The sequence below is a fragment of the Massilia scottii genome (assembly GCF_030846495.1).
GTDB classification, from domain to species: Bacteria; Pseudomonadota; Gammaproteobacteria; order Burkholderiales; family Burkholderiaceae_D; genus Telluria_A; species Telluria_A violaceinigra.
In genome coordinates this window covers 1-43,766 of the sequence record NZ_JAVCWM010000041.1, presented here as the reverse complement: position 1 = coordinate 43,766, position 43,766 = coordinate 1, and the positions used below count along the sequence as shown (strand labels likewise).

Genomic DNA, 43,766 nt, shown 5'->3' with positions numbered 1-43,766 from the left:
GTGGGCGTGAACGATCCGGCGTCAAGCTCGTTCACGCTGGCCGGCAAGGGGCCGAAAGGCAGCGCCAACCGGACCCTGCGTGGGTTTTCGCGGCTGGTGACCACACGCGGCGGGGTGTACTGCTTTTTCCCGAGCATCAAGGGCTTGCTGTATCTGGCGCAATTGGCGGCAGCCGGCGGCGCCGCATCCAGCCCGGCGCCAGTGGCATCCGGCAGGCGGGCACCGACGTAGCGCCGCGCCAGTCCGATGTTTTACCAGCGGTAGCTTGCCGTGACGATGACCTTGCGCGCTTCGCCGTAGAAGCAGCCGTAGGTGCAACTGCCGATATAGGTCTTGTCCGCCAGGTTGGTGACGTTGAGCGCGAGTTTCCAGGGCCCCGTGCTGTAACTGGCCATGGCGTCGATCAGCGTGACGGACGGCACGATCACCGGCGTGCCATGCGCCGCTCCACGGGTGCTGCCCACGTAGCGCGCTCCCGTGCCGATCCGCAAACCAGGCAAGCCGGCGGCGGCGAAGCCCTCGTCGCCCCAGAGGGAGAGCTGGGTATACGGCACGCTGTCGACGCGCTGGCCTTCGCGTTCGGGATACAGGGCGCTCGCTTTGGTCGTGCGCGCGTCGGTATAGGCATAGGCGGCGATCATGTTGGCCGTGCGGCCGATACGGGTGCGCGCTTCCAGTTCCAGGCCGCGCGACCGCACTTCGCCTGCCTGCACGGCAAAGTTCGCATCTTGCGGGTCTTCCACCTGCACGTTCTGCCGGGTCAGCTGGTAGAGCGCGGCCGACAGCAGCACGTCGGCGCCCTTGGGCTGGTAGCGCAGCCCGGCTTCGAACTGCTTGCCCTCGGACGGCTTGAAGCGCGCGCCGGTCCGGTCGATGCCGCTGGTCGGCTCGAACGATTCGCTGTAGCTCGCAAACGGTGCCAGGCCGCTATCGGCGAGGTACACCAGCCCTGCCCTGCCGGTAAAGGCATGGCTTTTTTCATTGTCGGCCCGCACACCGCCGAAATAGCCGGCTTCACTGTAGCGCAGCATGTCGTAACGGCCGCCCAGCGAGGCAACCCATTTGTCGCCCACCTTGAGCTGGTCCTGGGCGTAGACGCCCAAGCGCTTGCCATCGGCCTTGTAGGCGAAGGTATTCGGGACCCGCTCGGTGCCGACGCGGCTGCCGTACACCGGCGCATACAGGTCGAGATTTGCCAGCGAGCGCGTGTAGCGTTCGGTTTCTTCGCGTCCGCGCGAGTAATCCAGGCCTGCCAGGATGGTATGCCTGACGGTGCCCTCGCCCAGCTGGTATTGCAGCGACGTGTCGGAAACCAGCGACGAGGAGCGGTCGGCGCGCTCGCTTGCCCAACGCGAAGCCGTCGCGCGCTGGCTGGCATCGACGCCGCCCCACACCTCGACATAGTCGAAGGCGTTGCTCGCATGTGCATAACGCAAGCTGTTTTTGAGCTTGAGCCGCTCGCTGAACGCGTGCTCGAACAGGTATCCGGCGCAATACCGTTCCAGCGCGAACTGGTCGAAGCCCGGCTCGCCCACAAAGCGGTGGCGCGCAATCTTACCGTTGGCGTTGGGCAGGACCGTCCCTTCGGCGGGCAGGCCGTACACATTCACTGTGCGGTCTTTTTGATAGTCTCCAAGAAAAGTAAGTGAGGTCGCCGCGCCCGGTCGCCATGTGAGTGCGGGCGCCACGAAGCGGCGATTGTCCGGTACGTGATCGATGAAGGTGCCGCTGTCGCGCCAGAGCGCGGTAAGGCGGTACGACCAGACGCCGTCGTCCGTGAGCGGGCCACCGATATCGGCCGATACCTGTTTGCGGCTGAATGAACCTCCTTCCACATTGATCTCGTGCACCGGCTCTGCCGTGGGACGCTTGCTGACCGTGTTGATGATGCCGCCAGGGCCGCCAGCCCCGAACAGGACCGAGGCCGCACCCTTCACTACTTCGACCCGTTCCAGGCCATAGAGTTCCTGACGGCCGTCATAGCGGGTGACGCCGTAGCGGGTGCCGTCGCGATAGTGGTTGCCAAGATCCGAGGTGGCCTGGAAGCCGCGCAGGAAGAACTGGTCGGTGGTGCGGTCGGCCGCTTCGTTACGGGCCACGCCAGCCACGTAGGCGAGCACGTCCTGCAGGCTTTGCGACTTGAGGGTGTCGATCTCTTCCGCTCCGACTACGCTGAGGGACTGTGGCGTTTCCACGATGGGCGTGTCGATTTTGGTGGCCGTGGCGCTGCGCCTGGCCACGTAACCGCGGATGGGACCGCTTGCAGTCTCGGGCTCGGCGGAGTCGACAACGGTGATCATCGGCAGCACGGCTGCCTCGGGACGGGCGGCCGGGCGCTCGGCCAGCTTGGCCAAGGTGTAGCTGCCGTTGGCCTGGCGCAGCGCTTGCAGGCCATGTCCGCGCAGGACTTCGTCGAAGCCGGCCTGCACGGTGGTGGTGGCGTTCAGGCCGGCGCTGGTCTTGCCGTTCAGTAGCGTTGCGTCGACGGAGAGTTCGATGCCGGCGGCGCTGGCGAAGCTGTTCAGGGTGCGGTCCAGCGGGCCGGGGGCGATCTGGAAGCTGCGCGCCGCGGCGCCCTGCGCCTGGGCCGGCGTTGCCAGGCCCAGCGCCAGCCCGGCCAGCAAAACCGCGCGCACGGCGGCCGCGCCGCGGCTGAGGGTGAAGGCCGGTTCACGCGGCGAAGGCGCGACGGAGGAATGTGGGTGCTGATGAGTCATGGTCTGGTCCTGGAGTTCGGAAGATTGCGGGAGTGCTTACTTGTATTCCGAACGAGAACCAGAAAACCTCAAGCGGACGCGACGATTTCCGCAAAAAAGTGGCAAGTGGCTTGGTCAGCGGGCGCGCACGGTGACCCAGTAGCGGGTGCGGTACGCCACGGCGACCGGCAGGGCCAGCGCCAGATTGCGCAGCGCGCGGTCGGTGTCGCGCAGCGAAAACACGCCGCTGACGCGCATCCCGGCAATATCGGGGTCGCAGCGCAGCAGGCCCGGCCGGTAACGTGCGAGTTCGGCGACAAAGTCGGCCACGCGCATGTCCTCGGCCACCAGCAAGCCGCCCGACCATGCGGCGGCGCTGGCCTGCACCGGCCCGGACTGTTCGACCCGATCCTGGGAAAATGCCGCGCTCTTGCCGGCGCCGATCCGGACGGCATCGTGAAGGTTGTTGCGCGTGCGCAGCTCTACAGCACCTTCCAGCACGCCAACACGGGTGACGTCAGCATGCTGGCGCACAAGAAAGCGCGTGCCGAGGGCCTGTACCGTGCCATCGCGCGTCTGGACCCGGAACGGGCGCTGCGCGGCCATCGGATCGGGCGCGGTGCTGACCAGGATTTCACCGGCGCGCACGATGACAAGGCGCTCGTGGCTGTCAAAGCGCAGGTCGACCGCCGAGGCGCTTGCCAGCACCACATGGGTACCGTCGGGCAAGGTGACATCCCGCGTTTCGCCGGTACCGGTGCTGTGGTCGGACGCGATGCTGTCCCAGGCCTGCGTGCCGCGCATCGACCAGGCGGTGCCTGCCGTCACGCCCAGGCCCAGCAGCTGCAGCGCGCGGCGGCGCGTGACGTAGGCGGCGGCAGCGGGCTCGCGCAAGGTGTGCTGGGCAATCTCGCACGGAACGCTCATCAGCTTGTCTTCGACGGCTTGCAGGCGGCGCCAGGCGCGTTCATGGTCCGCGTGGGCCGCGCGCCACGCGGCGCAGGCAGCCTGGTCGGCGGCGCTGGCCTCGCCCGACCACAGGCGGGCCATCCAGGCGGCGGCCTGGCTGACGGTGGCGGGATCGAGCCGACCCGGGATGGTGGCGCCGGCGGGCATGGCTGGCCGCGCTGCTTACGGCGCCGGGGCGTGCAGTGCGCTGGCGCAGACCTGCAGCGCCGTGGCGATGTACTTTTCCACCGACGACACCGACACCTGCAGGCGCTCGGCGATGTCGCGGTAACTCATTCCTTCAAGCTTGCACAGCAACAGCGCCGAACGGGCCTTGGCCGACACGCAGTGCAGCAGCGCATCGATCTCGACCAGGGCTTCGAGCGTGATGGCACGCGTTTCTTCGGACGGAACGTGCGCTGCCGGCACCAGCGCAATGGCCTCAAGGTAGGCGAGCTCGATCTGGCGGCGCCGGTACAGGTCGACCACGAGGCCGTTGGCGATCTGGGTCAGATGGCGCCGCGACTGGTCGGGCGGCGGCACGCGGCCGCTGGTGATGATGCGCAGATAGGTGTCATGCGCCAGGTCGGCCGCATCGCAAGCGTTGCCCAGCCGTTTTCGCAGCCAGCCGCGCAACCAGCCGTGATGGTCGGTGTACAGCGTTTCAAGCGCGAGCGGGGTATGGGAACTGGACATGCAAGCGGTCACTTAATAATGAGAATTATTCTCAATTGTAATGCTTGCAGGGTGAGCGGGCAATTTAATTGCGCGAACCGGGGCGCTTAGTCCAGGTCGGTGACCGTGATGAAATCGGGGAAAAATTTCGCGCTTGAATCGAGGCCCGGGCAATCGGCCTGATCCTGGATGATCCAGGTCTGCGGCCAGGCCTTGTGCTTGCGTGTATACAGCACGGCAAACAGCTCGAACCGCTCTGCCGTGCCGGGCGTCGCCTTCGCTGCGGCCGACGGTCCCGAACGCAGCGTGACGACGAGCAGATGTTCGCCGGCGCGGTCGACGATCCGTTCGGCCTTGACCAGCGTTCCTCCCGGCGGGATCTGTTCGGATGCCAGAAAGCCGGACGGGACCGGGAAGCTTTGCACCGGCCCGGCTGCGCGCGCGGCTTGCGGCGCGGCAGTGCCGGCCAGCGACAGGCACAGCGCAAGGCACAAGAATCCGGTGGTTGCCGTCCGCTTGCTTGTCGTCCGGTCCGTGCGCGCCTTGCGCCCTGCCGGGCAGGATGGCAATGTCAGTCGCAGCCGTTCAATCATGGCGCGCGAAGCGCGTGACGCAGGTCTGCGCGCCGCTGCTGTCGGGCATGGTGCTGATGTGCGCCGTTGTCCTGTACACGTCGCCGTCGCGGTGCCGATGCCATATCTCGCCGCTCCAGCTGCCGTTGATGGCGAGGGAGCGCATGATGTCCTCGTCCAGCCCGGGCGCCCGGCTCTCGCAGCTGAGCATGCGTCGATGCTGCCCCGCCACCTGGTCGTGCGCAAACCCGGTCAGGGCGGTAAACGCGTGGTTGATGTCCGTGATGACGCCATTGTGGTCGCTGATGAACATGGCTTCGGGCGCCAGGGTGAACGCGTCGGCCAGGCGCCGCATCTGGCGCTCCCGGGCGCTGCGTTCGCTCACGTCGACCAGGACGGCGCGGCAGCTCTCCCCATCGTTGGCCAGGGTGGTGCGCATTTCCACCGTGCGGCGGGTGCCGTCCCTGGCGACGAGCGTCACTTCGCACTGCGCGTCGCACTGGGTGGCATACAGCGACTTCAGGCATGCCGCCACCCGGGACCGATCGGATTCGGCCACGAAGAGGCCGAGCCGCTTGTCGATCACACGGGCCCGCTCGCTACCCAGCAGGCGCGCGCCTGCCAGATTGATTTCGGCAATCGTACCGGTGCGGTTGAGCGTCAGGTAAGGCACGGGAGCAAAATCGTACAGTTCGGTGTAGATGGCCAGGGCCGCCTCGATCCACGCGCGCGCCGCTTCCAGCTGCTCGTTCTGAAGCTCCAGTTCGACCTGATACACCTGCAGTTCGTGCAGCAGCCGCTGCGGATTGTCGACGTGCTGCATCAGCTGCGGGCCCGCCTGCGGCGCCCGCCCCTGTTCGCGCTGGCGTTCGCGCGCGCGCATGCGCAGTTCGGCGTCTTCCCGCAATACGTTTTGGACTGCTTGTTCACGGCTCATGATTGTTTTTCCTGATTGATGCCGACATCTGAAACGGCCTTGCCTGGCCGGCTGGTGTTCTTTGCCATACCGCCTTCCAGCAAGGCATGCGCATCCTGCAGTACCTGTTCCAACGCCGTGGCCGCATCGGCTTGCGAGGGCGCGATCGCGCTGTGGCGCTGCAGCACGGACAGGGTCTGGCGCAGCGTTTCCTCCATCCGCTTGCGCTCGGTGATATCTTCCTTGACCGAGATGAAGAACCCGGGCTCGGGCGAATACAGCGCGCACTTGATCCATTGCGCGCCGTCCCTGGCAGATACTTCCATGTGCTCCGGCTTACCCGTGGTCGCCACCCGCACGCAGGCGGAAAACAGATCCGCATTGAAGGGATGGATGCTGCTGGCCAGCTCCGACTGGCGCTTGCCCACGACGTCATGCAGTCCGGTCATTTCCATGAACTTGGGATTGACTTCAAGAACAAGGAAATCGCGCGGGACACCATCGTCCATGATCACCTGGTGGCAGGCGACCGCGTTCATCGAGTGTTCCAGCAATTGCCGAAAACGCGACTCGGAGCGCTTTTGCTCCGTGATTTCCCATGCCATGCCCGAGATGCCGATAATCGCGCCGCTGTGGTCGCGCGCCGGCTCGGCAAAAAAATCGTAGTAATGCGTGGTGCCGTGCAGGTGCGCCGTGGTTTCGGTGTGCACGCTGATGCCTTGTTCGAGCGCCTGGCGTTTCAGCTGGGTCAGGCGCACTGCATCTTCGGGCGGCAACAGGTCGGCGTCGGTCTTGCCGATGGCGTCGCCCGAGCGCAGTTGCGGCTGCAAATTGTGCACCCAGGTATAGCGCAGCTCATGATCCTGGCTGAACACCGTCAGCGGCGCGTGTTCGATGGCAATCCGGAAGCGCTCGTCGCTCAGGCGCAGGGCGCGTTCCAGCGTTTTCGAGGAACTGATGTCGATAAAGGTGATCACGACCCCGTCGATGCGGTTGTCCTGGGTGCGGTACGGCATGATGCGCACGGTGAACCAGCGCCCGTCGAGCGCGCTGACCTGGACCTCGCGAAATACCAGCGAACGCAGCACTTCGCGGGCATCCTCGGCCAGCGACGGATAGTTCAGCGTGCTCACCAGATCGGTGATCGGACGGCCGGCGTCGCCGGGAATCAGCTTGATGATGCCGGTGACGCGATTGGTGAAACGCCGGATGCACATCTGTTCATCGAGAAAAAGCGTGGCGATGTCGGTGCTGTTGAGCAGGTTTTTCATGTCGTCGCTGGCTTGCGACAATTCGTCGAGCTTGGCCGACAGTTCATGATTAACCGTCTGCAACTCCTCGTTCATCGACTGCATTTCCTCCTTCGAGGTCGTCAATTCCTCGTTGGTGCTTTGCAATTCCTCATTCGTGCTTTGCAGCTCTTCATTGGTCGATTTCAATTCTTCCTGCGAGGTCTGCATTTCTTCGCGGGCGCGCTGCAACTCCTCGCGCGATTGCTGCATTTCCTGCGTCATGGCATCCATGCGCTCGGCCTCGGCGCCGGCCAGCTGGCCCTTGCGCGGTGTTTTTGCGCGCGCCGCCGGCTGGTCGGAAAACACGATCAGGATCATGCCGCGCAGCGGTGGCGGTTCTTGCAGACTGTGAACCTCGACATTGACCAGCAGCGCGCCCCCATCGCCGCCCACGCGCAGTCCCTTGAGCACCTGGCTGCCCTGCTCGCGCACGACCCTGGCGAAGACTTCGTTCAATGCCCCTGCCAGCCCCTCGCGCGCCATGGCGAAAATATTCAGGTTGGCCTTGCCCACGGCCGGCTCCAGGTATTTCCCGGTCTTGCCGCTGATATAGATGATGTCGCCCTTGTCGGTCGTGAGCACCGCGGCTGGCGAAAAACGTTGCTGCAGCAAGGAATCGATCAAGGTCTGCACGTTGGAGCTACCTGGCTGGGCCGCGCTGGCGGTGGGAATCGGCACGCCCAGCCCTTTGCGGGACCGGCCATAAATGGATGCAGGGAAATCGACCGGCTCCGTACGCGGGCTGCTTTCGCGGCGCTGGTAGATGCGCGTCTTGCCTGGCCATGCGGAGAACAGGTCGCTGGCGGCGCCCACCGTTTCGGCGCTCCCGAGCACCAGGATGCCGCCCGGCCGCAGGCTGTAGTGAAACAGGGGCAGCAGCTTTTTCTGCAGGTCCGCTTCGAGGTAGATCAGCAGGTTGCGGCAAGTGAGCAGGTCGAGCTTGGTAAACGGCGGATCCATCACCAGGTTTTGCGGCGCGAACGTGACCATTTCGCGAATTTCCTTGCACACGCGAAAGCCACCGTTGTGCTGCACGAAATAGCGGCGCAAGCGTGACTCGCTCACGTCGCTGGCGATGGCGCCCGGAAACTCGCCGGCGCGGGCGCGGTCGATCGCGTCGCTGTCGAGATCGGTGGCGAAGATTTGCAGGGTGTAGCGGGCCTCCGGCTTGAGGCGCTCGAGCGTGTCTCGGAAAGCAATGGCGAGCGAATACGCCTCTTCGCCGGTCGAACAGGCGGGCGTCCAGGCACGCAGGATGGCGCCTTGCGGATGGGCCGCCAGCAGGGCCGGAATGGCCTCGGTCTCGATCTGTTCCCACACGGGCGGATCGCGGAAGAAACTGGTCACGCCGATCAGCAATTCCTTGAATAGCAGCTGCACTTCGTGCGCATTGTCGCGCACGTAGCGCACGTAATCGGCAATGCTGGCCAGCTGGTGCAGGCTCATACGCCGCTCGATGCGGCGGTAAATGGTGCTTTTCTTGTAAAACGAGAAATCGTGCCCGCTTTGGGCGCGCAGGATCACGACCAGCTTGTCGAGTGCGCTGCCGTCGGCGTCGGACAAGCTCAGGTCGGGCGGCGTGGCCAGCAGTGGCGCGTGACGCCGGTAGTCGAGGATGCGGCTGGCCAGCGCGTTGGCGGGCGCAACCACGTCGGCCAGGCCGGCGTCGATGGCGCTGCGCGGCATGCCGTCGAACTTGGCCGTTTCCGGATCCTGGACGAACACCGCGCCCGCGCTTTCCTTGATCGCCCGCAAGCCCAGCGAGCCGTCCGAGCCCATGCCGGAGAGGATCACGGCGATGCTGCTGGCTTGCTGGTCGGCGGCCAGCGAGCGCAGGAAATAGTCGATCGGCAAGCGCAGTCCGCGCGGCGCGGCCGGCTCCAGCAAGTGCAGGACACCGTGCAGTATCGACAAATCGCGGTTCGGCGGAATGACGTACATATGATTCGGTTCGACCCGCTAGCGGTCGCTGATTTGCAGCACGGGCATGCTGGTGCAGCGCTGCAATAGCTCGACCATGATGTCCTTGTGCAAGGGATCGAGGTGCTGCACGACGACGAACGCCATGCCGCTGTCGGCAGGAATACCCGATAAGAATAATTCAAGCGCTTCCAGGCCGCCAGCGGAGGCGCCGATGCCCACAATAGCGAACGCCGCTGGCTGCGTTGCGAACGCATGGGCAGGCGCTGTGGCGGACTGGCTGGCCGGCTTGCGCGATGTGGTGCTGGTTTTTTTCATGGCAGGTTGATGGTGCTTCGTGGAGTTGAACCGCGTCGCAAGCGGCGGCAAGCGCAGGGCCGTACTATAACATTGGGGCTCACCGGCCAGTGTGGTTCTTAGCCTGGACATCCTGCGGTTCGAGCAGCTTGTGCACGAACTGCGGCGCGAGCTGCTGATACTTCTTGTCGAGCAGGTGCGGGTAGGCGCTCAGGGCCAGGTCGACGCATGTGCCGGCGGCGGCGCGCGCCTTGCTGGCGGCCGCATGGCCTTGTTAGCGCAGCGTATCAATTTTCGATGTAGACCTTGTCGCGGATGAATTTCACATGCGCTTTGAACACGGCGTTTTCTTTCAGCGACAGCGATTTATCGAACACCATTTCTCCGCCATATGGCGAACCACCCTTGGTACCGGTCAGCGTGCGTCCGCGCATGGCGAATTTTTGCGCGCCCTGCCGCATGATGACCTTCAAATCGCTGGAATCGACGCCGCCGCTGCAAAACATCGTGTACGGAACGGTCACTTCGGCGACGCCGTTGTTGTCGAGATCGGTGACGGTGATGTACTTGGGGAAAAAACTGGCCGATGAATCGATGACGGGGCAGTCGTTCGCGTCTTCGATCAGCCATGTGCGGGCCCAGCGATTGGCCTTGCGGGTGTAGAGCGAGGAGAACAGTTCGTACAGTTCGTCGCGGCCGGGCTCTGCGTTGAAGGCGTTCGATGGTCCGGTCCGCATACTGACGACCAGAATGTGCTCGCCAGCGCTGTCGGCAAAGCGCGCGGCCTTGACCAGCTTGCCGGGCACGGTGATGCGTTCGGATTTCAGGATGGCGGACGTGACTGGGGTGTGCTCCACCTCGGCGGCAAATGCGGACGGGGATGCTGCCAAGGTCAGCGACAACACGAACATTGCGATTGCGGGTACTGCGGATTTTATCGACATTCTTCTACGCCTTCATTATTTGTAATTTCCGCAAGATCAACGGTGCCGGAGGAACGGCATTGTTCAGATACTCTGGTACATCACGACGTTGTCGTTCTATTTGCAGCGCGCATGAAATCAACGAATGCGCGCAGCTTTCCTGGCATGTGCTTGCGATGCGGATAGTAGAGATGAAAAGCGCCGTCCCATCCGCGATGCTGCCTCAGGATCTGGCGCAGCACGCCGTTTGCTAACTCTTGTTTCGCAAAATCTTCCAGGATGAACGCGATGCCGTGGCCTTGTATTGCAGCATCAAGGACAGACCGCATTTCGTCAAAAATAACGCGCCCCTGAACATCGATTTGAACCGTTTGGCCTCTGTCTTCGAACTTCCAGTCATACAATCTGCCCCCAACAGAATAGCGCTGGCGAATGCAGTTGTGCTTGAGCAGTTCATCAATCGTTTCTGGTTCGTCCCGCTCGAGGAAATAATCCGGGGCAGCCACCACGATTCTTTTTTGGACCGCCCCTAACTGCACTGCGACCATGTCGTTCTGTACATTTTTCCCCATGCGTATGCCGATATCAAAACCGGCGTTGACGATATCGCCAAGCTGATTATCCAGCGATATCTCGACATTTATCATCGGGAAGTTCTCAAAGAACGAAGCCAGATGCGGTTCAATCAAGAGTCGGTATGCGACGTAGGAAGAATTGACGCGCACTGTGCCCGACGGTTGATCAGTCGCGAGCAATGCCTGCGACAAGGAGTCCTTGATCAGGGCAAGCGCAGGTGTCAATGCTGCGTTCAATGAGGCGCCAGCCTCGGTCAAACTGACACTACGTGTGGTGCGATTGAATAGCCGCACATTCAGTTGGGCCTCTACATTTTTGATCGTGCGTGATACGGCAGTTGGCGTGACGCCCATTTCCGCGGCAGCGCGAGCAAAGTTCAAATGCCTGGCGGCAGCCTCGAATGTGAAAAGACCGGGAAGATGCACCGGTGGCGGAAGAGGTGCGCCTTCGATGCCTTCAGCCCGATCCGGGTCTTCCATTATGACGTTTTTGTTCATACGGTATCTCAGCTTATGACTATTTACGTCATTATCGCCGATCTCCATACTGATGACATCAAGTGACGTGATCACGAATCACGACAGCGGAACATTGTTTCTTCAATCCGTCTACCAGAACCCTCTTTCAAGAACAAAACCATGAGCAAAATTTTTGAGCCCCTGACCCTGCGCGGCATCACCCTGCGCAACCGCTTCGCCCTCAGTCCGATGTGCCAGTACACGGCAACAGATGGTCATGCCAGCGATTACCATGCCATCCACTACGGACGTTTCGCTCTCGGCGGCTTCGGCCTGCTGATGGTCGAGGCGACAGCGGTCTCGCCCGAAGGACGGATCTCACATGGCGATCTGGGCCTGTGGGATGACGCCCATATACAAGGCCTGTCACGCATCGCGGCTTTTGCCAAGGCCTATGGTGCAACGCCCGGAATCCAGATTGCGCATGCCGGGCCGAAAGCCAGCATCCAGAGAGCCTTTGAAGGTAACGGTCCTCTGAACGAAGGCGATGCGGCACGCGGCGAACACCCGTGGGCAGTCGTGTCACCGAGTGCGCGCCCGGTCGCAGAGGGCTGGCTGGTACCTGGCGCCCTGGATGCAAACGGCATCGCCAAGGTGCGTTCGGATTTTGTCGCTTCGGCACGACGCGCTCTGCGGGCAGGTTTCGATGTGCTCGAGCTGCACTACGCGCATGGTTTTCTGCTCAACGCTTTCCTGTCACCTCTGACCAACGACCGCAGCGATGAATACGGCGGCGAGTTCGAGAACCGCATTCGCCTGCCGCTGGAGATCGCTCGCGAAGTGCGTGAGGTGTGGCCGCAGGACAAGCCGCTGTTCGTGCGCTTGTCGGCAGTCGATGGCAGCACCAGCGGTTGGACGATTGAAGACAGTGTCGCTTTCGCCACGGCCTTGAAGGCGGTCGGCGTCGACGTCATCGATTGCTCGTCCGGTGGCTTCGGCGTCTACGAATATCCCAGCGGCTATGGCTTTCAAGTGCCGTTCGCTGCACAGATTCGTCGCGAGGCAAACATCGGCACCATGGCCGTGGGAATGATCGACGATCCGCGGCAGGCTGACGCTGTCATCGCCTCTGGCCAGGCCGACCTGGTAGCGCTTGGTCATGCGGCTCTGCGCGATCCACACTTTCCGTTGCATGCACAGCAGACGCTAGGGGCGGTCAGTCCGGGTGCGGCGTATGCCGACTGGAATGTTCAGGCCGGCTGGTGGCTCGACCACCGCGCAAGCAAACTTCTCCAGCTGGGACCATGGGTCCCAATAGTGGATACCGCTGCGAATGGCCACAGGGAATGATTCCCATGCCGGCCAACACGGCCGGTTTTTACGACGATTTGAATTAACAACAAGGAGTGAAACATGAACAAACCAAGCTACGTGCAAGATTATCAAGCCATCGTCGAGGTACTGAACAAGTATAGCGAAGGCTGCAAACAGGCTAAAAGCAGCATCATGAAACCTGCTTTCAACGAACACGCAACGATTTTTGGCGTCGATGGCGACGGTAAACTGACTGGCGGTCCAATCCAAGGCCTGTTCGACACGATCGACGGCGATTTCCATCCATCTCCTGATGCCCAAGGGGGGATCGTCAACGTCGACATCGTGGGCACCGCCGCCAGTGCGCGCATCGACACCAACGATGTCTCGGGCTTCTGCTTCACCGACTTCTTCAACCTGCTGAAGGTCGAGGGCAAGTGGACCGTGGTCAGCAAGATTTATCACACCCACGTCGCACCTTAAAAACGCTTAGTCGGCCTTGAACACGTGCGGGAGGTCAGGCTTCCCGCAGTGTCTGCTGTACTTTTTTCAGCCGAGCAACAATCAGTCATTGCGACCCTCATCAAAGAGCAATTAAATGAAGAATACTTTTATCAAGACTTTGTTTTTCCTGGCAGTCATGACTGGCCTGGGCGCGACTGCTCAAGCAGAAGTCCTGCCGGGCGGCCAACAAGTTAACAGTAGCAAAGCCATGAGCAAACCTACTTACGTGCAGGATTACCAAGCCATCGTTGAGGTGCTGGGCAAATACAGCGAGGGCTGCAAACAGGCCAGGAGCAGCATCATAAAGCCAGCTTTCAGCGCGCAGGCGACCATCTTCGGCGTCGATGCCAAAGGCAAGCTGGCAGGCGGTCCGATCCAAGAACTGTTTAACGCCATCGACAACCCGCCATTTCGCCCCTCACCCGAAGCCCAGGGTGTGATTGTCAGCATCGACATCGTGGGCACCTCCGCCAGTGCGCGCATCGACACCAACGATGTTTCAGGCTTCTCTTTCACCGACTTCTTTCACCTGCTGAAGGTCGACGGCAAGTGGACCGTGGTCAGCAAGATTTATCACACCCACGTCGCGCCCTGACCTCATCGGCAATCGCTTGGCTGCCGCTGCGTACCTTGGGGTCGCACCATCGCAAAGGGTCCTTGCGGCCGCAACCGCCGACAAGGTCGAGATGCGGGTTACTCAGGTATTGCCGCCACGTCGGCCAGTTCATCAGGACGCGAGAAGCACAGGAGCCGCAGAAGCTCTTGCGCATGCTCGCGCGACTTTACGGCGAGGATCAGGTTCTGGTTTTGAATGCCGACCGCTTCTAACGTCTGCTTACCCGGATGAATGACCAGTTTCCGCGTTCCCGCCTCGACTGCGTCGGTGATGGCATCGGACTCTGCATCCTTTGCGGGCGTGAAACTGATCGCCATATGAAGACCGTGCTTGCCACGCCGGAGCGCTGGCGTTACGGTCGGAGAGACTTGACTCACAAACGTATTGCAAGCATCGCGAATGGGAAATGACTGGGGTGGTGCGGGTCGCAATAAAAGAAGCGCTGCACAGATGCCTGCCAATGTCAGGATTAAGCCTGCGCGGCGCACGAAGGAAAAGGAATTCAAGGCATCTCATCTGGTTGTCGGGTTTCGCTCACGCTACAAGCGAGAAGCATGATATCAAGATTAGTCGCTCCTTAAACCAGGGGATATCGCGCCTGCAGGCACATTCTTTGGCTGGACGCGCAGCGCAGGGCCGCCATGTAGTACAGTGCGCGGTCCAGCATTCGGAATCCTATATGTCAGATATTACCGCGAAGCGCCACCGCCCTATTCGCAATATCATCGAACGGATACTCAACGTTATGCTCCTGGGCGGCAAAGTGGCAGCGTGGAGTTATCGATGGGGCTGGCATGGCAAACTCAGGGTCGTGCGCTATGAAATGAGCGTGAACAGGGAAAAACCATTGCCGGCTCCGCTGAGGATTGGGTTTGTCTCAGACCTGCACGCCGGACCGACAACGCATGCAGGTCTGTTCGATCTATTGCGCGATCAATTGCTGTTGCTGCGCCCGGACGTGCTACTGCTCGGCGGCGACTACGTTTCGTTCGATGCCAGGTATGTCGACCGGTTGCGCGATGTTCTGACAGCGTACGCCCCCGCTCTAGGAATCTATGCCGTCATCGGCAATCACGATATCCGGCACGGGCGCAAATCAATCGAAACCGCCTTGCGGGATATGGGTGCGCATGTCCTGGTTAACCGCAACATCGCTTTGCCGGCCCCGTTCGACATGGTCAGCGTCTGCGGCATCGATGACCCATGGACGGGTAACGCAGACGCGGCCCGAACGTTCTCGGAATCGCGACAGGTCAAGCTATTCCTGACGCATTCTCCGGATGGGCTCATGCATCTGGACAAAGAAGTCTTTGACGTTGCCTTCGCTGGACACACACACGGCGGGCAGGTCGCGCGCCGTGACGGAGCGCCTGTGGTGCAGCCCACAGGGCCGCTGTCGCGTCAATACTGCTACGGCGAATTTCCGGTGCCCGGCAACGGGACGATGATCGTCAGCCGCGGGTTTGGATGCACTTTGATTCCGTTGCGTATCAATGCGGACCCGGAACTGGTGATCTGCACACTGCGTTAACGCCGAGTTCGATTCGCTGGGCCAGCAGTGTGAATTCGGCACTAACCCTGTCGACGACGGCGCTAGGCGCTGGTTGCTCTATCTTGCACGATAGCACCCAAGATCGCGTCAAGGTCGATGCGGGCGCCGGGACGGATCACGACAGCCGGTATTCAAGCACCATTTTCTACCTTGGCGGCACGCATCGCCCGTCCGGAGAGCTTGATTTCATCGGGATTCCAATCGACAGCCGGGCCGCTGTCCAGCCCGTCCTGAATATCCTGACGGAGCTCAGCGAGCTTTGCAATTTGAACTTGGTGATGCTCATGCATAGTTCGCGGCGCATTGTGGATGACCTGACTCGCTGATGAGTACAGACCAGAAACCACCTTTGCCCGCGCCATTTCTTCAAATTGCGTTGCCAGTACGATCTTCATAGTCATTCCGATCTCCCCGATATCTCATACTGAATCGCACAAACTGTAAGTGTTCGACCGAGTATTCGCGATATGGTTCGCGCAACCAATCAGGATGAGGTTTTGTGGAGCACTACCTAATTTTGTGGAGCAAGTGCGGGAGCAAAAAGCCCTGAAACCTGCATGAATACTGGCCTGCCCAACAGGAATCGAACCTGTGACCCTCAGCTTAGAAGGCTGATGCTCTATCCAACTGAGCTATGGGCAGTCTGTCGCGGGGAGGAAACCTCGCGGAAATGAAAACGGGCCGTCAAATGAATGACAGCCCGTCTTTTAACTTGGTCGGAGTACAAGGATTCGAACCTTGGACCCCCTGGTCCCAAACCAGGTGCGCTACCGGACTGCGCCACACTCCGAAGACGTTATTATACGTCGGGGGACTCGCAAACGTCAACGGCACATCGTGAAGTTTTCTGTGAAATGTTGAAACCCGGAAAACTCTATCTTCATGCCATCAACTTGCCTGCCTGCGCGCCGTCAACACGGCCGCGCCCTCCCCCTTCGCTGCTGCCTGTTTACGCCGGAACCTTGTTGGCAATCCTGCGCGCGGTCGATTCGGCGACCTGCGCACTCTTCGCTTCCACCATCACGCGGATCAGCGGCTCGGTGCCGGAGGCGCGGATCAGCACGCGGCCCGTATCGCCCAGTTCCGCTTCCACGGCTTCCTTCTCGGCCACCATGTCGGGATGCTTGGTCCAGTCGAAGCCGGCCGGCACGCGCACGTTGATCAGCGTCTGCGGATACAAGGTCAGTTCCTTGCAGCACTTGTCCAGACTCTTGCCGCTGCGCTTGAGCGCCGACAGCACCTGCAACGCGGACACGATACCGTCGCCGGTGGTGTGCTTGTCCAGTGCCAGCAAGTGGCCCGAACCTTCGCCGCCGAACAGCCAGCCGTTTTCCTTCATCACTTCCAGCACGTAGCGGTCGCCCACCTTGGCGCGCGCAAAGCCGATGCCGAGTTCCTTGAACGCCACTTCCAGCGCCATGTTCGTCATCAGCGTACCCACCGCGCCGGCAACCGGGCCGGTCGTCATGCGGTCGCGCACCATCACATACAGCAGCTCGTCGCCGTTATAGATGCGACCGGCGCCGTCGCACATGACCAGGCGGTCGGCGTCGCCATCGAGCGCGATGCCCAGGTCGGCGCGGTGTTCGAGCACGGCCGCGGCCATGGCTTTCGGTGCGGTCGCGCCGAAGCCATCGTTGATATTAAAGCCGTTCGGCTTGTTGCCGATGGCGATGACTTCCGCGCCCAGCTCGTGGAACACGTGCGGTGCGATGTGGTAAGCCGCGCCGTGTGCGCAGTCGAGCACGATGCGCAGGCCGCGCAAGTCGAGCTCGTTCGGGAAGGTGCTCTTGCAAAATTCGATGTAGCGGCCCTTGGCATCTTCCAGGCGCTTGGCGCGGCCCAGCTTTTCGGCCGACACGCATTCCATCGGCTGGTCGATCATGGTTTCGATTTCGTGCTCGACCGCATCCGGCAGCTTGGTGCCGTGTTCGGAGAAGAACTTGATGCCATTATCCTGGAACGGATTGTGCGACGCCGAAATGACGACGCCGGCCGACAGGCGCAGCGCGCGCGTCAGGTAGGCCACGGCCGGGGTCGGCATCGGGCCGGCCAGCATCACGTCCACACCGGCGGCATTGAAGCCCGCTTCCAGCGCCGATTCAAGCATGTAACCGGAAATACGGGTGTCCTTGCCGATCAGGACCGTTGGACGGCCGGAAGCGGCGTTGGTTTTCGCCAGGACTTTACCCGCGGCATAGCCGAGGCGCATCACGAAATCAGGGGTGATCGGCGCCACGCCAACCAGCCCGCGCACACCGTCCGTACCGAAATATTTACGTGCCATGTTTTCTCTTTTGTTGAATAAATTAATGAATGGTGGCAGCTTGCCACACTGTGAGTGCATCTACCGTTTCAATTACATCATGGACGCGCACGATGCGCGCGCCCTGGGCCACCGCAGCCAGTGCGCCCGCAAGGCTGCCGGCCAGGCGCTGCTCGACCGGCTTGCCGGTTACGGCGCCGATCATCGATTTGCGCGACACGCCCGCCAGCGCGGGCAGCCCCAGTTCCCGCTGCATGCTGCCGATATTGCGCAACAAGGCATAGTTGTGTTCCACCGTCTTGCCGAATCCAAAACCCGGATCGATGCAGATGCGCTGGCGTTCGATGCCGATGGCCAGCATGGCCTCGACCCGTTCGCGCAGAAAATCCGTGACCTCGCGCACCACGTCGCCGTAGACGGGTTCCTGCTGCATGGTTTGCGGCGTACTTTGCATGTGCATCACGCACAGCGCGCAGTCGCTGCCCGCCACCGCTTCCAGGGCGCCGGGCGCGCGAAACGCGTTGATGTCGTTGATCATGTCGACCCCGGCCAGGATCGCTTCGCGCATCACCTCGGGCTTGTAGGTATCGATCGACAAGGGCTTGCCGAGGTCGCGCAGCGCGTACAGCACCGGCATCACCCTGCGCAATTCCTCGTCGAGCGCGAGGGCGGGCGCACCCGGACGGCTCGATTCGCCGCCGATGTCGATCAGGTCCACGCCTTCGCTCACCATTTCTTCGGCGCGCGAGAGCGCAAACTCAAGCGCCTGGAACCGCCCGCCATCGGAAAACGAGTCAGGCGTGACGTTGAGGATGCCCATGACCAGCGGTTTGGCCGCCAGGTCGAAGCCAAAGCGGCCGCATTGAAAATATTGTCGCATTCCGTCTACATCATGTTGTTAATTGATCGACCATAAAAAATGCCGTTCAGTCTTGTCTGAACGGCATTATATACAACCTTGCAAGAACCGGAGAAATTTACGCCGGTGCTGTCGCGTTCGGTGAAACCCCGCCCGAGCCGCTGTCGCCAGGAGGCGGCGTGCGCTTGGTCAGCACACCCGACTTCGGCTCGCGCGGCTCGTGCCCGGCCATGATGTCGTTGATCTGGTCGGCGTCGATGGTTTCCCAGTCGAGCAGCGCGCGGGTCATTTTTTCGACCTTGTCGCGGTTCTCTTCCAGCAGGCGGCGCGAGAGCGCGTACTGCGTGTCGAGAATCGAACGGATTTCCGCATCGACCTTTTGCTGGGTCGCCTCGGAAATGGTCTTGGTGGCGCCGCCGAAGAAACCTTCGTTCTCGCTATCCTCGTAGACCATCACGCCCATGCTGTCGCTCATGCCGAAACGCGTCACCATCGAACGCGCCAGTTTGGTGGCACGCGAGAAGTCGTTCGACGCGCCGGTCGACATCTGACCGACGAACAGTTCTTCGGCGATACGGCCACCGAACAGGATCGAGATTTCTTCCAGCATCTTGTCCTTGTAGCCGGACAGGACGTCGTGCTCAGGCAGCTGCCAGGTCAGGCCGAGGGCATAACCGCGCGGCATGATCGTGACCTTGTGCACCGGATCGGCCTTCGGCAGCAGCTTGGCGATGACGGCGTGGCCGGACTCGTGGTACGCGGTGTTGCGGCGCTCTTCTTCGCGCATGACCATCGATTTACGCTCGGGCCCCATGTAGATCTTGTCCTTGGCATCTTCAAAGTCGCTCATTTCGACCAGGCGCTTGCTGCGGCGCGCGGCGAACAGGGCTGCTTCGTTGACCAGGTTGGCCAGGTCGGCGCCCGAGAAGCCGGGCGTACCGCGTGCCAGGATGTCGGCCTTGACGTCGGCGCCGATAGGCACCTTGCGCATGTGCACATTGAGAATCTGTTCGCGGCCGCGGATGTCCGGCAGGCCAACCATGACCTGGCGGTCGAAACGGCCCGGACGCAGCAGCGCCTTGTCGAGCACATCGGCACGGTTGGTGGCGGCCACGACGATCACGCCGGAGCTGGCTTCAAAACCGTCCATCTCGACCAGCAACTGGTTCAAGGTCTGTTCGCGCTCGTCGTTACCGCCGCCCATGCCGGCGCCACGATGACGGCCGACCGCGTCGATCTCGTCGATGAAGATGATGCAAGGCGAGTGTTTCTTGGCGTTCTCGAACATGTCGCGCACGCGGCTCGCACCGACGCCGACGAACATTTCAACGAAGTCCGAACCGGAAATCGAGAAGAACGGTACCTTGGCTTCGCCGGCGATGGCGCGCGCCAGCAGGGTTTTACCGGTGCCCGGAGGACCAACCATCAGCACGCCGCGCGGAATGCGTCCGCCCAGCTTCTGGAACTTGGTCGGGTCCTTGAGGAAGTCGACGATCTCGTTGACTTCTTCTTTCGCTTCGTCGCAACCGGCGACGTCGGCGAAGGTGACGGTGTTGTTGGTTTCATCCATCATGCGTGCTTTGGACTTGCCGAAGGAGAAAGCACCACCCTTGCCGCCGCCCTGCATCTGGCGCATGAAGAAGACCCAGACGCCGATCAGCAACAGGAACGGGAACCAGGAAATGAACAAGGTCGTCAGGAACGATGGATCTTCAGGCGGTTTGATGTCGAAATGCACATTGGCATCGCGCAGGTCCGATACCAGGCCGCGGTCGAGCATCGACGCGGTGGCACGCACCTTGGTGTCATCCGAGCGCGTGGCGGTGATGTTCTGACCTTCGATGACCACATCCTTGATGCGACGGGCCTTGACCTCATCGAGCAGTTCGGAATAAGCGATGGCCTTGCTGCCGCCGGCAGCGCTGTGGTTGTCAAACTGTCTGAACAGCATGAACAACAGCAGGGCAACGACTACCCAGATGGCGGATTTTGAAAACATATTATTCACGAAAACTCCTTCGATGCAGGCGCATCTTTTTACCGATTTTAGAACGCCGATTTTACTCGCAATAAGCAGGCGGTGCCACGCACGCCCCGCTGCCGGGCTGAAAAACTACTGAAAAGCCATGAAGATTAGGCAATTCTTACCCAATTCCCATGCCTTTTGCGGCTTTCCTTGGCTGATGTGCGGCTAAACCCATCAAATATCAAGGGGAGATTCGTCTTCCAGTGCGGTATTCTTGTCGGTAGGATTTTTCAGACCCTTACCGACGAGGAAAATTTCGGACGATTTGTCGCGGCTCGCCTTCGGCTTGATCTGCTTGACGACCTTGAACTCGGCCCGGAATTTCTCCACGATCTGGCTGAAACCCATGTCTTTAAAGCATTTCACCACCAGGGCGCCGGAGGGTTTCATGTGGAATTGCGAAAATTCGATGGCCAGGTCGATCAGGTGCTCCATGCGGGCCGAATCGGCCGTGGGGATGCCCGACAGGTTCGGCGCCATGTCCGACAGCACCAGGTCGCACTTGCGCCCGGCCAGGATGGTGTCGAGCTGGCGCAGGATGCGCGCCTCGCGGAAGTCGCCCAGGATGAAGTGCATGTCGGCGATCGGCTCCATCGGCAGCATGTCGAGGCCGATGATGGTGCCGTTGATGCCGCCGCCATCCTTGCCGGCCAGCTTACGCCGGACGTACTGGCCCCAGCTGCCCGGGGTGCAGCCGAGGTCGACGATGACCTGGCCGGATTTGATCAGCTTCTCGCTCTCGTCGATTTCCTTGAGCTTGTAGGCGGCGCGTGCACGGTAACCCTCTTTCTGCGCCAACTTCACGTAGGGGTCGTTTATGTGGTCGTGCAACCAGTTTTTGTTTAATTTGTTCTTTGCCATTCGCGTAGAATACTGCTTTTAAAGGACTATCTAAAAATATTATGCAAAAACTTACCCCCGTCGAGCGCAGTGCACTGCGCGCTGAAGCGCATGCGCTCAAGCCTGTCGTCATCATCGGCGAAGCGGGCCTGACGCCAGCCGTGATCAAGGAGATCTCGGCCAGCCTCGACTCGCACGGCCTGATCAAGGTCCGCGTGTTCGGCGACGACCGCGCCATGCGCACAGAAATCTACGAGAACATTTGTACCGAACTCGATGCGGCTCCGGTACAACACATCGGCAAACTGCTGGTCATTTACCGTCCCAAAGTGGAAGTGGTAAAGGAACGCAGCGGCAAGTCGGGTAAAGGAATGCGCGAAGTTACCATTGTTAAAGCGAGCGCAAGCGGTACCAAGCGTCCGTCCGTGACCAAGGTCATGATCAAGGGTAATGAGCGCGTGACGGAAGGCGGCACCATCAAGCGCGCCAAGCCGCGCCAGAGCAGCCCCAAGAAAGGCGCGCTGGGGAAATAATCCCAGCGTTGCACTACCGTCGTTTTCGCCGAGGGCCGCCTTGGCGCGGGAACGACGGTGGCTGGGGTTACGGCCTGGGGTTCTTGAACACCAGCACCCCCGCCAGCACGCTCTGAATCAGATACAACACCATCGAGACCCCGTGCAGCATGCCGAATTGCTTGCGCGCGGCCGGCTCCATTACGCCGCCAGGCGCCGCTTCCTTCAGTGCCGCCATCATCGGCCCCAGTCCCAGCGTACTCGCCGCCATCAGCGCCAGCATCCCGGCCGCCACCAGCATCAGCAAGCGCCTGCGCTTCGCATCGACGCCCTTCTCCAGCGCCAGCAACACCAGCAAACCCACGCCGCACACCAGCGACACGAGCGCCTCGCTCCTGAACATGCTGCCCGCGATGGTCCCGGCCAGCGCGCTGTCGGACAGGGTGCGGAACAAGGTCGGGGCAACCAGGTAACCCACCGTCCACAAACTGCCCGCCCACGCCGTCACCAGCAGCAAACGGGCCCGCGCCAGCAGCATCAGATGTACTTGACTTCGAGGATTTCGTATTCGCGCGGGCCCGATGGCGCCTGCACTTCGACCACATCGCCGGCGTACTTGCCAATCAGCGCGCGCGCGATGGGCGAGGTGACCGACACCTTATTGAGCTTGAGGTCCGCTTCGTCCAGGCCCACGATCTGGTAGGTCACCTTGGTGCCGTTGTCCAGGTCTTCCAGGTCGACGGTCGAGGCGAACACCACGCGCCCTTCGGCGTCCAGGGTGGCCGGATCGATGATCTGCGCGGCGCCCAATTTGCCTTCCAGCTCCGCAATGCGGCCTTCGACGAATGCCTGGCGCTCCTTGGCGGCGTCGTATTCGGCGTTCTCGGACAAATCGCCATGCGAGCGCGCTTCGGCGATCGCGTCGATCACAATGCGGCGCTCTTTGGTCTTGAGCTGATGCAGCTCTTCCTTGAGCAGTTCGGCGCCGTATTTGGTAAGTGGAACTGATGTGTTCATGTCGTATTCGCGTTTCTACTGAAAAGTGAAAACCACAGGGCACGCGCCGGAAAGCTCCCGGCGCGCGCCCTGTGGTCAAGAGGTCTTGCGTGCTGCTTAGTTTAAGGTTTTATGCAGGCCTTGTAAATCGTAGACGCGCAACTCGTCGAGATGACGCATGCCTTCGACCGCAGCCTCCGCACCCGCTATTGTAGTGTATGTCGTCACGCGCGCGGCCAAAGCCGAAATCCGGATCTGGCGCGAGTCGACGATCGCACTGCGTTTTTCTTCGACCGTGTTGATCACCAGCGCGATCTCGTGGTTCTTGATCATGTCGACCACGTGCGGACGGCCTTCGATCATCTTGTTCACGGCCTGGCACGGAATGCCCGCCGCCGTGATCACCGCCGCCGTGCCCTTGGTCGCGACGACCTGGAAGCCCATCGACTGCAGGTCGCGTGCCACTTTCACCGCGCGCGGCTTGTCCGACCCCTTCACCGACAGGAATACCTTGCCCGATTCGGGCAGCTTGACGCCGGCGCCCATCTGCGACTTGACGAACGCTTCGCCGAAGGTCATGCCCACGCCCATGACTTCACCGGTGGACTTCATCTCGGGTCCGAGAATGGTGTCCACACCCGGGAATTTCACGAACGGGAACACCGCTTCCTTCACGCTGTAGAACGGCGGGATGACTTCCCTGGTGATGCCCTGCGATTCGAGCGACTGGCCGACCATGCAGCGCGCCGCGATCTTGGCCAGCTGCAGGCCCGTGGCCTTGGATACGAACGGCACCGTGCGCGAGGCACGCGGGTTCACTTCCAGCACGAACACGGTATCGGCCATCACGCCATCGACTTCGGTCTTCTGGATCGCGAACTGCACATTCATCAGGCCGACCACGTTCAGGCCCTTGGCCATGAGCGAAGTCTGGCGCTTGAGTTCATCGATGGTCTCTGGCGAGAGCGAATACGGCGGCAGCGAACAGGCCGAGTCGCCCGAGTGCACGCCAGCCTGCTCGATGTGCTCCATCACGCCGCCGATGAAGGTGGTTTCGCCGTCCGAAATGCAGTCGACATCGACTTCGATGGCGTCGTTCAGGAAGCGGTCCAGCAGCACCGGGGAATCGTGCGATACCTTGACCGCTTCGCGCATGTAGCGTTCCAGGTCGCGCTGTTCGTGGACGATTTCCATCGCCCGGCCGCCCAGCACATACGATGGACGCACCACCAGCGGATAACCGATTTCCTGCGCCAGCGCCAGTGCTTCGGCTTCCGTGCGCGCGGTGCGGTTGGGCGGCTGGCGCAGGCCCATTTTCTGCAGCATCTGCTGGAAGCGTTCGCGGTCTTCGGCCGCATCGATCATGTCGGGCGAGGTGCCGATGATCGGCACGCCGTTCGCTTCCAGGTCGAGCGCAAGCTTCAGCGGGGTCTGGCCGCCGTACTGCACGATCACGCCGACCGGCTTTTCGATGGCGACGATTTCCAGCACGTCTTCCAGCGTCAGCGACTCGAAATACAGGCGGTCCGACGTATCGTAGTCGGTCGACACGGTCTCGGGGTTGCAGTTGACCATGATGGTCTCGTAGCCGTCTTCGCGCATCGCCAGCGCCGCGTGCACGCAGCAGTAATCGAATTCGATACCCTGGCCGATGCGGTTCGGGCCACCGCCCAGCACCATGATCTTTTTCTTGTCGCTCGGGTTGGACTCGCACTCTTCATCGTAGGTCGAGTACATGTACGCGGTGTCGGTCGAAAATTCGGCCGCGCAGGTGTCGACCCGCTTGTACACCGGACGGATGCCCATCGCGTGGCGCGTCTCGCGCACGACCTTGTCGCTCGTGTGCAGCAGGAAGGCCAGGCGGCGGTCCGAGAAGCCTTTTTGCTTCAACTTGTACAGGGTCGGCTTGTCGATCGCCGCCAGCGTCTGGTTATCGAGCCACAGTTCGATGTCGACGATTTCCTTGATCTGCACCAGGAACCACGGATCGATGTGGGTCAGCTGATGCACTTCTTCCAGGGTGAAGCCCTGGGCAAAGGCGTCGCCCACGTACCAGATGCGGTCCGGACCCGGCTCGCCCAGTTCTTCTTCGATCTTCTCGCGGTCGCGCGTTTTCTCGTTCAGGCCATCGACGCCCACTTCCAGGCCGCGCAGGGCCTTCTGGAACGATTCCTGGAACGTGCGCCCGATCGCCATGACTTCACCGACGGACTTCATCTGGGTGGTCAGGTGATGGTCGGCGGCCGGGAATTTCTCGAACGTGAAGCGCGGGATCTTGACCACGACGTAGTCGATCGACGGCTCGAACGAGGCTGGCGTTGCGCCGCCGGTGATCTCGTTGCGCAGTTCGTCGAGCGTGAAGCCCACGGCCAGCTTGGCGGCGATCTTGGCGATCGGGAAACCGGTCGCTTTCGAGGCCAGCGCCGACGAACGCGAGACGCGCGGATTCATTTCGATGACGATCATGCGCCCGTCAGCCGGGTTGATCGCGAACTGCACGTTCGAGCCGCCCGTGTCGACGCCGATCTCGCGCAGCACCGCGAGCGACGCGTTGCGCATGATCTGGTATTCCTTGTCGGTCAAGGTCTGCGCCGGCGCCACGGTGATCGAATCGCCCGTGTGCACGCCCATGGCGTCCAGGTTTTCGATCGAGCAGATGATGATGCAGTTGTCCGCCTTGTCGCGCACCACTTCCATCTCGTACTCTTTCCAGCCGATCAGGGACTCTTCGATCAGCAGTTCCTTGGTCGGCGACGCTTCCAGGCCGCGCTTGCAGATGGTCTCGAATTCTTCTTCGTTGTAGGCGATCCCGCCACCGGTGCCGCCCATGGTGAACGATGGGCGGATGATGGTCGGGAAGCCCATTTCGCGCTGCACCGCCCACGATTCGTCCATCGAGTGGGCCACGCCGGAGCGCGCCGAACCGAGGCCGATCTTGGTCATCGCTTCCTTGAACTTGGAGCGGTCTTCAGCCTTGTCGATGGCTTCCGGCGAGGCGCCGATCAGCTCCACGTTGTACTGTTTGAGCACGCCGTTGTTGTGCAGGTCGAGCGCGCAATTGAGCGCGGTCTGGCCGCCCATGGTCGGCAGGATCGCGTCGGGACGCTCCTTGGCGATGATGCGCTCGACGACTTTCCAGGTGATCGGCTCGATGTAGGTCACGTCCGCCATTTCCGGGTCGGTCATGATGGTCGCCGGGTTGCTGTTGACGAGGATGACCTTGTAGCCCTCCTCGCGCAGCGCCTTGCACGCCTGGGCGCCGGAATAATCGAACTCGCAAGCCTGGCCGATGATGATCGGGCCTGCGCCAATAATCAGAATACTTTTAATGTCACTACGCTTTGGCATTGGGCTCTTTCTACAATTCGTTTTTCTCAGCGGCTTGCATCATGCTGATGAAGCGGTCAAACAGGTAAGCTACATCGTTCGGGCCCGGCGAGGCTTCCGGGTGGCCCTGGAAGCAGAAGGCCGGCTTGTCGGTGCGGGCAAAGCCCTGCAGCGAGCCGTCGAACAACGATACGTGGGTCACGCGGCAGTTGGCCGGCAGGGTTTGCGCGTCGACCGCGAAACCGTGGTTCTGCGAGGTGATCATCACCTTGCGCGAATCGAGATCCTGCACCGGGTGATTGGCGCCGTGGTGGCCGAACTTCATCTTGAGCGTGCGCGCGCCGGAAGCGAGCGCCATGATCTGGTGACCTAAGCAGATGCCGAAGGTCGGGATGCCGCGCTCGATCAGTTCGCGGCTGGCCGCGATCGCGTAGTCGCACGGTTCCGGATCGCCCGGGCCGTTGGCAAGGAAAATCCCGTCCGGGTTCAGCGCCAGCGCGTCGGCGGCGCTGGACTGGGCCGGCAGCACGGTCACTTTGCAGCCACGTTCGGTCAGCATGCGCAGGATGTTGCGCTTGACGCCGTAGTCGAAGGCGACCACGTGGAATTCAGGGTCGGTCAGCTTGCCGTAGCCAACGCCGAGCTTCCATTCCGTTTCGGTAAATTCGTAGGCGGCGGTGGTCGAGACCACCTTGGCCAGGTCCATGCCGGCCAGGCCCGGGAACGAGCGCGCCAGTTCCAGTGCCTGCACCTGCGACGGCTCGTTACCCTGCGTGCCGACCAAAATGGCGCCGCCCTGCGCGCCCTTTTCGCGCAACAGGCGCGTCAGCTTGCGGGTATCGATGCCGGAAATGGCGACGATGTTTTCGGCCTTGAGGTAATCGGACAGCGACTGGGTCGAACGGAAGTTCGATGCCAGCAGCGGCAAGTCGCGGATGATCAGCCCTGCGGCGTGGACCTTGCTTGCCTCGACGTCTTCCGGATTGACGCCCGTGTTGCCGATGTGCGGATAGGTCAGCGTGACCAGCTGGCGCGAGTAGCTTGGATCGGTCAGGATTTCCTGGTAACCGGTCATGGCCGTGTTGAACACGACTTCCCCGGTGGTATGGCCGGCGGCGCCAATGGAAAAACCTTTAAATATCGTTCCATCGGCGAGAGCCAGGATGGCTGGAACGGCGGGGCCAGAAAAAAATGGCGGCAAGGGCAACTCCTGATAAAGTTACCGTAGCTGCGCCACGTCAGACCGACGACCATGGTTTCCCGGTGCGCTTGCGCTCAGGGGGATGGTGTCATTTTGAATGAGGGATGGTGGGTAGTCGCTACGGTAGGTGTATGAATGGCTAAACCTCCGAATTATAGCGCAACGCGGCCTTCCCGGCAATCGCCGCCGGGCCTGATTACGTCGCTTTTCGCGCTTTTACTGGACATGACCGGCCGTCCTCTATACATTTATTACAGCATCCCGAGGCAAACATTTACCAGGAAATGTGATTATGTCTACGTTTGGAAAAGATACGCCGATGGAGCGCCCCAGCCCGGGCGGGCGGGCAGCGGTCTTCGTGCCCAAGGTGAGCGCGGACGACGCGGTCAAGGACATGCTCAAGAACGGCTCTGGCATGGTTGGTTTCGGCAACAGCGATGGCTCGGTCACCGTTTACTTCGAGAACAACCGTTTCAACGACTCGTCCCTGCACAAGTGGGAAAGCAAGGTGTGGAAATCGTACGGGAGGATGGTCGAACTGTCGCCCACTGTAAACAAGCTCGTGTGCGACGCCAGCAACCTGACGCAGGTCGGTTTCGTCCAGGGTCCGGAAATCGAGGTGCGCGACATGCCGCTGCTGCTCGAATGGCTGGAACGGACCAACGCCGCCGATTCGGCGCCGCAAGGTCCGCTGATCCACTCCTGACCCGGCGGCACCGGATCGCCGGATCGCCGGACCGCGCAAACAAAAACTGCAATCACAGACCGAGTTCGCTCAGCCCCGGATGATCGTCCGGGCGGCGCCCGAGGGGCCAGTGAAACTTGCGCTCCTCTTGCCTGATCGGCAGGTCGTTGATGCTGGCATGGCGCAGCGCCATCAAGCCGTGCTCGTCGAACTCCCAATTCTCGTTGCCGTATGAACGGAACCAGTTGCCGGCGTCGTCGCGCCACTCGTAGGCAAAGCGCACGGCGATGCGCTTGCCGCCGAAGGCCCATAACTCCTTGATCAGCCGGTAGTCGAGCTCGCGCACCCACTTGCGCGTCAGCAGGGCCACGATGGCCTCGCGCCCGCTGACGAATTCGGCGCGGTTGCGCCAGCGGCTGTCGGCGGTATAGGCCAGCGCCACGCGCGCCGGGTCGCGCGAATTCCAGCCGTCTTCGGCCAGGCGCACCTTGCGCGTAGCCGCGTCGTGCGTAAAGGGCGGCAATGGAGGACGGTTTTCGGTAGCGCTCATGGACATTTCCTCGAATCAAAACGACAACATACGCGATCGCCGGCGTGATTACCCGCACCAGGCAGCACCGAAAAACCGGATCAGCGCGGTAGCGGACACCGCGCAGTCATGCAAGGCGCCGAGGTGTAATCATCAGTAAAAAGTAATCAAAAACAACAATTCATAAATACAGTTCCATTTTGCAATTTAAGTTGATCTATAATATCAAACATGCATGTCCGACTGGCCGCATCACGGCCGGGGCAACGCGTCAGCAGGCCCACATCACCACGGTGAAGCGGGCCTGTTTTCATTTAACCGCTCTGAATAATAGGTCTTCCGTGAACTTACGTCTTTCTTCCGCCGCGCTGGTCGCCTGTTTCGCCATCCTTACCGGCTGCATGACGCCGCCGCAAACGCCGGTGGCCCTGGCGCCGCAAGCGTTCGTCGCGCCGACCAACAACTACGGCGTCTACATGGCGGCGCTGCCGGTGGTCGACACCCAGTTTCCCGGCGCGAATTGCCTGTTGTGCATGGCTGCGGCCTCGGTCATGAACTCGTCCCTGACCACCCACGTCAAGACACTGCCTTACGAAGAATTGCCACAATTGCCGGCCCAGGTTGCCACCATCCTCAAGCAGCGCGGCGCGAACGTGACCATGATCGAGAAACTCGATTTCGCCGCCCTGCCCGACAACGGCAAGGCTGCTCCGGGATTCTCGCGCAAGGACCTGTCCGGCCTGAAGGCCAGCCACAAGATCGACAAGCTGCTGGTGATCAGCCTGAACATGGTTGGCGTCGAGCGTCCCTTCGCATCGTACATTCCGACCAGCGACCCGAAAGCGAAAATCGCCGGTGCCGCCTACATCGTCAACCTGGCCGACAATTCGTACGAATGGTACGTGCCGCTGGACGTGCAAAAGGCTGCCGACGGCAAATGGGATGAACCGCCGACCTTCCCTGGCGTGTCGAATGCGTATTTCCAGGTACTGGAAATGACCAAGGACCAGATCGTCAAGCCATTGTCCAATTAAGCCATTCACTTTTCTGAAAGACCAGCCCCCATGATGCGTTTCGCCCGCCGCCTGCCACGCCCCCACCTCGTTTCCGCCTGCCTGGCGCTGTGCGCGGGGGTGGGCCTTTCCATGCCATGGCAGCCGGTGCATGCCGCGGAAGTGCCGGTCCAGGCCGGCGTAGCCGCAAGCGATGCGACGGCGCAGCGCGTCGGCCTGCGCCTTCCGGCCGCCGACAAGGTGGCGTTTCATGGGGCGCTCAATTTCGACAAGGCTGGCGGTGGCGGCGGCGCAATCGTGTATGCGGCCCCCGGCCTGGTCGGCCTGCTGGCCTCTGTCGCCACACATGCAATCGTCTCGGGCACCATGCGCGACCTTGAAAAGGAACGCATCCGCACCAAGGCGGACCAAGTCCTGGCCCCCTACCAGAGCGTGCTCGATGCCTACACGCACCAGGAGCTCATGCAAGCCTCGCTGGCGCACATGAAGACCGGCGGCGCCAGGCAGATCATCGCGCAAGCGGCCGCGCCGGCCCAGGGAGACGTCGTGATCGACAGCGTGCCCCTGTTTTACCTGACACAGGACCACCAGGCGCTCATCCTCGACAACGCCATTTCGATCAAAACGGCGGGCCGCGTCACGCCCTACGAAAACATCATCCGCATCGTGTCGCCGGAGCGCGGTGGCCAGGCCGGGCCGGATGTGTGGCTCGGCGACGACGCCGGCATGCTCAAGTGGGAAAGTGCGCGCATGTACGCGCAAGCGCTCGATATCGCGCTGGCGGACATGGCAACGGCCGGCGCGGCTGCGCTGCCGTTCAAAACCGTGCGCTACAACGAAGGCGCGGTCGAGCGCATGGAGCGCGCGCAGTTGATCAGCGAAAGCTGCGACTACCTGGTCTTGCGCACCCTGCGCGGCAATCTGATGGCGGTGCCGCGCAAGGCGGAAGCGCAAGCGGGCTGCGGCGCTGCCGCTACGCCTGCCGGCTGAGCGGCAACCCCAGTTCCACGGTCCGCGCAAGCCAGCGCGGACCGGCCTGATCAGGCCAGCGCGGCGATGCCCGCCTTGGCGATCTGCGCATCCTGGTCCGACTTCACGCCCGACACGCCCACGGCGCCGATCACGTGGCCGTCGACGATCACCGGCACGCCGCCCTCGAGCATCCCTTCCACGAACGGCACCGTCAGGAACGCCGTGCGGCCGTTATTGATGATGTCTTCATAGACCTTGCTCTCGCGTCGGCCCAGGGCCGCCGTCTTGGCCTTGGAGGGGGCGATGTGCGACGACAGCGGCGCGGCGCCGTCCAGACGCTGCAGCGACAGCAGGTGGCCGCCGTCGTCGACGATGGCGATGGTGACCGCCCAGTTGTTGGCGATGGCTTCGGCTTCCGCTGCGGCGGCGATTTTCTTGACGTCGGCGAAGTTCAGGTACGGTTTCGATGGCATATTGAGTCCCAGGTGAATGAATGCGGCGGATTTTACGGCATGCGCGAACGCTGCCGATATCGGAACGGCTATAGCGCTTATGACTGCTGGAGTGCCTTGAGCTTGGCTTTGATCTGCGGCATCATCGCCGCGGCGGCCTGTTCTCCCGCCATGATGGCGCGGTTGCGGCCGGCAAAATCGTTGCTGCCCATCTTCGCCAGCGCTGGCGAGATGACGATGTCGGCATCCTTGAGCTCGTAGTGATTGAGGCGCTGGCCCATGATGGCGAAGGTCTGCATCAGCACTTCCAGCGAGCTGACGGCCGCCTGGGCGTCGGTCTGGCTCGAAATATTGACGGCGATAATGAAATCGGCGCCCATTTCGCGCACGAAGCGCACCGGCACCGGCGCCACCAGGCCGCCATCGACATACGAGCGGTCGCCGATGCGCACCGGCTGGAACACGCTAGGCACGGACGAGGACGCGCGCACCGCCTGCCCCGTGTTACCGCGCCGGAACAGGATCGGCTGACCGTTGTTCAGGTCGGTCGCGACGGCGCCGAAGGGGATCTTGAGCTTTTCGATCGGCACGTTCTTGACGGCCTTGTTCACATAATTCTGCAAGGCTTCACCCTTGAGCACGCCCGAGGACTTGCCGAACAGCGGCATGGCCCAGTCCGAAATCTCGGCCTCATCCATTTCCATGGCGGTCTTTTGCAGCGCGAAGCCATCGTTGCCGGCGGCATACATGGCGCCGACCACGCTGCCGGCGCTGGTGCCGACCACGATTTCCGGATAGATGCCCTGCGCTTCGAGCGCCTTGATCACGCCGATATGGGCGAAACCGCGCGCGGCGCCGCCACCCAGGGCCAGGCCGATGCGGATCTTCTTGGGCAGCGCGGCGGCGGCCGGCTGCAGCACGGCGGCTGGCTTGGCCGGCGGAGGGGTGGGGTTGCTGCGACAGCCGGCGAGCAACACAGCGAGGGCGATCAGGGTACGGCGTTTGGTGAACATAGTGGTCGTCAAAGAAGCGAAGACCACGATTGTACCTGCTCCCGGGAACGCAGTAGCGCGCCAGGCTGCGCTGGTGGCGCCGATCTAATTGCCAAGTGGATAAAGTGGCATAATCGTTTATACCAACCAGGAAAGTCGGCAATGATCAGCAGCGACAGCGACCTCACCCACGTCAAGATTGTCCGTTCCCAGCAGTACTTCAACAAACTGAGCCTGTTTTTCTACGATGCACTGCTGTATGGCGTGATTTCGAAGTATGCGTGGGGATGCTCGATTGCGCGGCTCGATGCGCATTACCGCAAGCACATCAGCGCCAATCATCTTGAGGTGGGGGTCGGCACCGGGTTTCTGCTGAACCGGGCGCCGCTGGTGCCCACGGCGCGCCTGGCGCTGATGGACCTGAGCGCCGAGTGCCTGGCCAAGACCTTGCCCAAGGTGGCGCGCTACCGGCCGGAAACGTACGTGCAGAACATTCTGGAACCTGTGAAGCACGCGGTCGCGCCCTTCGATTCGATCAGCATTAATTATGTGCTGCACTGCGTGCCGGGCAGCCTGGACCGGAAAAGCATCGCCCTCACCCATCTTGCGGCGCTGCTGGCGCCGGGCGGACGCCTGTTCGGTACCACGGTGCTGTCGGAAGGCGTGCGCAAGAACCTGCTGGCGCGGCCTTTCATGTGGCTGATGAATGCGCTCGGGGTGTTCAACAACCGGCAGGACAATGCGCGTGCGCTGGAAAACTATCTGCGCGCCCATTTCAAGGTGGTGGAGTTCAGCGTGGAAGGGGCGACGGCGATCTTCGCGGTGGAAGCCAGGTCGACCTGATAGAAATTGCGTGGGGAGAAATGCGGCCAGCGCGCCGCGATTGCCTTGGGCCGTGCCACGCACCGCCCAAGGCAACATCAGCATTCAAGCGTTGGCTTAAAAGCTGATTGTCTCGCCGGTATTGCCCTTGATCATGCGTACTTCTTCAATGGCAACCGATCCCGCGCCGATAAACGCGTTGGCGCTGCCGAGCGACCCGTTCGTGCCGGTTGCCGACCCACTTGCGGAGGACCGTGCCAGTACCTCGATGGTACTCACGCCGGAGCTAAGGGCGGGCGCCACGAAGTTAAATGCGTTGGCGTTCAGCGTTTTCAAGATGAGCTGCAGCTCCTCCGGGTCGGCGCAAGTCACCGCGCCGGTTGTTAAATCGGCCTTACAGTTCAGGCCTGAAAACCTGGCCTTGAGCGTCTGCACACGGTCGCAGAACACAATGCCATCGCCAGTCGTGCTGGTGGCGTCCTGACCGGTCGAGGGCTGAGCATAACTGACCGCGCCAGAGGGAGCGGTAATCTTCACTTTCACGCGGACGGTCCCGCGCGCTTCCGCCGTATCGAGGGAACCATTGGTGCTTTTTACCGTCGTATCGGTGACAATGCCGCATTGAAGCGATGCATTGATAAACAGGTCCTTCTGATTCGCCGTCTTGAGCTGCTGCTTCAAGATACTCGTCCAGCCGTCGCTGCCCTTGTCGGCACAGCCAGTAGCGCTACCGCTACTGCATGGCGGCAAAACGGTGAGCGAAGTGTAAGCGAACGTCGCTTTGGACGATGGCAGAGACTGCGCGGAGGCATTCATGCCGCCCAGTCCTGCCAACAGGCCAACGACGATGGACACGGTTTTCAGTTGAATACGCTGTTTGCTTTGCTTATTCATTATCACTCCAATTTTCAAATTAAATTCAAAATGGAATGCACTCGCCAAAATGCATTTCATAAACACTGCACGTAGGAAACCTTCTTTTCCAGCACGAACAGTTATAGAACTCTATTTCCATTGGATAGAATGAACTTTGATTTTTTATAATATTTCATACATTGCAATAATTTGCATGAATGAATCATTTGCTGATCCCTACAGCAATGCGCAACGTGTTCCGGTCAGCGTCAGGCCGCCGGCAGCGACACGATAAAGCTGCTGCCCTTGCCCGCTTCCGACTTGATGGTCAGGTTGCCGCCGTGGCGCAGCAGCACGTGCTTGACGATCGCCAGCCCCAGCCCGGTGCCCTGGGTTTCGCGCGAGCGGCTCTTGTCGACCCGGTAAAAGCGTTCGGTCAGGCGCGCGATGTGGATCTGGTCGATGCCGATGCCGGTGTCGGTGGCCACGAACTGCGGGCCGTTCGGGCCGATCTGCCAGGCCAGGTGCACGGTGCCGCCGGGCGGCGTGTAGCGCACCGCGTTCGACGCCAGGTTGCCGAAGGCGCTGCGCAGCTCTTCCGCATTGCCGGTAATGCCCGGCCCGTTGACGCTGGACGTGATCTGGTGCTTGCCGCCCGACAGCGCCCTCGCCTCCTGCACGATCTGCTCCATCAGCGCGGCAATGTCGACCGACTCGCTGCGCAGCGGGTAATCCATCGATTCCAGGCGCGACAGGGTCAGCATGTCCTCGATCAGGCGCTGCATGCGGTGGCCCTGCTCGGTCATCAGTTTCAGGTGCGACATGCGCGTTTCCGCATCGAGGTTCATTTCGCTCGACGCGATTTCGAGGAAGCCGACGATCACCGTCAGCGGCGTGCGCAGCTCGTGCGAGGCGTTGGCGATGAAGTCGCGCCGCATTTCCTCGATGCGCTGGGTTTCGGTGGCGTCGTGCGTGACCAGAATCTGGCGCCGGTTCTCGAACGGGATGATCTGGCAGATCAGCTTGCGGTCGCGAAAGCTCAGCGTCAGCGGGCTGTCGTAGCGCCCGAGGATGATGTAGTCGATGAAATCCGGATGGCGGATCAGGTTGGTGACGCGCATGCCCTTGTCGCGCTCGAGCGTCAGGCCGAGGTGGCGTTCGGCGGCCGGATTGCACCATTCGAGGAACAGAACGTCGTCCATGATGGCCACGCCGTCGGGCAGCAGGTGCATGGCCTGGCGGAAACGGGCCAGCCATTCGGTCAGTTCGGCCTGGTTGCGTTCGTCGTCGCGGCGCAGGCGGTACAGGCGCGAAAAGATATTGGTCCAGGAACCCCAGCCGTCGGGGAGCTTGGCGGAGTGCGGGTCGTCCAGCCAGTCGCCGAGCTGGTGCAGGTAGGAGAGCTGGATGAACAGCAGGATGAAGACCGAGAGAAAGGCGACGGCCAGGCCGTAGACCAGGCCGAACAGCCACCAGAACACGCCCGCGCCAAGCAGGATGAAGCACATGCGCAGCAGCGCGGGGATCCAGAACAGCAGTTTCGGGTTCATGTTGCGGGGGGTGTCCTTTTTTACAGCTAAATCCATCGTACGATATTCGCGCAGCCTCACCCTCGTCGTTCCCGCTCGCTGCGTCGTTCCCGCCGAGTGCCGCCTTGGCGCGGGAAGTCGCTTCTGGCGGTGCCAGGAACGACGAGGTAAAGGTATGGGTTACGCCGGTATCGATATCGGCTACGTCAAATCACTTCTCCGACAGCATATACCCCACGCTGCGCACTGTCTTGATCAGCTTTTCCGATTCCTTGAGCGCCTTGCGCAGCCGGAGCACATGCACGTCGACCGTGCGTTCCTCGATCACCACATGGTCGCCCCACACCTTGTCGAGCAACTGGCTGCGCGAAAACACCCGTTCCGGATGCGCGAGCAAAAACTTCAACAGCTTGAACTCGGCATGCCCCATGTCGATCTTCTGGCTGTCGATCGACACCGTGCAGCTGACCGGGTCCAGGGTCACCGGCCCGGCGCTCATGACCGCCTGGTCATGCTCCGGACTCTTGCGTCGCAGCAGCGCCTTGGCGCGCGCCAGCAGCTCGCGCGGCGAAAACGGCTTGGTCACGTAATCGTCGGCGCCGTTGTTCAGGCCGGCGATCTTGTCCTCTTCCATGCTCTTGGCGGTCAGCATGATCACCGGAATATCCTGGAAATTCCGGTCCGAGCGCATGCGCGACAGCATCCTCAAGCCCGTCTGGTCCGGCAGCATCCAATCGAGCAAAATCAGGTGCGGAATGCGCTGCTGCATGAATTCCCAGGCGTCGGCCACATTCTGCACCGAACACACATTCCAGCCCGCCTCGCGCAGCGAGAACGTGACCAGTTCCACAATCGCCGGCTCGTCCTCTACAATCAATACAGTCGTTTTGTCAGATGCCATTGATATTACGGTAAGGGGTTGTCAGGGATCGAGTGCGCCTGTTTGGAGTGCCGGATATCCTTGCCTTCAACGACATAGATGACATATTCCGCGATGTTCTTGGCATGGTCGCCAATGCGCTCGATGGCCTTGGCCACCCACAAGGTGTCCAGCGCCGACGAAATGGTGCGCGGGTCTTCCATCATGAAGGTAATCAGGTTGCGCATGATGGAGCGGAATTCATGGTCGATCACCGCATCCTGGGCGATCAGCTGCAAGGCCTGCTTGCCGTCGAGGCGCGCAAAGGCGTCCAGCGCATCGTGCAGCATGTCGGACGTGGCGGTGGCGATCGTGCGCACCATTTCATAATGGTTCACGCCGACGGCGCCGCGCCCGTGCAGATTCTTGGAGGTGCGGGCAATCTTGGCCGCTTCGTCGCCGATGCGCTCCAGGTCGGTGATGACCTTGATCGTGGCCATGACCGTGCGCAGGTCGTTGGCGGTCGGCTGGCGCCGCACGATCAGGTGGCTGCAGGCGTCGTCGAGCGCCACTTCCAGCTGGTTGACTTCGTCGTCTTCCGCGATCACGCGGTCGGCGCGCTCCAGGTTGCCGATGCGAAAACACGTCATCGCGTCGAGGAACTGGGTCTCGACGATGCCGCCCATCAGCAACACCTTGGAGCGGATGGTTTCAAGTTCGTGGTCGTACTGCTTGGATGAATGCTCGCCTATCATTGCTGCTCTCCGTAATTAGAATGGTCGTGGCTCAGCCAAAGCGTCCGGTGATGTAATCCTGCGTTTCCTTGCGGGCGGGATTCATGAAAATCTGGTCGGTCTCGCCGAACTCGACCAGCTCGCCCAGGTACATATAGGCGGTGTAGTCCGAGCAACGCGCGGCTTGCTGCATGTTGTGGGTCACGATGGTGATCGTGTAATCCTGTTTGAGTTCGCTGATCAGCTCTTCCACTTTCGCGGTCGAGATCGGATCCAGCGCCGAGGTCGGCTCGTCGAGCAGCAGCACGTCCGGCTTCACCGCCACGCCGCGCGCGATGCACAGGCGCTGCTGCTGGCCGCCCGACAGCGACAGGCCGCTCTTGGTCAGCTTGTCCTTGACCTCGCCCCACAGCGCGGCTTTTTTCAGCGCCCATTCGACGCGCTCGTCCATCTCGCCCTTGGACAGGTCTTCGTACAGGCGCACGCCGAAGGCGATATTGTCGTAGATCGACATCGGAAACGGGGTCGGCTTCTGGAACACCATGCCGACCTTGGCGCGCAGCATATTCACGTCCTGGCCCGGATCGAGAATGTTCTTGCCGCGGTACATGACAGAACCTTCCGCGCGCTGGCCCGGGTACAGGTCGTACATGCGGTTCAGGGTGCGCAGCAGGGTCGACTTGCCGCAGCCGGATGGGCCGATGAAGGCCGTGACCTGCTTTTCGAAAATGTCGAGGCTGACGTTGGTCAGGCTTTGCGTCTTGCCATAAAAGAAATTCAGGCCGGAAATCTCGATCGTCTTGTTCTTTGGCGTTACAGTAGGAATCGGTGTAGGCATAGGGCTCATAGAGGGATCCGTCGATTATTTTGTGGTTTTCTGGCTGAACATGGTACGCGACACGATGTTCAACAACAACACGCTAAAGGTCAGCAGCAGCGATGCGGCCCACGCCAGGTTGACCCAGTTGGTGGCCGTGCTTTGTGCAAAGGTATTAATGACCACCGGCAGATTGGCAATCGGTGCATTCATGTTGGAACTGAAGAACTGGTTGTTCAGCGCCGTGTACAGCAGCGGCGCGGTCTCGCCGGTGATGCGCGCCACCGCCAGCAGCACGCCGGTCACCACGCCCGACTTGACGGCGCGCAGGCGCACCGTGGTCGCCACTTTCCAGCGCGGCGCGCCGAGCGCGAAGGCTGCCTCGAGCAGGTTCTGCGGCACCAGGCGCAGCATGTTGTCGGTGGTGCGCACCACCACGGGGATGGCGATCAGCGACAGCGCAATCGAGCCGGCGTAGCCGGAATAGTGCCCGGCGACGTTCACATACAGGGTCCACACGAAAATACCGAGCACGATTGACGGCGCCGACAGCATGATATCGGTCACGAAACGGGTCACCTGGGCGAAGCGGTTCTCTTCGCCGTATTCGGCGAGGTAGACGCCGGCCAGGATGCCGACCGGGGTGCTGATGAAGGTCGCCAGGCCCACGATCATGAGGCTGCCGAGGATGGCGTTGCGCAAACCGCCGCCTTCGCTGTCGGGACCGGGCGTATCGTTGATGAACAGGTCGAGCGACAAGCCGGCGAAGCCCTTGATCAGCAGGGTCGACAGGATCCACAACAGGAAGATCAGGCCGACCGACATGGCCACCACCGACAAGGCGATGCCGATCCGGTGCTTCCAGAGGCGCTTGCGGTAGACCGGGTTAACAATAGTCTGGCTCATTTAATGCCTTCCTTGCGCGACATTCCCGCCAGCATCAGCTTAGCTGCGGACAATACGATAAAAGTAATGATGAACAGAATCAGCGCCAGCGCCAGCAAGGACGAGGTGTGCAGCGGCTGCTCGGCTTCGGCGAACTGGTTGGCCAGGATCGAGGCGATACTGTTACCGGCCGAGAAGATCGACCACGACAGGTTGTTGGCGTTACCGATCACGAAGGTGACCGCCATGGTCTCGCCGAGCGCGCGGCCCAGGCCGAGCATGACGCCGCCGACCACGCCGGTCTTGGTATAAGGCAGCACGATCTTGCGCACGACTTCCCACTTGGTGCAGCCCAGGCCGTATGCCGACTCTTTCAGCACGGCCGGTACGATTTCGAACACGTCGCGGATGACGGAGGCGATGAAGGGGATGATCATGATCGCCAGCACCAGGCCGGCGGCGAGGATGGAAAAACCCATCATCGGGCCGCTGAACAGCTTGCCGATGATCGGCAGCTGGCCCAGCGTGGCTTTCAGGAAAGGCTGGACGTATTCCGAAAACAGGGGCACCAGCACGAACGCGCCCCACATGCCGTAAATGATCGACGGAATGCCCGCCAGCAGTTCGACGGCGGTGCCCAGTGGGCGGCGCAGCCAGACCGGGCAGATTTCCGTAAGGAACAATGCGATGCCGAAGCTGACCGGAAACGCGATCAGCAAGGCGATAATCGAGGTGGCGAGGGTGCCCACGATGGGGATCAGCGCGCCGAATTGCTGGTTGCTCGGATCCCACTCGGCGCTGGCGACGAAGCCGAGTCCGAATTCCTTGAAGGCGGGAGCCGCGCCGATGATGAGCGAAGCGATGATGCCGACCAGGACCAGGAGGACCGAAGCCGCGAACAGCAGGGTCACTTTATGGAAAATAAAATCCTGCATGCGCTGCTTGCGCATGGTGGAAAGCAAAGCAGCGTGCTCAAGGTCAGGCGCTGCGGGCTTGTTCATGGCCATTGCGATAGTTGGGTTTGCGCTCATTGATTGACTTCGCCAGGTGTCCACATGATGTTGATCACTACAAAAGGGGCAGGCTGGCCGCACACGCGCCCTGCCCGCCCGATGTTATTGCCAAAAATTACCAGATTGTCTTGCCGGAAGCGTCTTTCAGATTGGCTTTCCAGGCGTCGCCGACCAGCTTGGTGACGCTGTCCGGCAGCGGCACGTAGTCCAGGTCGACGGCAGCCGCGTCACCATTCTTGAACGCCCAATCGAAGAACTTGAGCACTTCCTTGCCTTTGGCGGCATCGGCCTGGCTCTTGTGCATCAGGATGTACGACACGCCGGTGATCGGCCAGCTGTTCTTGCCTGGCTGGTCGGTCAGCACGACGCCGAAGCCCGGTGCCTTGACCCAGTCGGCCGAAGCCGCTGCCGCCTTGAAGTTCTCGTCGTCCGGCTGCAGGAAGGTGCCTTCCTTGTTCTTGAGCTGGGTGTGTGCGATCTTGTTCTTCTTGGCGAAGGCCCACTCGACGTAGCCAACCGCCCCCTTGACGCGCTGCACGGTCGAGGCGACGCCGTCGTTGCCCTTGCCGCCCACGCCGACCGCCCATTTCACCGATGCATCCGCACCGACTTTGGTCTTGAATTCCGGCGACACTTTCGACAGGTAGTCGGTAAACAGGTAGGTGGTGCCCGAACCGTCGGCGCGGTGCACAACGGTGATGTCGTCGGCCGGGAGCTTGACGCCCGGGTTCAGGGCTGCGATTTCAGGGGCATTCCACTTGGTGATCTTGCCCAGGTAGATGTCGGCGATGACCGGACCGGTCAGCTTCATCGCGCCAGGAGCGATACCGTCCAGGTTGACGATGGTGACAACGCCGCCCATGATGGCGGGGAACTGCATCAGGCCTGCCGCGTCCAGCTCTTCAACGCCGAGCGGCTTGTCGGAAGCGCCGAAGTCGACGGTTTTCGCTTTGATCTGCTTGATGCCGGCCCCGGAGCCGACCGATTGATAGTTCATGCCATTGCCGGTCGCCTTCTTGTACGACTCCGCCCATTTTGCATACACAGGGTAAGGAAAGGTCGCACCCGCGCCGGTCATGTCCGCAGCCATGGAGTTCGCTGCCGCCAGTGCGCCGACGCCAACGATAATGGAAGCTAACAACTGTTTCATTCGCATATCAAGTCCTTGTGGGTTATACAACGTGGAATGCTGCGCAGTCTAACGCGCAAATATGACACGTTTATGACATGACCGAAATCCTGTAAGAATCCTTTTTCTGGCTGCATGATACGCTTGGCATGCCGATTCGCCATGTCACACAATTCGGGGTGTGTGTCACCGACCTGTAATATTTCTTTATTACACTGGCTGCGTTTACTATTATCTATCTGACTAGTTAAAGACATAATGAAAACTGCATCGACGTCGGACCCGGCGCGCGCCAACATCTTCCTCGACCGGGAGCTGTCGCAATTGACGTTCAACCGCCGCGTACTGGCCCAGGCCGAAGATACATCGCTGCCCCTGCTGGAACGGCTGCGCTACCTGTGCATAGTCAGCAACAACCTGGACGAATTCTTTGAAGTGCGCGTGGCCAGCCTGCTGGCCCAGGGCAACCTCGCGGAAGATCCGGCATTGGCTGCCAACTTGGCGCGCATCAGCAACGAATGTCACAGCCTGGTCAAGGACCAGTACGCGGTTCTCAACACCGAAGTGCTGCCCGAACTGCAGAAAAAGGGCGTGCACCTGGTGCGCCACACCGACCGCAACGATGCACAGCGCGCCTGGGTCAAGGAATACTTCGAGCGCGAAGTGCGCCCCCTGCTCACCCCGATCGGGCTCGACCCGGCCCACCCGTTTCCGCAGGTGGTTAACAAGAGTCTCAACTTCATCATTTCGCTGACCGGCAAGGATGCCTTCGGGCGCGGCACCGGGATTGCCATCGTCAAGGCGCCGCGGGTGCTGCCGCGCGTGATCCGCCTGCCCGACCACCTGTCGACCAACGGCGGCATGTCGTTCTGCCTGCTCTCCTCCATCATTCACTCGCACATCGAAGACCTGTTCACGGGGCGCGAAGTGATCGCCTATTCCCAATTCCGGGTCACGCGCGACAGCGACCTGTGGGTCGACGAGGAAGAGGTCAAGAACCTGCGCCAGGCGCTCAAGGGCGAGCTGCAGGGACGCCAGTTCGGCACCTCGGTGCGGCTGGAAGTGGCCAAGAACTGCGCGCCGGAACTGGCCGACTTCCTGCTCGAACAGTTCGGACTCGACAAGAGCCGCCTGTACGCGGTGGACGGCCCGGTCAACCTGGTGCGCCTGGCCGAGCTGATCGACCATGTGAAGCAGCCGAGCCTGCGCTTCGAGCCTTTTGTTCCCGGCATGCCGCAAAAGATCGCGCATCACGACATCTTCGAGCAGCTCAAGAAGCACGACATTTTGCTGCACCACCCTTTCCAGTCGTTCCAGACCGTGGTCGACTTCATCCAGGTGGCCGCGCACGACCCGTCGGTGGTGGCGATCAAGCAGACCATTTACCGCACCGGCATGCACTCGGACCTGATGGAAGCGCTGATGGCCGCCGCCCGCGCCGGCAAGGAAGTGACGGTGATCCTGGAACTGATGGCGCGTTTCGACGAAGAAGCGAACATCAACTGGGCCGACAAGCTCGAGCAGGCCGGCGCCCAGGTGGTGTACGGCGTGGTCGGCCTGAAAACCCACGCCAAGGTCGCGCTGGTCATCCGGCGCGAGGAAGCCGACGCCGACGGCAACCCGGGCGGGCTGCGCTTCTACGCCCACCTCGGCACCGGCAACTACCACCTGACCACTACCCGCCTGTACACCGACTTCGGCCTGTTGACCGCGCACGCGGAAATGGCGCAGGAAGTGAACGAAGTGTTCATCCATCTGACCAGCCTGACCAAGCCGCACAAGCTGACCCATTTGTGGCTGGCGCCGTTCGCGCTGCAGAGCGAGATCATCAAGGCGATCCGCAACGAAGCCAAGATCGCCCGTTCCGGCCGGCCGGGGCGCATCATCGTCAAGATCAATGCGCTGGTGGACGAATCGGTGATCCGCGCGCTGTACGCGGCTTCGCACGACGGGGTGAAGATCGACCTGATCGTGCGCGGCGCGTGTACGCTGAAACCGGGCGTGCCGGGGCTGTCGGAAAACATCAAGGTGCGCTCGATCATCGGCCGCTTCCTGGAGCACAGCCGGATCTACTACTTCCGCAACGACCTGGCGCACGATGTGTACCTGGCCAGCGCCGACTGGATGAGCCGCAACCTGTTCCGCCGCATCGAAGTCGCCTTCCCCATCCTGGACAAGGCGCTCAAGCGGCGGGTGATTACCGAGGGATTGAACCCTTACCTGAAAGATAACTCGAATGCATGGGAGCTCGATCCGAGCGGGCATTACCAGCGCCGCCGGGTGCGCGGCAAGCAGGTTGAATTTTCGGCGCAGCGTCATCTGATGCAACTTTTGGGCCGGCCGCCGGTCGATAGCGAGTAAGGAGACGACAGCATGGATCTGATTTTATGGCGGCATGCGGAGGCGTACGACGCCGAACCGGGCCAGGACGACATGGAACGCGCGCTCACGCCCAAGGGCCAGAAGCAGGCAAGGCGCATGGCCGACTGGCTGACCTCGCAGCTGCCCGACAGCTGCCGCATCCTGGTCAGCCCGGCGCTGCGCACCTTGCAGACGGTGGAGCCGCTCAAGCGCAAGTTCAAGATCGTGCACGATCTGGCGCCGGGCGCCGATCCGGAAGATGTGCTGATGGCGGCCAACTGGCCCAACGGGCGCGAGCCGGTGCTGGTGGTCGGCCATCAGCCGACCTTGGGCCAGGTGGCGGCCTTGCTGCTGTCGGGCCAGCCGCAGGATTGGCAGATCAAGAAGGCCAATGCGTGGTGGCTGGTGCAGCGCGAGGCGCTCGATCCCTACAGTCTGTACTTGAAAGGCGTGATGGCGCCCGACCTGATTGTTAAATAGATGCAGCGCAAGCTTGAATTGCGACATCGATCTGCTAAAGTTTAGGAGTATCAACTAAGGGAGAAATCGCTCAACGGCGGTTCATGATCATGTTCAGCATGCTCGTCATGGCCATTTTTGGAGGGATGGTTGGGTTGGTGCTGTATGAGCTGGTGGAAGAGGTTCACGGCAGCGCGCTCGACCTGCGCGATCGCTATCACGAATAGCACAGGGCCTGATAAGGCCGGAAAAAGCGGCAAGGCCTTTTGGGCGCTTGCCGCTTTTGCGTTTGTGCGGACGAGCGTAACCGGGAAGCTATCGCGCCACCACTGCCGCCAGCGCGCGACGGTGCGCGGCGAGACGGCCAGCTGCTA

The 43,766-nt window shown here is 61.5% G+C and carries 42 protein-coding genes, 2 tRNA genes and 1 pseudogene; 13 read left to right on the top strand and 32 right to left on the bottom strand.

Translation table 11 applies throughout. From position 1 onward, the window contains the following. On the top strand, window positions 1-231 hold a 231-nt coding region (locus tag RBA41_RS31890), incomplete at its 5' end, for a hypothetical protein (RefSeq protein WP_306628370.1). A 20-nt stretch (window positions 232-251) separates the two neighbouring features. Here the strand turns inward: RBA41_RS31890 and RBA41_RS31885 are convergent. The 9 genes and pseudogenes from RBA41_RS31885 to RBA41_RS31845 all read right to left on the bottom strand — a co-directional run bounded on the left by RBA41_RS31885 (window position 252) and on the right by RBA41_RS31845 (window position 11,312). Next, on the bottom strand, window positions 252-2,717 hold the full coding sequence (locus RBA41_RS31885; protein ID WP_306628369.1) for a TonB-dependent siderophore receptor: 2,466 nt from the start codon (window positions 2,715-2,717) through the stop codon (window positions 252-254). A gap of 114 nt (window positions 2,718-2,831) precedes the next feature. Further along, a complete protein-coding gene (locus tag RBA41_RS31880) occupies window positions 2,832-3,812 on the bottom strand; it encodes a FecR domain-containing protein (RefSeq protein ID WP_306628368.1) in 981 nt (326 codons plus the stop codon). A 15-nt stretch (window positions 3,813-3,827) separates the two neighbouring features. Continuing rightward, entirely contained in the window at window positions 3,828-4,340 is a 513-nt protein-coding gene (locus RBA41_RS31875; protein ID WP_306628367.1) for a sigma-70 family RNA polymerase sigma factor, read from the bottom strand. An 86-nt stretch (window positions 4,341-4,426) separates the two neighbouring features. Next, the gene (locus tag RBA41_RS31870; RefSeq protein ID WP_306628366.1) at window positions 4,427-4,912 is read right to left on the bottom strand and encodes a hypothetical protein; all 486 of its coding nucleotides are present in this window, start codon (window positions 4,910-4,912) and stop codon (window positions 4,427-4,429) included. After that, window positions 4,905-5,828: a PAS domain-containing protein gene (locus RBA41_RS31865; protein WP_306628365.1), complete on the bottom strand. Its 924-nt coding sequence runs from the start codon at window positions 5,826-5,828 to the stop codon at window positions 4,905-4,907. The genes RBA41_RS31870 and RBA41_RS31865 overlap by 8 nt, the downstream gene beginning before the upstream one ends. Continuing rightward, the gene (locus RBA41_RS33545; protein WP_374709635.1) at window positions 5,825-8,446 is read right to left on the bottom strand and encodes a CheR family methyltransferase; all 2,622 of its coding nucleotides are present in this window, start codon (window positions 8,444-8,446) and stop codon (window positions 5,825-5,827) included. The genes RBA41_RS31865 and RBA41_RS33545 overlap by 4 nt, the downstream gene beginning before the upstream one ends. Window positions 8,447-8,464: 18 nt before the next feature. Next, a pseudogene (locus RBA41_RS33540) lies at window positions 8,465-9,337 on the bottom strand (chemotaxis protein CheB); the annotation flags it as partial. A gap of 266 nt (window positions 9,338-9,603) precedes the next feature. Further along, window positions 9,604-10,260, bottom strand: coding sequence for a M949_RS01915 family surface polysaccharide biosynthesis protein (locus RBA41_RS31850; protein WP_374709634.1), 657 nt, complete (start codon window positions 10,258-10,260; stop codon window positions 9,604-9,606). Window positions 10,261-10,340: 80 nt separating this feature from the next. Continuing rightward, on the bottom strand, window positions 10,341-11,312 hold the full coding sequence (locus RBA41_RS31845) for a LysR family transcriptional regulator (RefSeq protein ID WP_306628363.1): 972 nt from the start codon (window positions 11,310-11,312) through the stop codon (window positions 10,341-10,343). A gap of 141 nt (window positions 11,313-11,453) precedes the next feature. Between RBA41_RS31845 and RBA41_RS31840 the strand changes: the two genes are divergently transcribed. The 3 genes from RBA41_RS31840 (at window position 11,454) to RBA41_RS31830 (ending at window position 13,686) form a co-directional block, all read left to right on the top strand. Further along, window positions 11,454-12,623, top strand: a complete 1,170-nt coding sequence (locus tag RBA41_RS31840; RefSeq protein WP_306628362.1) for an NADH:flavin oxidoreductase/NADH oxidase — start codon at window positions 11,454-11,456, stop codon at window positions 12,621-12,623. 63 nt (window positions 12,624-12,686) lie between these two features. Beyond that, the gene (locus RBA41_RS31835) at window positions 12,687-13,070 is read left to right on the top strand and encodes a nuclear transport factor 2 family protein (protein WP_306628361.1); all 384 of its coding nucleotides are present in this window, start codon (window positions 12,687-12,689) and stop codon (window positions 13,068-13,070) included. A gap of 115 nt (window positions 13,071-13,185) precedes the next feature. Beyond that, complete coding sequence (locus tag RBA41_RS31830) at window positions 13,186-13,686, top strand: nuclear transport factor 2 family protein (protein ID WP_306628360.1); 501 nt, start codon at window positions 13,186-13,188, stop codon at window positions 13,684-13,686. 98 nt (window positions 13,687-13,784) lie between these two features. On the opposite strand, the gene RBA41_RS31825 is transcribed toward RBA41_RS31830, so the two are convergent. Further along, complete coding sequence (locus RBA41_RS31825) at window positions 13,785-14,213, bottom strand: hypothetical protein (protein WP_306628359.1); 429 nt, start codon at window positions 14,211-14,213, stop codon at window positions 13,785-13,787. Between the two features lie 173 nt (window positions 14,214-14,386). Here RBA41_RS31825 and RBA41_RS31820 point away from each other — a divergent pair, with 173 nt between their 5' ends. Continuing rightward, window positions 14,387-15,238 (top strand): metallophosphoesterase, encoded by an 852-nt coding sequence (locus RBA41_RS31820; protein WP_306628358.1) that lies wholly within the window; start codon window positions 14,387-14,389, stop codon window positions 15,236-15,238. 152 nt (window positions 15,239-15,390) lie between these two features. Here the strand turns inward: RBA41_RS31820 and RBA41_RS31815 are convergent, their stop codons facing one another. The 7 genes from RBA41_RS31815 to RBA41_RS31785 form a co-directional block, all read right to left on the bottom strand. Continuing rightward, the gene (locus tag RBA41_RS31815; RefSeq protein ID WP_306628357.1) at window positions 15,391-15,654 is read right to left on the bottom strand and encodes a type II toxin-antitoxin system ParD family antitoxin; all 264 of its coding nucleotides are present in this window, start codon (window positions 15,652-15,654) and stop codon (window positions 15,391-15,393) included. A gap of 170 nt (window positions 15,655-15,824) precedes the next feature. Continuing rightward, window positions 15,825-15,901: transfer RNA gene (locus RBA41_RS31810), tRNA-Arg, on the bottom strand. A gap of 71 nt (window positions 15,902-15,972) precedes the next feature. Continuing rightward, window positions 15,973-16,049 (bottom strand) — tRNA-Pro (locus tag RBA41_RS31805). Between the two features lie 159 nt (window positions 16,050-16,208). Next, window positions 16,209-17,546 (bottom strand): phosphoglucosamine mutase, encoded by a 1,338-nt coding sequence (gene glmM, locus RBA41_RS31800; protein ID WP_306628356.1) that lies wholly within the window; start codon window positions 17,544-17,546, stop codon window positions 16,209-16,211. A 22-nt stretch (window positions 17,547-17,568) separates the two neighbouring features. Beyond that, window positions 17,569-18,405, bottom strand: a complete 837-nt coding sequence (gene folP, locus RBA41_RS31795; protein ID WP_306628355.1) for a dihydropteroate synthase — start codon at window positions 18,403-18,405, stop codon at window positions 17,569-17,571. A gap of 97 nt (window positions 18,406-18,502) precedes the next feature. Continuing rightward, a complete protein-coding gene (gene ftsH, locus RBA41_RS31790) occupies window positions 18,503-20,392 on the bottom strand; it encodes an ATP-dependent zinc metalloprotease FtsH (protein ID WP_306628354.1) in 1,890 nt (629 codons plus the stop codon). Window positions 20,393-20,584: 192 nt separating this feature from the next. Further along, entirely contained in the window at window positions 20,585-21,271 is a 687-nt protein-coding gene (locus RBA41_RS31785) for an RlmE family RNA methyltransferase (RefSeq protein ID WP_306628353.1), read from the bottom strand. A 41-nt stretch (window positions 21,272-21,312) separates the two neighbouring features. Here RBA41_RS31785 and RBA41_RS31780 point away from each other — a divergent pair, with 41 nt between their 5' ends. Continuing rightward, window positions 21,313-21,783: a YhbY family RNA-binding protein gene (locus tag RBA41_RS31780; RefSeq protein ID WP_306628352.1), complete on the top strand. Its 471-nt coding sequence runs from the start codon at window positions 21,313-21,315 to the stop codon at window positions 21,781-21,783. Window positions 21,784-21,850: 67 nt separating this feature from the next. Here RBA41_RS31780 and RBA41_RS31775 read toward each other — a convergent pair whose 3' ends face one another. The 4 genes from RBA41_RS31775 to carA form a co-directional block, all read right to left on the bottom strand. Then, entirely contained in the window at window positions 21,851-22,300 is a 450-nt protein-coding gene (locus RBA41_RS31775) for a DUF4149 domain-containing protein (protein WP_306628351.1), read from the bottom strand. Continuing rightward, window positions 22,300-22,779 (bottom strand): transcription elongation factor GreA, encoded by a 480-nt coding sequence (greA, locus tag RBA41_RS31770; protein ID WP_099880509.1) that lies wholly within the window; start codon window positions 22,777-22,779, stop codon window positions 22,300-22,302. Before greA ends, RBA41_RS31775 begins: the two co-directional genes overlap by 1 nt. Window positions 22,780-22,875: 96 nt before the next feature. After that, window positions 22,876-26,106 (bottom strand): carbamoyl-phosphate synthase large subunit, encoded by a 3,231-nt coding sequence (gene carB / locus RBA41_RS31765; RefSeq protein WP_306628350.1) that lies wholly within the window; start codon window positions 26,104-26,106, stop codon window positions 22,876-22,878. A 10-nt stretch (window positions 26,107-26,116) separates the two neighbouring features. Continuing rightward, on the bottom strand, window positions 26,117-27,286 hold the full coding sequence (gene carA, locus RBA41_RS31760; protein WP_306628349.1) for a glutamine-hydrolyzing carbamoyl-phosphate synthase small subunit: 1,170 nt from the start codon (window positions 27,284-27,286) through the stop codon (window positions 26,117-26,119). 292 nt (window positions 27,287-27,578) lie between these two features. On the opposite strand from carA, the gene RBA41_RS31755 reads away from it, so the two are divergent. After that, on the top strand, window positions 27,579-27,992 hold the full coding sequence (locus RBA41_RS31755; RefSeq protein WP_306628348.1) for a hypothetical protein: 414 nt from the start codon (window positions 27,579-27,581) through the stop codon (window positions 27,990-27,992). A 52-nt stretch (window positions 27,993-28,044) separates the two neighbouring features. Here RBA41_RS31755 and RBA41_RS31750 read toward each other — a convergent pair whose 3' ends face one another. After that, window positions 28,045-28,527, bottom strand: coding sequence for a nuclear transport factor 2 family protein (locus RBA41_RS31750; protein WP_306628347.1), 483 nt, complete (start codon window positions 28,525-28,527; stop codon window positions 28,045-28,047). Window positions 28,528-28,841: 314 nt separating this feature from the next. Here RBA41_RS31750 and RBA41_RS31745 point away from each other — a divergent pair, with 314 nt between their 5' ends. Together RBA41_RS31745 and RBA41_RS31740 are read left to right on the top strand one after the other, a co-directional pair. Next, window positions 28,842-29,534 (top strand): YajG family lipoprotein, encoded by a 693-nt coding sequence (locus RBA41_RS31745; RefSeq protein ID WP_306628346.1) that lies wholly within the window; start codon window positions 28,842-28,844, stop codon window positions 29,532-29,534. Between the two features lie 30 nt (window positions 29,535-29,564). Further along, window positions 29,565-30,503 carry a hypothetical protein gene (locus tag RBA41_RS31740; protein WP_306628345.1) on the top strand — a complete coding sequence of 313 codons (939 nt, stop codon included), beginning with the start codon at window positions 29,565-29,567 and terminating at the stop codon, window positions 30,501-30,503. 50 nt (window positions 30,504-30,553) lie between these two features. Here the strand turns inward: RBA41_RS31740 and RBA41_RS31735 are convergent, their stop codons facing one another. Further along, window positions 30,554-30,958, bottom strand: coding sequence for a heme-binding protein (locus RBA41_RS31735; RefSeq protein ID WP_306628344.1), 405 nt, complete (start codon window positions 30,956-30,958; stop codon window positions 30,554-30,556). Window positions 30,959-31,035: 77 nt separating this feature from the next. Beyond that, a complete protein-coding gene (locus RBA41_RS31730; RefSeq protein WP_306628343.1) occupies window positions 31,036-31,950 on the bottom strand; it encodes a patatin-like phospholipase family protein in 915 nt (304 codons plus the stop codon). A 141-nt stretch (window positions 31,951-32,091) separates the two neighbouring features. Between RBA41_RS31730 and RBA41_RS31725 the strand changes: the two genes are divergently transcribed. Next, window positions 32,092-32,772, top strand: a complete 681-nt coding sequence (locus RBA41_RS31725; RefSeq protein WP_306628342.1) for a class I SAM-dependent methyltransferase — start codon at window positions 32,092-32,094, stop codon at window positions 32,770-32,772. A 96-nt stretch (window positions 32,773-32,868) separates the two neighbouring features. Here the strand turns inward: RBA41_RS31725 and RBA41_RS31720 are convergent, their stop codons facing one another. The 8 genes from RBA41_RS31720 to pstS all read right to left on the bottom strand — a co-directional run bounded on the left by RBA41_RS31720 (window position 32,869) and on the right by pstS (window position 40,593). Further along, window positions 32,869-33,645 (bottom strand): hypothetical protein, encoded by a 777-nt coding sequence (locus RBA41_RS31720; protein WP_306628341.1) that lies wholly within the window; start codon window positions 33,643-33,645, stop codon window positions 32,869-32,871. 230 nt (window positions 33,646-33,875) lie between these two features. Beyond that, entirely contained in the window at window positions 33,876-35,156 is a 1,281-nt protein-coding gene (phoR, locus tag RBA41_RS31715; protein WP_306628340.1) for a phosphate regulon sensor histidine kinase PhoR, read from the bottom strand. Between the two features lie 190 nt (window positions 35,157-35,346). Continuing rightward, a complete protein-coding gene (locus RBA41_RS31710) occupies window positions 35,347-36,036 on the bottom strand; it encodes a response regulator (RefSeq protein WP_099880526.1) in 690 nt (229 codons plus the stop codon). 5 nt (window positions 36,037-36,041) lie between these two features. Then, window positions 36,042-36,749, bottom strand: a complete 708-nt coding sequence (gene phoU / locus RBA41_RS31705; RefSeq protein ID WP_054267437.1) for a phosphate signaling complex protein PhoU — start codon at window positions 36,747-36,749, stop codon at window positions 36,042-36,044. Between the two features lie 31 nt (window positions 36,750-36,780). Continuing rightward, on the bottom strand, window positions 36,781-37,566 hold the full coding sequence (gene pstB / locus RBA41_RS31700; RefSeq protein WP_306628339.1) for a phosphate ABC transporter ATP-binding protein PstB: 786 nt from the start codon (window positions 37,564-37,566) through the stop codon (window positions 36,781-36,783). A 24-nt stretch (window positions 37,567-37,590) separates the two neighbouring features. After that, window positions 37,591-38,451, bottom strand: coding sequence for a phosphate ABC transporter permease PstA (gene pstA, locus RBA41_RS31695; RefSeq protein ID WP_306628338.1), 861 nt, complete (start codon window positions 38,449-38,451; stop codon window positions 37,591-37,593). Beyond that, window positions 38,448-39,437, bottom strand: coding sequence for a phosphate ABC transporter permease subunit PstC (gene pstC / locus RBA41_RS31690; RefSeq protein WP_306628372.1), 990 nt, complete (start codon window positions 39,435-39,437; stop codon window positions 38,448-38,450). Before pstC ends, pstA begins: the two co-directional genes overlap by 4 nt. 121 nt (window positions 39,438-39,558) lie before the next feature. Beyond that, a complete protein-coding gene (gene pstS / locus RBA41_RS31685) occupies window positions 39,559-40,593 on the bottom strand; it encodes a phosphate ABC transporter substrate-binding protein PstS (RefSeq protein ID WP_374709631.1) in 1,035 nt (344 codons plus the stop codon). Window positions 40,594-40,830: 237 nt separating this feature from the next. Between pstS and ppk1 the strand changes: the two genes are divergently transcribed. The 3 genes from ppk1 to RBA41_RS31670 all read left to right on the top strand — a co-directional run bounded on the left by ppk1 (window position 40,831) and on the right by RBA41_RS31670 (window position 43,619). Beyond that, window positions 40,831-42,933: a polyphosphate kinase 1 gene (ppk1, locus tag RBA41_RS31680; RefSeq protein WP_306628336.1), complete on the top strand. Its 2,103-nt coding sequence runs from the start codon at window positions 40,831-40,833 to the stop codon at window positions 42,931-42,933. Between the two features lie 12 nt (window positions 42,934-42,945). Next, window positions 42,946-43,413: a phosphohistidine phosphatase SixA gene (sixA, locus tag RBA41_RS31675; RefSeq protein WP_167093866.1), complete on the top strand. Its 468-nt coding sequence runs from the start codon at window positions 42,946-42,948 to the stop codon at window positions 43,411-43,413. A gap of 83 nt (window positions 43,414-43,496) precedes the next feature. Continuing rightward, on the top strand, window positions 43,497-43,619 hold the full coding sequence (locus RBA41_RS31670) for a hypothetical protein (RefSeq protein WP_267876252.1): 123 nt from the start codon (window positions 43,497-43,499) through the stop codon (window positions 43,617-43,619). The last annotated feature ends 147 nt before the right edge of the window (window positions 43,620-43,766 follow it).

What these genes read in the sequence shown, in the direction of transcription:
- phoU (WP_054267437.1), bottom strand. Translation starts at nt 36,749, where the DNA reads ATGATAGGCGAGCATTCATCCAAGCAGTACGACCACGAACTTGAAACC.
- RBA41_RS31750 (WP_306628347.1), bottom strand. Translation starts at nt 28,527, where the DNA reads ATGTCCATGAGCGCTACCGAAAACCGTCCTCCATTGCCGCCCTTTACG.
- RBA41_RS31735 (WP_306628344.1), bottom strand. Translation starts at nt 30,958, where the DNA reads ATGCCATCGAAACCGTACCTGAACTTCGCCGACGTCAAGAAAATCGCC.
- carB (WP_306628350.1), bottom strand. Translation starts at nt 26,106, where the DNA reads ATGCCAAAGCGTAGTGACATTAAAAGTATTCTGATTATTGGCGCAGGC.
- pstA (WP_306628338.1), bottom strand. Translation starts at nt 38,451, where the DNA reads ATGAGCCAGACTATTGTTAACCCGGTCTACCGCAAGCGCCTCTGGAAG.
- greA (WP_099880509.1), bottom strand. Translation starts at nt 22,779, where the DNA reads ATGAACACATCAGTTCCACTTACCAAATACGGCGCCGAACTGCTCAAG.
- RBA41_RS31755 (WP_306628348.1), top strand. Translation starts at nt 27,579, where the DNA reads ATGTCTACGTTTGGAAAAGATACGCCGATGGAGCGCCCCAGCCCGGGC.
- sixA (WP_167093866.1), top strand. Translation starts at nt 42,946, where the DNA reads ATGGATCTGATTTTATGGCGGCATGCGGAGGCGTACGACGCCGAACCG.
- RBA41_RS31670 (WP_267876252.1), top strand. Translation starts at nt 43,497, where the DNA reads ATGATCATGTTCAGCATGCTCGTCATGGCCATTTTTGGAGGGATGGTT.
- folP (WP_306628355.1), bottom strand. Translation starts at nt 18,405, where the DNA reads ATGCGACAATATTTTCAATGCGGCCGCTTTGGCTTCGACCTGGCGGCC.
- RBA41_RS31840 (WP_306628362.1), top strand. Translation starts at nt 11,454, where the DNA reads ATGAGCAAAATTTTTGAGCCCCTGACCCTGCGCGGCATCACCCTGCGC.
- RBA41_RS31835 (WP_306628361.1), top strand. Translation starts at nt 12,687, where the DNA reads ATGAACAAACCAAGCTACGTGCAAGATTATCAAGCCATCGTCGAGGTA.
- pstS (WP_374709631.1), bottom strand. Translation starts at nt 40,593, where the DNA reads ATGAAACAGTTGTTAGCTTCCATTATCGTTGGCGTCGGCGCACTGGCG.
- RBA41_RS31815 (WP_306628357.1), bottom strand. Translation starts at nt 15,654, where the DNA reads ATGAAGATCGTACTGGCAACGCAATTTGAAGAAATGGCGCGGGCAAAG.
- RBA41_RS31780 (WP_306628352.1), top strand. Translation starts at nt 21,313, where the DNA reads ATGCAAAAACTTACCCCCGTCGAGCGCAGTGCACTGCGCGCTGAAGCG.
- RBA41_RS31845 (WP_306628363.1), bottom strand. Translation starts at nt 11,312, where the DNA reads ATGAACAAAAACGTCATAATGGAAGACCCGGATCGGGCTGAAGGCATC.
- RBA41_RS31830 (WP_306628360.1), top strand. Translation starts at nt 13,186, where the DNA reads ATGAAGAATACTTTTATCAAGACTTTGTTTTTCCTGGCAGTCATGACT.
- RBA41_RS31865 (WP_306628365.1), bottom strand. Translation starts at nt 5,828, where the DNA reads ATGAGCCGTGAACAAGCAGTCCAAAACGTATTGCGGGAAGACGCCGAA.
- pstC (WP_306628372.1), bottom strand. Translation starts at nt 39,437, where the DNA reads ATGGCCATGAACAAGCCCGCAGCGCCTGACCTTGAGCACGCTGCTTTG.
- RBA41_RS31730 (WP_306628343.1), bottom strand. Translation starts at nt 31,950, where the DNA reads ATGTTCACCAAACGCCGTACCCTGATCGCCCTCGCTGTGTTGCTCGCC.
- RBA41_RS31880 (WP_306628368.1), bottom strand. Translation starts at nt 3,812, where the DNA reads ATGCCCGCCGGCGCCACCATCCCGGGTCGGCTCGATCCCGCCACCGTC.
- pstB (WP_306628339.1), bottom strand. Translation starts at nt 37,566, where the DNA reads ATGCCTACACCGATTCCTACTGTAACGCCAAAGAACAAGACGATCGAG.
- RBA41_RS31875 (WP_306628367.1), bottom strand. Translation starts at nt 4,340, where the DNA reads ATGTCCAGTTCCCATACCCCGCTCGCGCTTGAAACGCTGTACACCGAC.
- RBA41_RS31720 (WP_306628341.1), bottom strand. Translation starts at nt 33,645, where the DNA reads ATGAATAAGCAAAGCAAACAGCGTATTCAACTGAAAACCGTGTCCATC.
- glmM (WP_306628356.1), bottom strand. Translation starts at nt 17,546, where the DNA reads ATGGCACGTAAATATTTCGGTACGGACGGTGTGCGCGGGCTGGTTGGC.
- RBA41_RS31710 (WP_099880526.1), bottom strand. Translation starts at nt 36,036, where the DNA reads ATGGCATCTGACAAAACGACTGTATTGATTGTAGAGGACGAGCCGGCG.
- ppk1 (WP_306628336.1), top strand. Translation starts at nt 40,831, where the DNA reads ATGAAAACTGCATCGACGTCGGACCCGGCGCGCGCCAACATCTTCCTC.
- RBA41_RS31870 (WP_306628366.1), bottom strand. Translation starts at nt 4,912, where the DNA reads ATGATTGAACGGCTGCGACTGACATTGCCATCCTGCCCGGCAGGGCGC.
- RBA41_RS31885 (WP_306628369.1), bottom strand. Translation starts at nt 2,717, where the DNA reads ATGACTCATCAGCACCCACATTCCTCCGTCGCGCCTTCGCCGCGTGAA.
- RBA41_RS31785 (WP_306628353.1), bottom strand. Translation starts at nt 21,271, where the DNA reads ATGGCAAAGAACAAATTAAACAAAAACTGGTTGCACGACCACATAAAC.
- RBA41_RS31775 (WP_306628351.1), bottom strand. Translation starts at nt 22,300, where the DNA reads ATGCTGCTGGCGCGGGCCCGTTTGCTGCTGGTGACGGCGTGGGCGGGC.
- RBA41_RS31725 (WP_306628342.1), top strand. Translation starts at nt 32,092, where the DNA reads ATGATCAGCAGCGACAGCGACCTCACCCACGTCAAGATTGTCCGTTCC.
- phoR (WP_306628340.1), bottom strand. Translation starts at nt 35,156, where the DNA reads ATGAACCCGAAACTGCTGTTCTGGATCCCCGCGCTGCTGCGCATGTGC.
- RBA41_RS31850 (WP_374709634.1), bottom strand. Translation starts at nt 10,260, where the DNA reads ATGTCGATAAAATCCGCAGTACCCGCAATCGCAATGTTCGTGTTGTCG.
- RBA41_RS31740 (WP_306628345.1), top strand. Translation starts at nt 29,565, where the DNA reads ATGATGCGTTTCGCCCGCCGCCTGCCACGCCCCCACCTCGTTTCCGCC.
- RBA41_RS31820 (WP_306628358.1), top strand. Translation starts at nt 14,387, where the DNA reads ATGTCAGATATTACCGCGAAGCGCCACCGCCCTATTCGCAATATCATC.